The organism is Agarivorans sp. TSD2052, assembly GCF_023238625.1.
GTDB lineage: Bacteria > Pseudomonadota > Gammaproteobacteria > Enterobacterales > Celerinatantimonadaceae > Agarivorans.
The window spans coordinates 32,501-90,171 of record NZ_CP096670.1 but is presented as its reverse complement, the minus strand read 5'-3'; the positions used below and the strand labels follow the sequence as shown (position 1 = coordinate 90,171).

The following is a 57,671-nucleotide window of genomic DNA, read 5'->3' as shown; positions in this document are numbered from 1 at the left end:
GCTCAGCAAGGTTTTCGTAGCCTAAGGTATCAGCACTGGCTGTTTTAATATCACCACGGTGTTTACCCGACTCTAGGAATAATGCCTCTCCTTGATAAGCGCGTGTAACATCTAACTGCGGGTATCCCATACCATCACCAATCATCATTACAATGTTATTGGCATTGTCTAGCTCAATGACATCCACGTCGTGGCTGGCGCTAGCTTCTGAAGTCAGGTCTTTGTTGGTAGTCAGCGTTACCGTGTAGCGACCTTCTGCATCGGCTGTGGCCATTTGGCGAACCGTGGCAGGCGTTTGCGTAGCATCATCACTCAAGCTTACAGTCATATCACCTTCGGCATTCCAAGCGTAGCTTTGGGCAAAGGTACTACCGTCGGCGGTAATGTTTGTGGCAACATTAGCGGCAGTAATGGTGTCGTGGCCAACTACTGCTCTCACTTTAGCGATAGACAACGGCACAGCCAACTGGCCATCACCTAATATCGATAGTGAAAATACATAGCTCCCCGCTTCCACTTGGGCAGACATTTTGCCGCCAGGGTAAGTAGTTAAAGCCGATGCTCCCTCGGTTAAGCTAATTGGCTGATTATCTAACGAACCATAGACGTTCGCTTTATCCATACCTTGGTGGACATTAAAGCTAACCGTACCCGCTTCAGCAAAAGTCACTTCAGCTTCGTAGTTACCTGCACCTTTATAAATGAATGCACTGCTATCAGTGGCGGTCCAATCGTTAAATGTGCCCACAATGTACATGGCTTCAGACAGTTTGTCGGCATCTGTGTCGGTAATGTTTTCAATCAACAAACTGGGGTTATTTATGCCCGCTGAAGAATCTAAAGTGAAACGATAAACTTGGTCTTCATCGCTGGCTACGGTGATGTCCATGTTTTGGTTACTAAAGTCGTCGTACTTACGCTGTAGTTCCATAGGGGTGTCGAATATTACTTCAGGATCAGCTTCATCACTAATCGCTAAGTCACGTTCCGCACTCCAGCTAGGATCAGAGATTTTGAATGAATACTCGCCCGGCTGCATGCTAAATAAGGCGATGTATTCGCCTTCGCCTTGATAATGCAGTTGCGCCTCAGGGCGAGATGACCAACTGTTCATTGAGCCCTTAATGTACAAACGGCAATCTTTAGCGGCATCTGCGGCTAACTCTTCGTCAGTACACTTAAATGGGCCTAAATCAATGGTGTCGGCGATCGGTGGATCTAGGTACACATATTCAGTGTCGTCTGAGCAACCCACTACCGTTGAAGCAATAGCGATCCCCGCGACTACTTTAATTACATTTCTAACTTGCATTAACTTTCCTTAATAAATATCAATATTGATTTATATATTTTTATGTGAGCTTATATTTATGCGTTTATTTTTGCTCACAACAAAAACATAGCACGATAAATTACCCACCATTTATTAAAGAAATATTAAAATGTGAAGCTAAACCAAAGAACACTCACAATAAAAATTTAATAAAAATATCTTTACAAACATACATTTATGATCAAATAAACCTTATCCACCTCAAGCTTAAGCATCACCCAGAGTTATTTTGTGAAAATAAAATAAAATAAACAATCTGATGCAGAACAATATTTTTAATTAATTAAAAACATAACACCAAAAGCATGAGCTACGCCTAATTACGCAGCATGAAAATGCTTTCAAAATAAAAATGGTGGTATTAGTTTATTTTCACAATGATTATCGTTATTGGCTAACAATGTACAATTAGCAATTTCAAGCGGTTGATTTAAGAAGCTGACTAAGAGAGGGCTTACTCATTACTGGAACACAAAGCTACACTTTAAAATTGGCGATACTGGCTTGGATTAAGTCACTTAGCTGGCCAACCTTAACTGCTTGCTCGGCGGTTTGCTCGGTTCCCTCTAAACTGCGCTGCGCGGCTGACTCTATATCTTGCATCTCATGAACCACCGTATCCGAAGTATGTAGCTGCGCATCACAAGCGGCACTCACATCATCTAACAAGCGGGTAATGTCACTGACAAGTTGATGGGTGGTTTCGACCGATTGCTGCATCTTCGACATCAGCTCAAAGCTGGCACTGGCTTGACTGCGGCCTTGGCGCATTTGACCTTCGGTTTTTTCCGCACCTTTCACTAACTCATTCATCATCAGTTCAATTTGATCAGTCGACCCACGCGTTTGTTTGGCCAGATTACGTACTTCATCGGCAACCACTGCGAAGCCTCGCCCATGTTCACCCGCCCGGGCTGATTCAATGGCGGCATTTAATGCCAGTAAATTGGTTTGATCGGCAATATTGTTTATAACCTCTAAGATTTTACTGGCATCTTTACTGTTTTTTGCCAATTCACGCATATCTTCAGAAGCACTGTCGACTTGGTTTACCAAGTGCTTAATCTCTGTGGTTGCTGATTGGGTGAGCTGATTACCTTGATTGGATGCTTGATCGATGGCAATGGCCGACGAATCGGCACTGCGCACATGCTGAGCCACCTCATTAAAGCCTTGTGATAACTGACCAATATGCTTGCTCACCTCGCCAACCACTTGCTGCTGCTGGCCCATTTGATCTTTTGATTGTTGGGCTAACTGGTTTAGTTGACCGGCGGCGAGATTAAGCGCTGCAACATTTTGGTTAATGGTAGTCACTGTAGTTTGCAGCAGTTCAATAAATTGGTTAAAGGCTTGCGCTAGTTGCGCTAGCTCATCTTTCCCTTTTACGTTTAAACGCTGGGTAAGGTCCCCATCTCCTTGAGCAATGGCCTGCATCGCTTCCACCATAGTCACAATTGGCTGGCGAATTAAGCGAGTAATCAGCCAACCCATTAGCAAAGATATCACCACTATCGATAGACCAAAGGCCATATTGGCCCATGCCGTTTGTTGTAACTGCTGGCTAATGGCTCGGCTCGACTCACTTAATACCTGCCACTGGCGTTGTTGGCTATTACCCGCCTGTTGCACCACTTGTTCGGCAGCAGGGTTAAGCAGCTCTTCCATCAGTAACTGTTGTTCGAGCAACAGATCGAATAGCCGACTGGCTGAATCAGCCAGTTGATTAACATTACTGGCAACTTGTCCAATCCACACTTTATGATGCTCTCGGTTTAAACCTTTGGTGAGATCGAGCAACGCATTCTGGGCACCAAACAATTCCAAATAAAAGCGGTCTTTACTGCGGCTGTCTTGACGCTTGAGGTGGCTCATTAAAGCAATGGCCGACGCTTGAATATGGTTGGCGAGATTAATGGTGAGTCCCGGTAAACGGCCAGAATTAAGCGGGTCTAAGGTGGCATGAATATCAGAGCTCTTGGCTAGGGCCTGTGGGACAACTTGGCTCAATACTAGGCTTTCTAAGCGGCTAACTTCGGCCAATAAAGGCACCAATTCATCAGCAAAATACTGGTCGAGTAATTGGCTATTGCTGGTAATTTGCTCGGCATTACTAAATCCAGCAAGATGGGGGCTGTTATCTAAGTTTTCGGCTTGCTCTGCTAATTGCTGATACGCATGCAGCAAATTGGGATCTTCTGTTTGGCTATAACGAGATTGCACCACCAAACGCTGCAAAGCATTCACCGATAACTCTCCGGCTAAGCGCGCGCTAGGTTCAACATTCTCAGAAAAAGCGACGGCTTGCTGCTCAACATTTCTTAGTGCTGAGGTACTACTCCACAACATAATGCCAAGCAATAGAACGATACCGATTGGAATTAGGGCGATTTTTTGACTCAAGCTTAATTTGTCCATCATAGGGCTTTCGCTCCCACCATTGTCAACAGACCGCTACGCAATTGCTCAAGCTGAGCATAGGCCTGATTAGCATTAGTCACGCTGATTTGTGCTTGAGCCTCACTGTCTTGTTCAATTTGCAACAGGGTTTTGGCGCGATGTAATTCAGCCCGTAAATTGACGGTGGTATCTACCAGTTGGTAAATATTTGATTCGGCGGTAGGTAAACGGCCAGGCTTGCTTGGCTCAATGGCTAATTGGCGAAACAAACGCTCTAGCAAATACAAGCATTGAAAGGCCACAATATTGGCATCTGTGACTTCTCGATTCTGATAGGCGTTAACAGAAGCAAACTCTAGCGGCAGGTCTTTTTGCTGACTAATTTGCTGTAAATCGCCTTTAATGATGGTTAAGTTACGTGCCAGAGCAACGTTAGCCTCACGTTCAAGCAAATCAGCAAAAAGCTGCTCTATCATCACCAACTGCTGATAAACATCATTAACCGATTTCCCCAAAGGGCGCTCTATATCAGCAGTTTTAGCTAGCTGAAGTTTGCGGGTTACGCTGGCTAACTGCTGTTCTAAACTCTCTAAATAAGGCATCACGCTGCGCGGACGAATCACCGCGTAGGCAATGGCATCTGCTGGGGTGGCTGCCACACCATGCTGGCTTTGTAGCTTTGCCGCCAGCTCATTGAGTTGCTGAGTTTTAAACACTAAATGAATGGCCAATTTGTCGGCAACAATTTGTGGCTCGCTGTTAAGCGCTGGCAGGTTTTGTTGAGCACGAATGACAGCCAATTGCTGGCTAATCTGCTGAGTTTTTTGATAGAGGTGATTATTATTAACGATAGCCGCCATTGCAGCCGGCGTGAGCAGCAATAAATACACGACCACTAAACAGTAACGCTTAAGAAATAACACCAGAATAGTCAAAATATAGCCTCGTCCTTGAGTGGGTATTTCAACACCGCTTTGTTTTACATTTCAGTGAAATTACAGACCTTTCTTTCAAGCATAGGAATGTTTTAACAATATAGCCAAGCCCCCCGCTTCTGATAGCGGTAATCCGATAGCGCTAGGTTAAGACACAAGGTCGAGAGACACTAAAGTTGAAATAGGCGGGCGGCGTTTTGCTGCACTTGTTGTTGTAGCTCTGGTAGGGCTTGCTGGCGTAAATCAGCGACACGCTGGTAGATGTGACCCAAATAACAGGGTTCGTTGCGGCGACTTTTCGGTTTTGGCCTTAAGTCTCTAGGCAATAAATAGGGAGCGTCGGTTTCTAATAACAAACGATTAGCAGGGATCTCCTTTACGCGCTGTTGTAGATCTAGGCCACGGCGCTCGTCACATACCCAGCCGGTAATGCCGATGTATAAATCAAGGTCCAAGCAGGCTGTTAGGGCGCTTTTATCGCTAGTAAAGCAATGCAGAACCGCAGCCGGCAGTTTGTCTCGCCACGGTTTTAATATATCAATAAAGCGTTGGTGCGCATCACGCTCGTGCATCACCACTGGCATATTTAGCTCGGCAGCTAGGGCTAACTGCGCTTCAAAAATGGCTTCTTGTTGCGGGCGAGGAGAAAAATCACGATTGAAATCCAGGCCACATTCGCCCACAGCAAGCACCTGTGATTGAGCCAACAGGGGTGTTAAACCTTGAATTTGTTCAACAGAAACAGATTTTGCATCGTGCGGGTGAACACCAGCGGTGGCGTAGCAAAGCTGCGGCCACTGCAAGGCTAACTCGGCAACCACTTTGCTCTCGTCCATATCACTGGCCAATAGCAACATACCGCTTACGCCGGCTAACTGAGCGCGCTCAATCACGGCATCTCGGTCTTTATCAAACTGAGAACTACTTAGGTTTAAGGCTATATCAAACATCTGGCTAATTAGGCCTCTGTTTGTTCAGTGTCGTCATCTTTGCTCACATAAAATCGCGAGAAGAATAGACCCACCTCAAAGAGTAACCACATAGGTAAGGCCAACAGGGTTTGTGAAATCACATCTGGCGGCGTGAGTAACATGCCCACCACAAAAGCCCCTACAATTACATAAGCCCGTTTGCTGCGTAACTTTTCTGGTGACGTAGCGCCTGACCAACATAACAACACTGTGGCAACCGGGATCTCAAAAGCCAAACCAAAGGCAAAAAACAGCTTTAATACAAAGTCGAGGTAATTAGAGATATCGGTAGCAATGGTGACCCCTTCGGGCGCCACCGCAGTGAAAAAGGAAAATGCGAGCGGAAACACCACAAAAAAGGCAAATGCCACTCCAGCATAAAATAATACCCCAGAGCCGAAGACTAAAGGAATAAGCAACTTGCGTTCATGCTGATATAAACCTGGCGCAATAAAGCTCCACGCTTGCGCCAACAAATAAGGCATCGCTAGAAATACCGACGCCACTAAAGTTAACTTAATCGGGGTAAAAAAGGGTGCGGCCACATCGGTGGCAATCATACTGGCATTGTCAGGCAATACCTGTAACAAAGGCTCAGCCACTAATGAATAGATGTCGTTTGCAAAATAAACGAGGCAAAGAAATACAATTAAACAGGCCATAACACCACGCAACAAGCGATTGCGTAACTCAACTAAATGCTCGATTAGGGGCTGCGCTGGGGCATCACTCATAAGTTATTTTTTATCTTCTTGGCTGGCTTCAGATGGCGGTTCGGCAGGCATTTTCACCATGTCTGGCTGGTGCTGTTCTTCTGGTTCAACTTTTTGATAAGGTCGAGTCACCGACTCAGCGCGGGCTTTTAGCGTTTCAAAAGACTCGCTCAAATCACTGTTTAATGATTCAAGGCCCTGCTGCTCAGCTTTTTTTAGGTTTTGGTGCAACTCATCTAACTCGAGCTCTTGTTTTAACTCGGTAGTGACCGCCGACACCGACTGTTTAACCTTACGCACCACCGCCAATACACTGCGAATGGCACTCGGCAAGCGTTCGGGGCCTAAGACCACTAAGCCCATTATCGAGATCAACACTAATTCCCAAAAACCAATATCAAACATGCTTAACCTTGTTGGTCTTTTTCTTTGCTTTTACTGGCGTCTTCAGCCTGCTGTTTCTTTTGGTCAAGCTGCTCAGGGGTAGATTTTTCAGCTGGCTTAGTCTCATCATCACTCATCGCATTTTTAAAGCCTTTAACGGCAGAACCGAGATCGCCACCCATGTTGCGTAATTTCTTGGTTCCAAATAACAACACCACAATGACCGCTACGATCAACAGTTGCCAAATACTAATTCCACCCATTATTTTTTCCTTTTTGTTTCATCAGGCCAACAAGACCTTATTATCTATTTTAGTTGTTGCCAGCCAATAAACCCAGCTAACACACTGGCAGCCGTTAAGCCCAAGGCCAAGATTGGCAAGCTGGGGTAAATAACGGCTGCTGAAATCAAACTGGCTGCGCCCGCTAAGCCCAGCAATAAACTGCGTTGCCGTTGTTTTTGCTGCTGTAAATAGCGCTCGGTAAAGCGTTGAAACTTCAGTTGCTGCTGTTTAGCTAACTGCAGGTTATCATAAACCAACTCTGGTAGATGCGGCAGCGTTTCTAACCAATATGGCGCCTTTTCTTTCAAAGCTGAAAATACCGCTTCTGGCCCTACTTGTTTACGCATCCAGCGCTCTAGAAATGGCTTGGCGGTCGCCCATAAATCAAGCTCTGGATATAGCTGACGGCCTAAGCCTTCAATATATAACAAGGTTTTTTGCAATAGTACCAGCTGTGGCTGTACTTGCATGTCAAATCGACGCGCGGTATTGAACAAATTAAGTAATACATGACCAAAAGAGATTTCAGACAAGGGTTTTGCAAAGATAGGCTCACATACGGTGCGAATGGCAGCTTCAAATTCTTCCACTTTGGTATCTGAAGGCACCCAACCTGAATCAACATGCAATTGCGCCACTTTACGGTAGTCACGATTAAAAAAGGCCAAAAAGTTTTCGGCTAAGTAGCGCTGATCTTCTTTGTTTAAGGTACCCACAATGCCACAATCTATCCCGATATACATCGGGTCTTCTGGGTGCTCTCGTGATACAAAAATATTGCCCGGATGCATGTCAGCATGAAAGAAGCTATCGCGAAACACTTGGGTAAAGAATACCTCTACGCCGCGCTCAGCCAACAACTTCATGTTGGTACCTTGCGCCTCTAGCTCGTCAATATTGGCCACCGGAATACCATAAATTCGCTCCATCACTAACAGTGTTTTACTGCAGTAGTCGCTATATACCTCCGGTACGTATAACTCTTTAGCATTAGTAAAGTTGCGACGTAGCTGAATCGCATTTGAGGCTTCGCGGGCTAAATCTAATTCATCAACAATGGTCTTACGATACTCTTCCACCACTTCTTTGGGGCGCAAGCGGCGACCATCGGCAAAAAAGCGGGCAAAAAAGCTAGCGACGCGTTGCATTAAGGCAATATCAGATAAGATAGTGGCTTCAATACCCGGGCGGATAATTTTAAGTACGACCTCGGCGCCATTTTCTTTTAAGCGAGCAGTGTGTACTTGCGCAATTGAAGCGGAGGCTAAGGGCTGCATATCGAAGTCATCAAATAACTGGTCGATAGGCTGTGCTAAGGCTAATTCGATTTGTTGTTTAGCCAACTCACCGCTAAAAGGAGAAACTTGATCTTGTAACAGCGCTAGCTCATTGGCAATATCAGGCGGCAGTAAATCCCGCCGAGTAGACATCATCTGACCAAACTTGATAAATACTGGGCCTAGCTCTTCCATGGCTAAGCGGATACGCTCGCCAGCAGGACGCTGTTGGTGCTGGTTACGCCACCAAAAAACTAAGGCTCGCAGCAAACGCAATGGCCAAGGCCAAAATCGTTTAGGCAATAATTGATCGATACCATAGTGGCAAAGAGTGCGATTAATTTGGCGAAAACGAGCAAACTCTTTAGGGGTCATTCACTCAATTCCTGGATACGCGCAGCCAAACTGTCGAGGTCTTTAGCTAATGTTTGCACTTGTTGCTGCCACGCTTGGTATTCCAACTGACCCACCAGCAATTTCCACTCTTCGCTGGCAAGTTCGGTGATTTTATCGGGGGCTTTGCTAAATGCACGGTTGAGCACGTCAGCCACCATACGGCCTTTAGACACCACTTGATATGCGGCTACATCACCAATGCGTTGTGATAATTTTTCTTCAAAATCAGGGTCGAGCTGCAAAAACAAATCAGCAAACTGTTGGGCCAATTTAATGTCACCTTCCAACTGCAATTTATCTTGTTTGATCAGGTTGGGAATTCGGTCAGCTTGTTTAAGCTCAGCCAAAGTAAACAAGGACATGCTCAAACTACAATCAGCCACCGCCTCATATTGGTTAAGCACATCGAGTTGTTGCTCGCTAATCACAAAATAAAAACACGGCAAAGGCTGGATTTTAATCGCTAACACTTTACCTGTTAGCTGGCTACGACGCTGGCTGCTGCTTTCATCGAGCGACAATACTTGATTGCTGAGTGCTTCAACACCAGCGCTGATCAATGAAGATAAGGGCATAGGGGCCTCTTAGAATTTATAACCACGGTGTAAGGCAACTACACCACCGGTTAAGTTGTAATATTCAACGCCATCAAAGCCCGCATCTTGCATCATCTGTTTCAAGGTTTCTTGATCAGGGTGCATACGAATAGACTCGGCTAAATACTGATAACTTTCAGCGTCGTTGGCAATTAGCTGGCCCATTTTAGGTAACAGATGAAATGAGTACGCATCGTAAACCTTACTCACCGCTTCGATTTCTGGTTTAGAGAATTCTAGTACCAATAAACGACCGCCCGGCTTAAGCACCCGATACATCGAACGCAAAGCCGCGTCTTTATCAGTCACGTTACGTAAACCGAAGCTAATGGTAATCACGTCAAAGGTATTGTCGGGGAACGGTAGGGCTTCGGCATTGGCTTGTACGTAACGTACGTTACCCACAATGCCTTTATCGCGTAGCTTGCTGCGACCCATTTTTAACATTGAGTCATTAATGTCAGCCAGTACAACCTCACCGCTACTACCAACAATTCGCGAAAACTTAGCGGTTAAATCACCGGTGCCACCAGCTAAATCTAACACTTTTTGACCAGGGCGAACGCCGCTGCAATCAATAGTAAAACGCTTCCATAAACGATGAATACCACCCGACATTAAGTCATTCATTACATCATATTTAGCTGCAACTGAATGGAATACTTCGGCAACCATGCCTACTTTTTCTTCACGGTTTACTGTTTTATAACCGAAATGGGTAGTTTCTTGCTCGACGCTCATGTTTGCTTCCTACTAATGCGATCTGTCGCTAGTGTACTGTAGCCAACCCAATGCTCCAAGGCTTGCACCGCTTAAGCTTCAGCTTTTTTGAAAAAACAGCGACCAACCTTAAAATATCAGTGCCTGAACAGCAATTTAACTTCTCTCAGGCTGTGGAGCCAGTATTGTTTATAACCTAATTCCCCTAACAATAGCGGCACCTCAGCAAGCAGAGTTTGGCTTAGAGTTGCCACTTACCCTACCCAATCAGCCATTTTCTGCGCACACTTTAATAACACTTCACCTAAAAGCGAATTTTAATAATAGAAAGTAACATTAAAAATAAATAGAAATTTGAAATAAATCAAACATATAAGCCAGTGTTTTTGATAAGTTACTTTTTTATTTTTTAGGGATGAATTATGACTCACGGAAAGAGTTTGGCCTTTTGTGGGCTGTTGCTGCTTACTACAAGTTCGATGTATGGGTGTGGCGGTGGCGGTGGTGGTGGTAGCGAAGCCGGAGATAAACAGCCCCTCCCCGCTGATGGACTTTCTAATATTACACAGGACGACTTGAGCATTGTCGGCGCAACAAACAACATTAATTTGTATCCCGCAGCATTAAGTCAATTAGCCCTTAGTGCCATAAATAGCTTAGGAAAAAGAGACTCGTTCTCTGTGGCATGTGGCCCTGAACTTTCTGATACCGCCACAATAAACATTCAAAGACAAACACCGGGTGAGTTCAGTAGCAACGATATTATTAATATCTCACTGGTTAATTGTTATACAACACTAATGGACTCTACCGCTCTAACTGGGAATATATCAATCGATGTATCGCATATTAGTTACGGCCCTGTTTTAACCGAGCTCAATGCGATACTGAGCTATCCAAGCTTACTGAACCAGCTTGATAATGGTGAAGGCTTAATTGGCGTAGCTATGAGTGGGGAACACTCTTTGGCGTATACCTTCGCAAATGAAATTCAGCAAATTGATAGCTTTCAAAGCTCCTCACAATATACAAACCTTGGAGATTTCTTCTTATTGACGGATGCTGAAGTAACTCAAACTCACGATCTCATCAACAACACCACTGCAATGGACATGCAAGGTAAAGTTAAGTGGAGCGGTAATGGCACGACTCTTTCCTACGAAGTATCTACACCCGAAACTTTAGAGGGGATATTAGGCTGGGGCTTTAATAGTGGAAAGCTAATTATTCAAGGAGCCGGTGAGCAAATGGTTGAGTTTTCAGCAAATGTCGAAGCTATTCTCCCCTCGGGCTCAATATCCATTTTTGACACTTATATAAAAGGCTTAGATGTAGATGAAACCTTCGTATTAGGTGATGGCGACGTTTTTGGCGGTGATGCTATTAACCAACCTGTGTTACACAGCAATATATTTTCTCACATTCCTGAAGGCTGGTATTGGAGCGAAGATAACACAGGCATTCACACGGGCATGCTTTACAGTGATGGTACGCTTGAGTCATACCAGAAAACCGCGCAAGGTGGTTTTGCTTTACCACACTATATTGACTTCCCTTCTGATGGTAGCTTCACTGTTTATGCCAAAGATATCAGCTTAAATGGAGCGCCAGCGGAAGTACATTTTGCAATTTTTGATGAATACGCAGGAGGGCTTTCTGTTGATGTTACCCGCGTAGGGTATCGATACACCATCACTCCATCTACACCACCGGTGCCTGGGCGGAAATATAATTTAACCTCTAACATAGATGGTGAATACAACATCGCTACTTTTACAGTGGCCGGCAGCTATGACCCCGCAGACCTATCAATAGCTATGCCCGACGATCGGTTCGTTAGATCAGGTGAGGCATTTGTACTGTCGCCAACCATAACCGGGTTTCATAACGGTTTATATTGGGAAGGAGGTTATTCAGGGGAAAATTGGTGGACAAACGATATACAGATTTCTGACCAGAACAGTATCGACGCAGAAGTAACAGTAACAGGTGCACAAGGCAAGCTAGCAAGTATTTCTACCTCTTTAATGCCCCTAGAAGGTGATACTAAACATGGTCATGTCACTGTTCAGATTGCTGAAAGCGATAAAGACAAAAGCTTTCTGCAAATAACTGAATACGACAATGTTCAAGCCCCAACTAATAAACGCCTTTTTGTAGGTTACATCCGTGAATTTGAAGACAATCATACGAACATTGAACAGCGTTTTACCATTGAAGGAGCTAGTCATACTAAGACTCTTTCGTTAGCCATGTCTGGTGGAACAGTTATTGATTCCGAGAATACCACCTACTCTTTTGTGTCAATGGAATACTCTGAAATGGATACTGTATGGACTAATCATGAATACAACTTTCTAAATGATTGCACCGTCGATCGAGTAGAGCTTAAACAGTCTATCGGTTCAGTATCCGGTACACGTAGCGACTTCACCATCCACTGTAATCAAGAAACTGGTTATATCAAAGGCTTCATTCATAACTTTTATGAATAGTAATTTTACTTACCAATAAATAAAAAGCGCCCCGCAGGGCGCTTAATTTACGTCTTTATTTTCACAATTTTATGTCGTGTGCGCCAAGCTTTGTGGCTAGTTTGCTGCTTAAGCTCTTTAGCTTTAGTGTCTGGCTCAGCTTGTTTAACTTTAACTCTAAATCGACCATCAGAGTCTGCGCCTATGTCTTTAGCAATGTGGGCGCTAATACCCTCTACTCGCCAGCTTTGTTGGCGTTGCTGCTTGAGCCATTTTTGAGTTTCTAAATGCTGCTGGTAGCGCAACAATAACTCTACTGTAAATGTGAGTAAGCGAATTTTAAGTGACATCATGTCTCGTTCTCCTTGATAGAGAGCGAAGTGACACAGATTATAACAGGAGGGGTATGACTATTTCCTTACTGCGACACTTCGCAGCTCGGATAAAATTGGGGTGGTTCTCAATCTTAATTTAGCTGCTTAGCCTGCGTACTCGGCTGCCATGTTTATGATTTGCCATGGCGAGCGAAGTGACAGACATAAGTCGAATTGAACGATATGCTGAACATAAACAATGTTTCATATTTTCCTCGACTCATGCAGTAATTGACTGAAAACATAACATAACGCGACAATGCTCAAATAACAAGCAAGCAGCCCTTTTTTTATTTGCTTATTACATAATCTACACAGTAAGTGACTATGATTTGACTATTAACCCTCAGTACTTTGAACAATGTGAGCTTATCAATGCAGCCTACCGGCCATGGTTATTATCAATTACACAGCCATAACAGCCTTTTGCTGGCTCAGCTCTACGACAGCTGGAATGTCACCACTACCAAAGAGTACCAAGCCGAGTTACAGCACGTGGTTGGTCAATACTGCCATCAACCTTGGGCAGCCATTTTTGATATACGCCACTGGCAATTTCTCACCCCCGAAAGCATTCCTATTATGCAGCAGCAGATAAGCTGGTGTTTACAAAACCAACTTAGCCACTGCATTTATCTATCCAGCAACTCTGGAATTTTTGAATACATAAAACAGCAAATGCATGCTCATATCGGCCAGCATACCTGCAAATTTGCACAACTCTCCTCTGTAGAAGAAAGCTTCGCCACTCTGCAACGCTGGCAAGTAAAGATACCGAAATCTATCAGCACTATTTTGGAGAACTAAGCGCCTTCCACACTCATTACTAGATTGTCTACAATCTCAACGCCAAACCTCACTTTGTAAACAATAAGCACTAAAGCAGCGGTAAAAACTCAACTAAAACTAAAGTATAACTACGTATTGTCGACAATTATTTGATCAAGTAATAACAGTTGATCTACACTGTGCAACATTCAATCAACCTGAGTGTAACGTCAATATGCCTGAGCTTAGTCAAGCTAAAAGCCCGAACGACAAACAAAGCTTGTTGTCGCAAAACCTTAGCGATACGCTGATTGAAGCCATTGTGAGCGGTCAAATAGCCCAAGGGAAAAAGATCTCAGAGCCTGAGCTAGCGCGCCATTACGGAGTAAGCCGAGGTCCATTGCGAGAAGCAATTCTAAAATTGCAGGGCATGGGGTTAGTGGAACGGGTGCCACACGTAGGCGCGCGAGTCGTACAGCTAAATCAACAGCAGTTACTGGATATTTACTCGGTGCGTGAGGCGCTTGAAGGCATGGCCTGCCGTTTAGCGGCCAGTCAATTGTCGACAGAACAGCTCAACGAGCTTAAAGCCCTGCTCGAACATCACCAAAGTTACTTACAGCAGCATCAAGGTAAAGCTTACTTTGAGCAACAGGGCGACTTTGATTTTCACTACCTCATTATTAAAGGTAGTGCCAACCAGCGCTTAGTGAACCTGCTATGTGATGAGCTTTATCACCTGCTGCGTATGTACCGCTATCAAGCCAGTAAACAAGTTTCGCGCCCCGAGCGCGCCCTACAAGAACACTGGGCAATTTGGCATGCCCTCGCCGACCGTGATGGCGAGCTGGCCGAGATGCTAATGCGCCGCCACATTGCCCGTGCGCGCAAAGCCATTGAACAACAACACTTAACGAATCCGACCGACCAAAGCCAAGAAGCCATAACATCGGCTACGCAAATTATCCAAGGAGTGAACGAATGAGCACATTAACCTCGCCTGGCGCACGCTTTCGCCAAGCTGTAGCCGAACAAAACCCACTGCAAATAGTAGGAACGATTAACCCTTACTGCGCCATGATGGCTAAACGCGAAGGCCACCAAGCTATTTACCTATCGGGTGGCGGCATAGCTAATGCGTCTTATGGTTTGCCTGATTTAGGCATTACCACCATGAACGATGTACTAGAAGATGTACGCCGTATTACTGCCGCCTGTGATTTACCCTTGTTGGTCGACATTGATGTTGGTTTTGGTGGTGCGTTTAATATTGCTCGCACCGTTAAAGAAATGATCCGCTCAGACGCTGCCGCCGTGCACATGGAAGACCAAGTGGCGCAGAAACGCTGTGGTCACCGCCCCAATAAAGCGATTGTCTCTAGCCAAGAGATGGTAGATAGAATTAAAGCTGCCGTTGATGCCCGAGTAGATCCTGATTTTGTAGTGATGGCCCGTACCGACGCCCTACAAATTGAAGGTATGGGCGGCGCAATTGAACGTGCTTGCCAATATGTTGAAGCCGGTGCCGATATGATTTTCCCTGAAGCGATGCTTACTTTAGAGCAATACCAGCAGTTTGCCGACGCAGTAAAAGTGCCCATTTTGGCCAATATTACCGAGTTTGGGCAAACGCCCTTATTTAGTGGTGAAGAACTCGCCGCCGTGGGAGTAGACATGGTGCTCTACCCGCTATCGGCTTTTCGAGCAATGAATCAAGCCGCAGTCAACGTTTACCGCAGCCTACGTGATAACGGCCACCAGCGAGATGTTGTCGACAGTATGCAAACTCGCACCCAGCTATATGACTACCTTGGCTACCACGACTACGAACAAAAGCTCGACCAATTATTTAAACAAGAATAAACCGTCAACCACACTACGTGAAGGCGCTTAGCCAAGCTCAGATGCAGCGGCGGCTAAGCCTCAATATTTAGCAAGCAAAACAACAAGGCGCAACAGACGCCAAGCTTGTTAACCAAAGGAATGAAGGAGAATATCATGGTACAAAAAGCTATTGGAGGCGCAGGTCTACGAGGCCAAAGCGCCGGCGAAACCAAATTATGCACCGTAGGCCAAAGTGGCTCAGGCCTGACCTATTGTGGTTACGATATTAGTGAGCTCGCCGACCAAGCCACCTTTGAAGAAGTTGCCTACTTACTGTTTCACGGTGAACTGCCTAATCGTGAGCAACTGGCGGCTTACCACGACACGCTGCACAACTTACGTGAATTACCTGAAGCACTAAAAGCGGTGTTGGAGCTGATCCCAGCAGATGCTCACCCTATGGATGTAATGCGCACCGGTGTCTCCATGCTAGGTAACTTAGAAACCGAAGCCAGCTTTGCCGAACAGCAACATCATAGCGATCGACTACTGGCCACCTTACCCGGCATTATTTGTTACTGGTATCGCTTTAGCCACGATGGGGTACGTATTTCTACTCAAAGTTCGGCTAACTCTATTGCTGCGCATTTCTTAGAGCTGTTACACGGCAAACCGGCAAACCCACTGCATGAACAAGTGATGCAATGTTCGTTGATACTTTATGCAGAACATGAATTTAATGCCTCTACCTTTACCGGACGAGTGATAGCCTCAACCCTATCGGATATGCACTCTGCGGTATCGGGGGCAATTGGTGCCTTACGCGGCCCTTTACATGGCGGTGCTAACGAAGCCGCTATGGCGATGATTGAAAACTGGACCAGTGCCGAGCAAGCTGAAGCCGAAATCATGGCGATGCTAGCGCGCAAAGACAAAATCATGGGTTTTGGCCATGCGATTTACCGCACTAGCGACCCGCGTAATGCATTGATTAAAGCGTGGTCGAAAAAACTCAGTGAAGCCACTGGTGATACGCATTTATTTGCGGTGTCTGAGCGAGTAGAAGCGGTAATGTGGCGCGAGAAAGAGCTGTTTTGCAATGCCGATTTCTTCCATGCCAGCGCCTACCATTTTATGCATATACCCACCCCCTTATTCACGCCGATTTTTGTTTGCTCAAGAGTCAGCGGCTGGGCAGCTCATATTATGGAACAGCGGGCTAACAACCGCATTATTCGACCTAGCGCCGATTATACCGGTAGCGAACCACGTAGTTACGTGCCTGTTGAACAGCGCTCTTAACGCTGTTTCCCGGTGGAGCCCTCGCTCCACCGTGCTCTCTTTTCGCTGTGGATACGCTTATGAATACTGAATACAGAAAACCCTTAGCCAATAGCACCTTAGATTACTTTGATACTCGCGCGGCCATTGAAGCCATTCAACCCGGAGCCTACGCTGGCCTACCTTATACCTCACGGGTATTTGCTGAAAACCTCGTACGCCGTTGCCCGCCCGCGCAGCTACATGCCGCGCTTAGCCAAATTATCCAGCGCAAGCGCGACTTAGATTTCCCTTGGTATCCGGCACGGGTGGTCTGCCATGATATTCTTGGCCAAACCGCGTTAGTAGATTTAGCCGGTTTGCGTGATGCCATTGCAGATAAAGGCGGTGACCCCGCTAAAGTTAATCCGGTGGTGCCTACCCAACTGATTGTGGATCATTCCTTAGCGGTAGAACATGCCGGTTTTGAAGTCAATGCCTTTGAAAAGAACCGGGCAATTGAAGACCGTCGTAATGACGACCGTTTTCACTTTATTAACTGGTGTAAAACCGCCTTTGAGAATGTCGATGTTATCCCGCCGGGTAATGGCATCATGCATCAAATCAACCTTGAGAAGATGTCACCGGTTATTCAAGCGCGTGACGGTGTCGCCTTTCCCGACACCTTGGTCGGTACCGACAGCCATACCCCGCACGTTGACGCCTTAGGAGTGATTGCTATTGGTGTAGGTGGTTTAGAAGCCGAGAATGTGATGCTGGGCCGTGCCTCATACATGCGCTTACCCGACATTGTTGGTGTAGAGCTTACCGGTCAACGCCAACCGGGCATTACCGCTACCGACATAGTGTTAGCCATCACCGAATTTTTGCGTGAACAACGCGTTGTATCAAGTTACCTCGAGTTTTACGGTGAGGGCGCAAGCCAGCTTACCTTAGGAGACCGAGCGACCATCTCCAATATGACCCCTGAGTTTGGCGCTACTGCCGCGATGTTTTACATCGACGATAACACCATTGATTACCTTACCCTTACCGGCCGTGCTGCCGAGCAAGTGGCATTAGTTGAAAACTACGCCAAAACCACGGGCTTATGGGCCGATGACTTGGCCGCAGCTGAATATGAGCGCGTGCTCACTTTCGATCTATCCAGTGTAGGCCGCAATATCGCGGGTCCGTCTAACCCGCATCGTCGCGTCCCCACCAGCGAACTGGCAAGCCGAGGCATTGCCGCTCCAGTACCTAAACAACAAGGTTGGATGCCAGACGGTGCCTGTATTATTGCCGCTATTACCAGCTGTACCAATACCTCCAACCCACGGAATGTGATTGCTGCAGGGCTACTGGCACGTAACGCTAACCAGTTAGGGTTAAGCCGCAAACCATGGGTAAAAACCTCATTAGCACCGGGCTCTAAAGCCGTGCAACTGTATCTAGAAGACGCTCAATTACTCACCGAGTTAGAACAATTGGGTTTTGGTATTGTTGGTTTTGCCTGTACCACCTGTAACGGCATGAGCGGTGCACTTGATCCAGTGATTCAACAAGAAGTCATTGACCGCGACCTCTATGCCACCGCAGTGTTGTCGGGTAACCGTAACTTTGATGGGCGTATTCACCCCTATGCCAAACAAGCCTTCTTAGCCTCACCGCCATTGGTAGTGGCTTACGCCATTGCTGGTACTATTCGTTTTGATATTGAAAAGGATGCCTTAGGCCACGATGCCCAAGGCAAACCGATTACCTTAAAAGACATCTGGCCCAGTGATGAAGAAATTGATGCAGTGGTTAAGCAGAGCGTTAAGCCTGAGCAGTTTCGCAAAGTTTATCAGCCAATGTTTGACCTAAAAGTGGACTACGGCACCAGCGGTTCACCCCTTTACGAATGGCGCCCACAAAGTACCTATATTCGTCGCCCACCCTACTGGGAAGGCGCGCTAGCAGGCGAGCGAACCTTGCGCGGCATGCGACCTTTGGCTGTATTAGGTGACAATATCACCACCGATCACCTCTCTCCTTCTAACGCTATTATGCTCGACAGCGCTGCCGGGGCTTACCTAGATAAAATGGGTTTACCTGAAGTCGACTTTAACTCCTACGCCACCCACCGCGGCGACCACCTTACTGCGCAACGGGCCACCTTTGCTAATCCCAAACTGTTTAATGAGATGGTTAAACATGATGGTGAAGTAAAACAAGGTTCGCTGGCACGGGTCGAGCCAGAAGGCCAAGAGATGCGCATGTGGGAAGCCATTGAGATCTACATGCAACGCAAACAGCCACTGCTTATTGTTGCTGGCGCTGATTACGGCCAAGGCTCGTCGCGTGACTGGGCCGCTAAAGGGGTGCGCCTAGCCGGAGTAGAAGTGATTGTAGCCGAAGGATTTGAACGAATACACCGCACCAACTTAGTGGGTATGGGCGTATTACCGTTAGAGTTTACCAAGGGTAACAATCGCCATAGCTACCGCATTGATGGCAGCGAAACCTATGACGTAATCGGTACTCCTGCACCGGGCGAATTACTGACCTTAGTGATTACCCGCAGCAGCGGTGAACGTATCGACCTGCCGGTAGTGTGTCGTCTAGATACTGCAGAAGAAGTCTCGGTTTATCAGGCGGGAGGCGTATTACAACGCTTTGCTCAAGACTTTCTTGAAAACCAAAACCAGCATTAGGGAGGCGACATGAGCCACATTAAGCAGCTTCGCATCCCTGCCACTTATATGCGTGGAGGCACCAGTAAAGGGGTGTTTTTTAAACTGGATGACTTACCAGAAGTCGCCCAACAGCCAGGTAGCGCCCGCGATAATTTGTTGCTACGGGTCATTGGCAGCCCTGACGCTTATGCCAAGCAAATCGACGGCATGGGGGGCGCAACCTCTAGCACCAGCAAAACCGTGATCGTCTCTAAAAGCCAGCAAGCTAATCACCAAGTGGATTATCTGTTTGGCCAAGTATCGATAGACAACGCTTTTGTTGATTGGAGCGGCAACTGCGGCAACCTTACCGCGGCAGTGGGCGCTTTTGCGATTAACGCCGGATTAGTGGATGCCGAGTTCATTCCAAACAACGGCCTTGCCAGCGTGCGAATTTGGCAAGCCAATATTCAAAAAACCATTATCGCCCATGTGCCAATTAGCAATGGTGAAGTGCAAGAATGTGGTGATTTTGAATTAGATGGCGTGACCTTTCCTGCAGCCGAAGTACAGATTGAGTTTATCAACCCAGCCGACGGCGATGGCGCGTTATTTCCAACCGGTCAGTTAACTGAGCAACTCGACGTACCGGGCCTGGGTAAGCTAAATGCCACACTAATTAATGCTGGTATCCCTACCATTTTCTTAGATGCCGAACAGCTTGGCTATACAGGTACCGAACTACAAGACGACATCAATAACGATGATAAAGCCTTGGCCATGTTTGAAACCATTCGCGCTTATGGCGCAGTAAAGATGGGCCTAATTGAACATATTGATCAAGCGGCCCAGCGCCAACACACCCCCAAAGTAGCTTTTGTGGCTAAGTCACAAGACTATTTAAGCAGCAGCGGTAAAGCGGTTAAAGCCAGCGACAACGACTTATTAGTGCGCGCCCTGTCTATGGGCAAACTTCACCACGCCATGATGGGCACCGCCGCGGTAGCTATTGGAACGGCCGCCGCCATTCCCGGCACCTTAGTTAACCTTGCCGCAGGCGGTGGTGCACGAGAAGCGGTGCGCTTTGGCCACCCCTCTGGCAGCTTAAAGGTGGGAGCCCAAGCACAACAACACGATCAGCAATGGCAAGTGACCACCGTAAGCATGAGTCGCAGCGCCCGAATACTAATGGAAGGTTGGGTGCGAGTACCCAGCGACAGCTTTTAAGTCGCCGAACCCGCACACTTAAACATATTAGCCCCTTGCCAAGTCGTAGCCAGCTAGGGACCAGGAGGACATTATGAGTTATCAGCAACAAGCAGATTACGCTAAGCAGCAACCTGAACAATTTTGGTTAGAACAAGCCCAACAACTGGCTTGGTTTAAACAACCTGAACGCGCCTTAAGCCAAGACGAACATGGCAACTATCGCTGGTTTAAGGGTGGCAGTATGAACACCGCGTATTTGGCGCTAGATTACCATTGCGAACAAGGGCGCGGCGAACAAACCGCGCTAATTTACGACTCGCCAGTTAGCGGTCAACAACAGCACTTTAGCTATTCGCAATTACGTGACGAAGTGGCCACGACTGCCGGTATGCTAGTGGCTCAAGGGGTAAGTAAAGGCGACCGAGTGGTGTTGTATATGCCAATGATCCCTCAAGCCGCCATTGCCATGTTGGCCTGCGCGCGTTTAGGTGCGATTCACTCGGTCGTATTTGGCGGCTTTGCCGCACAAGAGCTGGCGGTGCGTATTGATGATGCCCAACCCAAGGTGATTCTTACCGCGAGTTGCGGCTTAGAAGGCGCCAAAGTCATTAATTACATGCCCATGGTGAGCCTAGCCTTAGAGCAAAGCCAACAAATGGATACCCCCGTATTGGTCTGGCAGCGCCCCGAGCAAGCGGTAGACTTTAATCAGCAATATTTAAACTGGCAAAGCCTGCAACAGCAAGCCAGCCCAGCCGATTGTGTACCGGTAGATGCCACCGACCCCTTATATATTTTGTATACCTCGGGCACCACTGGCAAACCCAAAGGCGTAGTACGGGACAATGGTGGCCACGCCGTTGCCATGAACTACTCGATGCAAGCGGTATACAACGTAAAACCCGGGGACGTATTTTGGGCCGCTTCAGACGTTGGCTGGGTAGTGGGACACTCTTATATTGTTTACGCCCCGTTGATTTTTGGCTGCACCACTATTTTGTACGAAGGAAAACCGGTACGCACTCCCGATGCTGGCGCCTTTTGGCGAGTGGCTAGCGAACATAAAGTAAAAGTATTGTTTGCTGCGCCCACCGCGTTTAGAGCCATCAAAAAAGAAGACCCAGAAGGCCTGTTGGTAAAAGACTACGACTTAAGCCAATTACGCGATATTTTCATGGCAGGTGAACGCCTAGACCCACCTACGCTCGAGTGGACGGTAAATAAAACCGACAAACCGGTTACCGATCACTGGTGGCAAACCGAGACTGGCTGGGCGATTGCCGGCAACCCACTGGGCCTAGAACGAATGCCAGTTAAAGCCGGTAGCGCCACCAAAGCCCTACCCGGTTTTCAAGTCAGCATATTGGACGAAATGGGCGAAGTATGCGGCCCTATGGCGCAAGGGTTTATTGCTATAAAACTGCCTTTACCCCCAGGCTGTTTACCCACCGTTTGGGCCGACCAAGCGCGCTTTGAATCAGCCTATTTGAAACAGTTCCCCGGTTATTATGTATCTGGAGATGGCGGCTACATCGACCAAGATGACTACCTGTTTGTAATGGGGCGCATTGATGATGTGATCAATGTAGCGGGCCACCGTTTATCTACTGGCGAAATGGAAGAAATTGTTGGCGCCCACCCCGCTGTCGCCGAATGTGCGGTGATCGCCAGCCACGACGACCTAAAAGGCCAAGTGCCCTTTGGCTTAGTAGTACTGAAAGATGGCGTGACCCAAAGCGACCAAGACATCTCGAAAGAGCTGATCTTAAAAGTACGTAATGAAATAGGCCCCATTGCCTGCTTTACCCAAGCGATTATTGTGCAACGCTTACCCAAAACCCGCTCAGGAAAAATCCTCCGCCGTACCTTACGTCAACTGGCCGACGGCGAAGAATACGCCATCCCATCCACCATCGATGATCCCGCCAGCTTAGGGGAAATTGAAGAACTGATGCGCCAAGGCAGAACCATGATTTAGTACTTGTCACTTGGATAAAGACCTACTCACAGCTACCAGCAGGTGGCTGTGGCTTACATTGCGTTTTAAATCAATAAGCTCTACTATCTTTTCACTTAATTACACGGGATGTATCAGTGAAACGAATTATCTTTATGTTTATCGGCGCATGCATCGGCGTCGCCTTGAGCATCGCCCTAGCCTATGTAATTGGACAATTCTGGGGCCCTATTGCGCAAGGAGAAGATGAGGCTGCAAGGCACTTCAAGATATTTATTTTTGTGACTAGCCTACTGTTGGTGAGCGGCGGGTGGCTTGGATTTAGACTAGCAAAACCCAAACAAAACAACGCGTATTAACCCGCTAACGCCTGCATAAAGGCCTCAATATAAAAGCGGCAATCAGCGAGCGTTCAAACAATGGCCTGCATGAGCGGAGCCTTCACTTTATGATAAAAAGCGCGCTGGATGACGCGCAACACAGGATAAAAGTGATGCGGGGCGGGCTTTCTTATGCTTACTGTTCTTTGCCCATCTAAGCTTAGTAAATCGCCGGCGGCGAAACTTTTAATAAATACACGGAAGCGCTTAACTCATAGTTAAAAACTGATTTAGAAACAAAACCGAGGTAAGAAGACCGAACAGACATAGCGCTCCAGCAAAAAATTTAGTTCGGCGATAAGCCTTTTCGCCCCGTTTGACTCTATTCCATTCAGCCTTTAACAAAGGCTTTGAGCTATCAACTAAAAAATTGGCCAGAACTTTAACTTGGACGTAATCTTGCTTATTAAAAGCAGTTTGTAATTCATCCAACCTTTCTAGAAAAACAGTGTTTATGTGATTAGTTGCTATGTCAGGATCTTGAGCATTTATTCTAGTCAATAGTCCAGCACAAGCGCTGACATAGTTTTTATGTGATGCCTCAATGTCGGAAGCACTATGCGTCTTAGTTATCGACTGGTAGTAGGCTATGAAAAAAACACTAGAAACTAGAGTTGCTAGTTCACACCTAAAGGCATCAATCCACGCTTGTCTAAACTCAGATACTTTTTGTTCTTTACTATTAATTAAGTTGAAGTATGAAAAAGTCCCAGCTAAAAAAGCAGCGAAGATAGTACCAAACACCAAAATATATTTTTCCAACCTCCCCCCCTAAAAAGCAGCCCTAAAGCTGCTTTCCAAACTCATCAATCACTGCAAATAACTACTTATCTGCACGACTCATAAATTTCTTCTCAGTGGTACTTACCTTAATCTTCTCACCACTGGCAATATACTCCGGCACTTGCACCGACAAACCGGTGCTTAAAATAGCGGGTTTCGTACGGGCACTAGCTGAAGCACCTTTAATTGATGGGTCGGTTTCTACAATCACCAATTCAACGCTAGCAGGAAGCTCTACAGCTACCGGTGCACCGTCTACTGTTACCACTTGAATACCAGCGGTATCTTCAGTAATAAATTGCACTTCGTCGGCAATGGTGTCTTTGTTTAGGTTGAACGGAGTGTAGTCTTCGTTATCCATAAACACGTATTCGTCACCGTCGATGTAAGAGAACATCACTTGATGGCGACTAACGTCGGCCAAGTTGATCATTTCATCGGCTTTAAAGCTCTCGTCGGCTTTGGCTCCGGTAGCTACATCGTACAAACGCATACGGTATAAACTGGCGCCAGCACGGCCACTAGGGGTAAGTTTGGCGATGTCTTTAACAAAGTAAACTTTGTCGTTATGTTCAATGGCGGCGTTCTTTTTTATTTCACTAGCCTTTGGCATGGCGTGAGCTCCTAATATAAATCGTGATGTGAAAATATCATGTACAGATTTTTAGGCAACCGTTAGCGCATTTTGGCTCAGCTTATTAATAAGCGTTCTGTTATTAATCTCGCAAAAAACAAAGAAAATACCGCTAGTTAAGCGACAAGTAAAAGTTTCACTTGCTTAGCCTTGCCGCTTTCTGTAAAAAGCTCAGTAATTACTCAAGGATGAATATTACTCACAGGAAGTCGGTCTTTTTCTAGGAGTTATTATGTTATCCCTGCGTATTGTTGCTGTTGCGCTTTTTTCCTGTTTTTTGTTGGCCTGTAATGTTGAAGATGAACAACCACGTAGCCAAATTGCAGTGACTTTTTATCCTCCCGCGTCTTCTTTCCCTAGCTCAGCTGGCGATAGTGTCACCATCACTCAAAAACGTTATTTTCGTGCCGACGGCGGATCCCCTGCGCAAAGCATTACCATTAACCAACGTCGCGATGGTGCACAACCATCAATCAACGGCGAGGAAGCCAGCCAAAATGCGACCTTTATAGTTGATTTCACTGCGAGTACCACCTTAGATATTTACTCTGAGGGCGGTGAATTCCTTTATAACGTAGACATCTTCTCCGATATGACCCAAAGGCACCTTTGCTTGCCAAGTGTTTATTTAAGCCAGTTTGAGTTAGTGGTGGAATCACCGGTTAAAATTGCCGACAGCAAGCAAGAAGCCCATCAGTTCATTTTGGCTTGCCGTGAATTAAACGCAGTCATAGAAGTGCAAGCAGAATAGAGTCATTATTCATCCCCAGCTAAAGCTGGGTTTAATTTTATTAAAGGACAATCAAGCACAGGACGTGGACACAGAAAAATCTTGAGGAAAAACATGAGCTGTAAAACCATCGTCATTCTGCTTTTGGCACTTAATTTAACCGCTTGCGGGGATGCGTCTGAATCAGATGACTTGAACCAACTATTTTTGACCTTTTACCCCCCGCAAAGCGCTTTCCCTAGCGATGTAGCAGATGACGAGGTTGTTTCTTATAAGCGCCTATTAGTCGCCAACGGGATTGAACGTGTAAACATTACGCTTAATCAACGCCGTGATGGTGAAGCCCCCACCAGCAGTGAGGGAAAACCATCGGATCAGTATGCGGTATTCAAGGTCACTTACGGCAACAGCAATACCTTTGATATTTATGATGAAAATCAAGTGTTTTTATATACCCATACCGTGTTCGCTGAAGACCAAGGCAAACATTTCTGTATTTCAATTGATCAACAAGATGAGCAACTGATTGAATCGGAGTTACCGCTAAGCTTCCCAGAAGATAATGCTGAAACCCACCAATTTATTCAGCACTGCCGAGAGCTAAATAACCCAACGGCTAGCTAATAACCGTAAGCGCCCAGAAGCTAAGCACTGCGGCGCTTTAAGTCCTCATATAATAAAATTAAGATAAACGTGTTGTACATGCCACTAGCCTAATAAGCCGTCATCAACCTCATCACTCCTATTGAACACTCATTTCTCTCTCACCACTCCCAAAATTTCAAGTGTTCATAAATAAACCAAAAAATAGCTTTTATCACTAGTAAATGATATTAACTCGAAACATACGGCGCAAAAATATAACTTATGCAGTATAATTCGCGACCATCAAAATCTCTGATAACACTCTCAACAGGAACCTTGATGGACACAGCACAACCGCTTTACAAGAATATTGGTGTACAAGTCGTCATCGCGATGATTATTGGCACTATCGTTGGCGTACTCATGGGCGAACAAGCCGCCGTATTTGCCCCCTTAGGCACCATTTTCATCCATCTTATTAAAATGTTGGTGATCCCATTAATTGGTGTATCTATTATCGCGGGTGCCGCCAATTTGGGGAATAGCCCAGCCGCTGGGAAAATTGGCATTAGCACCTTCGCCTTTTTCCTTGCCACCTCGGCGGTAGCTGTGGCCTTAGCCCTAGTCATGGGCAATATTTTTCAACCTGGAACAGGTCTTGACCTTAGCCAAGCTAGCGGCATGTTTTCTAGCGAGTATGCTGATAAAGGCGGGGTTCCCGGTGTCATGGAAACCGTTATCGGCATGATTCCGGTGAACATTTTCGCCTCGCTTATGGACGCCAACATTTTGCAAATTATGGTGTTCTGCTTGTTCTTCGGTGTCGCATTGTCTAAGCAACCCAGTGATAAAACCGCGCCGCTAATGAGCAGCCTAGACACCATTATTAAAGCCTTTATCTGGATGATTAACATCGTAATGATCATTGCGCCTATTGGGGTATTTGGCTTAATGGCTGAATCGGTAGGCACCTTTGGTTTTGCTATGTTGGGCTTGGTGGCGAAGCTCTTTGCAGTATACGTAGCAGCCATTCTAATTTATGGATTTGTGTTTTATCCACTGACCATTAAGTTGTTCTCTAATATCTCGGTTCGCGACTTTATGAGTGCGATGAAAAAACCACAAGCCGTGGCCTTATCAACCGCTTCATCGATGGCTACCCTGCCAGTCACCATGGAAGTTGTAGAAGAAGAACTCAATGTATCAAAAGCGACCGCTTCGTTTGTGCTGCCCTTAGGTGCCACCATAAATATGAGCGGTAACGCCATCTATTATGGATTAGTGGCAGTATTTTTTGCTCAGATGTTCCAAGTGGATTTAGGCTTAGCCGCTTATGCAGCAATTATCTTTACCGCAACCTTGGGTGCCATTGGCCAAGCCGGTGTGCCGGGGCCGTCGTTCTTGGTCGTCGCGGTGCTATTAGCAGCAGGCATTCCTATTGAAGGCCTACCACTATTGTTTGCCTTAGATCGTATCTTTGACATGATCCGCACCTCACTTAACATCACGGGTGACGCAGCTTGCGCGGTCATTGTTGATCGCTTTAACGAGAAACACCTTTAAGCACGAAACGACTCGGGGCGCAGATGGTGGCGCTCCAGTAGTTTATAAAATTCGGTGCGGTTACGCATCGCTAAGCGCGCAGCCTGACTTACATTACCCTGAGTTAAGCGCAATAAGCGCGCTAAATAACCTCGCTCAAACTCATCTCTAGCTTGAGAGAAACTGACCAATTCAGCTTTTTCTCGCAAAGCTTGCTGCACTAATTGTACTGGAATTAATGGCCCTGTAGATAAGGCATTGGTTTGCTCTACCACATTCATTAATTGCCTAACATTACCCGGCCAACGGGCAGCCACTAAACTGGCCATGGCCTCAGGGGAGTAGGTTTTAAGTGGCGAGGCTTGGCGATCAGCGATTTGCTGACTGAAATGATGTACCAACAAGGGTATATCTTCTTGGCGTTTTGCCAAAGGCGGCAGAACTAGTTCGACCACATTAAGTCGGTAATAAAGATCTTCTCTAAACTGTTGCTGCTGCACCGCTTGATACAGATCTTGATGGGTAGCGGACACAATCCGAACATCTACCGCAATGTTCTTAGTAGAACCCACTGGGCGAACTTCACGCTCTTGCAGGGCTCGCAACAACTTAACCTGCACACTCAAAGGCGTATCGGCAATTTCGTCCAAAAACAAAGTACCACCATGAGCCGCTTGAAATAAGCCATTATGAGCATGAGCAGCCCCGCTAAACGCCCCTTTCACATGACCAAACAACTCTGATTCAAACAAACCTTCTGGAATAGCGGCACAATTTACCGCCACAAAAGGCTTATTGTTACGCGAACTGGCCTGATGAATCGCCTGGGCCAGCAACTCTTTACCGGAACCACTTTCACCCTGAATCATAATGTTTACATCGCTGGGCGCTACTTGCTGGATCTGCTTAATTAGCACGTCCATGATGGGGCTGCGACTAATAATATCGCGGCGCCATGCAGCTTGCTCACTTGGCTGAACTTTTTCACCCGCAGGCGTTTGTAAACGCAAAGCTTCAGCTACTTTAGCCAGTAACTCTTGGCTATCAAAGGGTTTAGTTAGATAACCAAACACCCCTTGCTGAGTGGCCGCGATGGCATCGGGGATATTGCCATGGGCGGTAAGTAACATTACCGGTAGGCTTGGATATAATTGTTTAATGGCATTGAACAACGCTAGGCCGTCCATGCCATCCATGCGCACATCACTGATCACCAACTGCGCAGGATAGCTTTCTAGCTCAGCCAGAGCTTGTTTAGCGCTGGCTACCGCCTGTACATGATAACCCGCAGATTGAAGGCGTAAGCTAATTAGCCTCAATAAACTGGGGTCGTCATCTACCACCAGTACATTGCCATTAGTGTGTTTAATTTCGTTCATTTAGCTGTTGCTCAATTCGGGTTAATTCATCCAGCTGCATTTTTAGAGCGGCGATTTGTTGCTGCAATAACAGTTGCTGTTGTTGTTGGGCGGTTCCTAGGTTTTCATATTTATGTTGCCACCTAAGCGCATCGGCCAATTGATCGTTTAGAGCAATGATCATGCCTTTTTGTGTAACCGTCTGCTGACTGCTTAAGGCTCGATTAAATGCAGCATGGGCACGGTGTGGATTTTTCACCGGTGATTTCTTATAAGCATAGAGCAGGCCGAGCTTTATCGAGTTATCCCCTAAGTCAGGATCAAGTAATAAGGTTTCTAATTCATTGAATACCTGGTCATCACTCAGTTCGGCTATCTGCAAATAGTAAGCCGCTGGGCTAAATTTACCCACCATCATTGATGAAGTGTCGCCAACAGCAGCCACTTCAGCTTTATTGGTCGGCATTAGCTGACAAGCACTTAAGCTCAGCGCGCTTAGGCACAGCAGTAATTTAGCTAAGCTACTTTTCATCCGGTTCGCTTCCTTGTAATCCTTCGACCAAAAATCGACTCCCCTTGCTGAGTCGTTGGTAGCGGAGATGAGCATGCTGCCTCTCCACTAATTCTTTAGCAATGGTTAGGCCTAAACCGCTGCCTTTTAAACGCGGGTCTTTAGCCGCTTTTCCTTGCACAAAAGGCTGGAATATACGTTGTTGTAACGCTTCGTCAATGCCCGTGCCTTGATCATCAATATACAGCGTAACCCCTGAACCTTGCGCGCTTGAACCGAGAGTGATTTCACCTTGTTCAGGTGAGAATTTAATCGCGTTTGATAGTAAGTTATCAATGATAACTCTGAGCTGCTCTTGATTCGCGACCACCACACTTTCTTGCAGGGCTAACTGAGTGCTTAGCTGACGACTATTAAGGCTTAAACGATGGCTACTAATGACTTGTTCGATAAGGCCTTTAAGCGATACAGGCTGCTGGTTAACCTGTCCTGGAGTATCCAGCAATAAATTAAAGTCTAACAAGGCTTCAATCAGTTGTTGCAGGCGTAAACTGCTATCACGCAGAATTTCGGTAATTTCTTGCTGCTGCGGGTTGAGAGGGCCTGCGCTATTATCATAGAGCAGTTCGTTTCCTTCCCTAATCGCCGCCAAAGGCGTTTTCAGCTCGTGGGAAATGTGGCGAATAAAACTGGTTTTTTGCTGCTCAAGGTTAAGTAAGCGCAAGCGCATATCGTCTAAAGCATCAGCGATAACCATTACTTCTGTGGCACCACTAACCTTAATCGCTTGATTAAACTCACCGGATTTAAGCCGCGCTATTTGTGGTCGTAATTGTTGTAGCGGCCGAGTAATCACCAACACCAATAACACGGCGGCGGTCGCAGCAAAAGGAAGACTCAGCATACTGAGAATTAGCCGCTGCTGCGCTAACTGAGACGCTTGCTCCAATTGCTCGGCTAATTCCTCCACTAAGCTTTGGCTGCGCTGATCGTATTGGTGTCCTAACTGCGCCAAATCGCGAAATTGTTGGTTTAGCTGTTCATTCTGATTTTCTTCTGGCTCTGCCATCATCAGACTTAGCGCCTGTAACTGCTGATGTAACTGCGCAATGATATTTAATAACTCGGCGTCATCTCGCTGCTGTTCAAAATCAGCCAGGTCATTGGATAAACGTAACCATTGCCTTTGGTATAACGCTAATAAGCTTTCGTCTGCCAACACGCGAAATTGGCGAGCGCTGCGCTCTAGATCTAGCAAAGACTCATCGAGCCGTTTACTACTCGATACCAGATCAGCGGCTAAAAACGCAGTGTGCTGACCTTGCTTAGACACTTGTTGCAAATAATATGAGGCCAATAACAAGCTCAATAACAAGGGCAAACCTAGCGTAGCTAAAGCCCAAAAGCTGAGGCGCCGTATGGAAGCAAGCGCGCGAAAATTAATCAAACAACTGTCCCTAACAAATCTAGAACCATTAAACGAGCCGCCTATAATGCCAGACGTGAGCAAAAATCATACTGTCGCTATTTAACGACAGCGAAAAGACGCACACAATCTCTAGCTAAGTCATTGATTTTAAGTAGAGCTGTAAAGAAAACTTGCTAAATACTCCTCTGTTAATAGTCTGCCAGTACTTAGCTGTCGCCGTTGCCCAACACCTATAGCCAACTACCTAAGTTAAGCACCTGATTTTATTGATCTAAATATTTGGCTCAATTTGTGCTGAACCACCATTAACACTGAAGAAGAGTTCGGTGTTGTTTCGCCCCTCGCCCCTTAACTAGATGGAATTAATATGGAACAGTTTGAACAGCGTTGTATACGAGTTGGAGATTGGATTTTTGAAATTAAAATGGTGAGAGCGATTAGGGTCAGCGAGTATGGCCAACCCTATGATGCCTGTGCCAATATTAGTTTTAACGGGAACCACGCTTACATCGATAGTCAACTGACTCGCGTTGACAATAGCTTTAGCGGCAAAGACTTCGCCAGTTTTGTAGAGTTTTGCCAAGAAATGGGCATCACAGACGCCAGTTACGATCGCTACTCACAAGGCAAACGCCGCTCTCGAAATATCACCATTGGCGATGACCAACGCCAGTCACCCAAGGTAGTCAACTTTCCAAGCAGGGCTTAAATACAATACTAAGCCCCACAGGATAGTCATTCATGGTTGAAAAACGTTCAATTTTATTCGATAAGCGCTAGCTTTTGAGGTGGCTGAAATGGTAATCTCAAAGGTCGCTTAAGACGATGTCTTAACGAAAAAGCAAACACAAATATCATAAAATAAAGGATGTAAACAGGCCATGAAAGTAGGTTTGGTTGGTTGGCGCGGCATGGTGGGTTCCGTGTTGATGCAGCGTATGCGCGAAGAGAACGATTTTGCCCACATAGCCCCAGTTTTTTTTAGTACTTCTCAAGTCGGCATTGCTGGCCCAGATGTGGGCACCGGCGAGACCACCTTGCAAGATGCCTTCGACATCGACAGCCTTAAAGCCATGGACACCATCATCACCTGCCAAGGTGGCGATTACACCAAAGATGTTTACCCTAAGCTACGCGAGAGCGGCTGGGATGGTTACTGGATCGACGCAGCCTCTGCATTACGTATGGAAGATGACGCGGTTATCGTGTTAGACCCCGTTAATCGTGATGTTATTGACCAAGCTTTAACCAAGGGTGTTAAAACTTACGTTGGCGGCAACTGTACTGTTTCATTGTTACTCATGGCAATTGGCGGTCTATTCGAAAAAGACTTAATCGAATGGGTTAGCCCGATGACCTATCAAGCGGCTTCAGGCGCGGGTGCGCGCAACATGCGAGAATTGATTAGCCAGATGGGTACAATTCGCGATGATGTAGCCAGCGAGCTAGCGGATCCTGCTTCGGCCATTCTCGATATTGATCGCAAGGTAGCGGACAAAATGCGCAGCGCAGATTTCCCGACCGATCAATTTGGCGTACCACTAGCGGGCAGCTTAATCCCTTGGATTGATGTTCCCCTAGCCAGCGGCCAAAGCAAAGAAGAGTGGAAAGCTCAGGTCGAAGCCAACAAAATTTTAGGCACCAGTGATAACCAAACCCCGATTGATGGGATTTGTGTCCGCATTGGCGCCATGCGTTGTCACAGCCAAGCACTGACGATTAAGCTGAAAAAAGACCTTCCGGTTTCTGAAATCGAAGACATCTTAGCGGCGCATAATGATTGGGTAAAAGTGATTCCCAATGATCGTGAGTTATCAGCGCAAGAGTTAACTCCAACCAAGGTAACCGGCACCTTAAGTGTTCCCGTCGGTCGTATTCGAAAATTGACTATGGGCCCTGAATACATATCAGCCTTCACCGTAGGTGACCAACTGTTATGGGGTGCTGCAGAGCCATTGCGTCGTATGTTACGCATACTGCTAGCTAAATAAGCGAAATTCATCCCGTTTAATTAGCGAACGAATATTTTATAAACAAGCCTAGCAGTAACATTGCTGGGCTTTTTTGTGCTCATTAGATTAAGCCCTTCGAAACTCCAGTTGGATGACCACTTTTTCGATCATCAACTAAATTTAAGCGCAAAATATTTTCATAGCCCCAGAAAATTTACTAAGCTGTTGATAAGAAGAATAACCTTTGCTCACCCAATATTGATACTGTAGGAACCCCTATGAAAAAAATGCTGTTAGTGGCTTGTTCAGTGGCCTGGTTAAGTGCCTGTTCTAGTTCAGCCCCAGAACAAAACCAAGGTGTGATGATCACCGACAAGTCAGACGATGTAGTCAGCTGCGATATTATCGGCGTGTTTAACGTAGATCCACAAAGTTTAGATACCGATCAAGGTAAGCAAGAAATGACCAGTAGGGTGATGACGCTTAAAGGAAACGCTGTACAACTGATACCACTCACCACCGCTTCTCCTGAATTAGTGTCGGTGCATGTGTACGAGTGCCCCAAAGCGTCTTAACCGGCCTTAAGCCGTTGAGATAATTGAGCTATACCAACAACTACAGGTTTCATTTACGATGCTGTTTAAGCATAATGCTTGTTCCACAATGTCTGAGCTACAGACAGCAAGGCAGCAGTGAACAATGACGTATCGATGGAGCTCTTATGAGCGATAAAATTTTAAAACAAGCGACACTTAATCTAAAAAAAGCGGTTCCACTGATGATGAAACATCAGATCCCTGCTACGCCCAATAATTACGCATTGTGGTACTTGTATGTTGAAGACCAAAACCCCCAGCTAACGGCGGCCATCGACGAAATCATCAGCGAATATGACACCGTTCCGACCACCAGTAGCGAAGTGTTGTATCAAAACCATATTGCTAGCCAAGATGAGCTGGATATGAAAAGTATGCGGCTTAGTTTAGAAGCCATGGCGACAGAATTGTCTCAAACCATGAGTGACACAGGCTCAGATACCAGTGCTTTTCAATCGAGCATCGACAAAAACTTTGCCAAACTCAATCGCATTGAAGAAGACAGCATTCCTCTGGAGCAAGTACTAGGGCTGGTAAAAAATCTGGTAGAAGATGCTTCTAGCATTCGTAAAAGCACCGACTTCTTTAATTCGCAACTAAGCAAAGCTCAGTTAGAAATAGCTAAGCTTAAGAACCAACTTAAAGAAACTGAAAAAGATGCGCTATACGATGCTCTCACTGGTGCGCTAAATCGTCGCGCGTTTGACGCAGACTTAAAAGATATCCTCGATTCTCAGCCTGAAGGCTTGTGTATAATTTTAGCCGATATCGATCACTTTAAAGCATTTAACGACAATTACGGACACATGCTCGGTGACCAAGTACTTAAAGTGGTCGCAAAACGCATGAATGAGGCCTGCCGAGATGGCGCCAAAGTCTATCGTGTTGGAGGCGAAGAGTTTGCCATAATATGCTCTAAATCTAACCTTCGCTCCGCTCGCCACTTGGCCGAATCGGTTCGCCGCGCCATTGAAAAACTAAGCCTTAAAGATCGTCGTTCAAATCAACGCATCGACAATATTACCAGTTCTTTCGGTGTGGCCGAATTCAACCCGGTAAGTCGCTCAAGAGCCATTTTTGATGCCGCTGACTCACAACTGTACGAGGCTAAACGCCTAGGGCGTAACCGAGTAATGCCAATTATAAGTTAAGCCTTGCTGGCATTGTTGTATTGCAATAGTGCCAGCAGGTATTCTCTTAGATTTGTGAATCAGCTCATAGCAAAGCACTGATAGCCCTTTCACCCGCTACAAATATTTAACATTTCTTAAGCCACCTCACAGCAAATCCACAAGTAGTTGCTACATTGATAAATATAGAAGCCAAATGTAGTTAGTTCATGAAAAAGCGTATCGCCATTATATTACCGACTCTATTGCACTCCATCGATCGACTGGTAATTCGAGGAGTACAAACGAGCTTAGATCCAAAACGCTATAGTTGTTTATTCATGCCTATTGGCTATTTGCCAGTTGCAGAGCAGTTTACCGCAAAAGATTTATGGCTAATTAAACAAATCCCTAGCTTAGATATTGATGGTGTGGTTCTTTACGGCGGAGGCGTTGGTTATAAAACCTCACCGCAAGTCATGGAACAATTAATTGAAGCCATCGGCGATTTACCGATAATCAATGTAGGTTCGATATTGCCGGGCATCCCCTCTGTATTGGTGGACAATTTCAACGGCATGTACCAACTGGCTAAACACGTTCTTCGGCAAGGCTGTAAGGACATTCTTTATATCGATGGCCCTAAAGAAAACTACGATTCTCGTCAACGCTATAAAGCCTTGTCTAAAGCCTTGAACGAGCATGACCTATTTTTACCCGAGCAACAGCACTTGATGGGTGACATGACCACTGCTTGTGCGGCAAATTTGTGCAAGCAATGGTTAAACCAGCACAAACGCATTCCTGATGCCATCATGTGTGTGAATGATCTCAGCGCAAAGGGGGTGATAGAAGAATTAGAACGACAACAAATAAGCATTCCCGATCAAGTTAAGGTAACGGGTTTCGACGATTTTGAATATGCCGATGCCATTAAACCTAGCCTTACCACTGCAATGTATCCGGCCCAACGCACCGGAACATTAGCCGCTCAGCTTATCGACGAACTCTTAAACGGTGGCCAGCTAGAAAGCCAATACCAACTAGAAACTATGGCAATAATGCGCGCCAGTACCGGCGACCCCGTTCACGAAACCTCACCACGTAGTCACGACGAACTACAACGACAATTAATTCAACAGCGCGATAGCAACGCGCAACGCCTTGCCGTAACCAGTTTATTACACCAAAGAGCCACTTTAGAACAAGTGCTATTGAATGCTCAGGGTACCCTTGCCGAATTAGGCATCCCAGAGTTATACATTTATCAGCAAAGTTTTGATGATTATGGCCGCGCTAAGATCTGCTTAAGTCATAATTTACACTCAAACGTATTGCCTATCGGCGAATCACAGCGCAGTTTGCCAACAGCCTTTGAAAAAGAAGTTAGTGATGACTTGCACCGTGGCTTGTGGGTGCTAACAGAGCTGAAAAATGACCGTCATCACTTTGGTTATTTAGTGGCTTTGGTAGAAGGAGTACATGCTGAATTTATCGAATTTATTTCTCCACAAATAGCCGACATCATTGACCACCAGCGCCTATTAGAAGAAACCAAACAATACCAAACTCAAGTGGAGCTAAGCGAAAAAATGGCCGCGCTGGGTGGCTTAGTGAGCGGTGTTGCTCACGAGATAAACACGCCCTTAGGGAATACTTTATTGGCAGCGAGTCATTTGAAAGAACAAATTAACCAGCTGGCTCAACAAGCGAGTAATCAGCAATTAACTAAAGCTAATTTTGAACACTTTGTCGAACAAGCGTCGAACACCAGTGACATTATCAGCAATAGTGCGCGACGCGCCGCCGAACTGATCACTAACTTTAAGCAAGTGGCTGTTGATCAAAGCTATGAAGAACAACGCATAATTAATTTGGCTGACTACATAGTTAAAGTTTTAGACAGCTTGCAACATCAGTTAACCGGTACCCAAGTCAACTTAGCCACAGATTTAGATCCTGATATCATGGTAACGACTTTCCCGGGTGCCATTGCTCAGGTGATTACCAACTTGTTTGCTAACGCGTTAATGCATGGTTTTGAGGGCGGGAAGCGCGCAGGAACCATCAGCATCGACCTGCAAACTCGACGCGGCTATCACTCACTCACCGTGACAGACAATGGCAAAGGGGCCACCCAAGAGACCTTAAATCATATTTTTGAGCCTTTTTATACCACTGCCCGAGTCAACGGAGGCTGTGGATTAGGCATGCATATTGTTTACAACATCATTACTCAGAAGCTTAACTGGCAGCAAAGTGTGGTGACCCAACCCGAACAAGGCTTTTGTTTCGAGATTAAAATTCCGCTAAATGCGGGGCATAGCTAAGCCTGTCAGCGTTAAGCAATAGATAGCAACAAGGCCTTAGCGGCGGTAGGTGCCTGTTCGCCGTTACCCAGCGTTGATTTATGATGGCCTCAGTAAATAAACCGTCGCCGTTGCTGCTCATGCTCTTCTCCAATCATTGAAATCTATAAGCCCTGCTAAGTCTGCACTAATGATAGGTCTAACAAATGAATATTTAGTGAACATTTACTGGGCTTTATTGCGCATAACAACGTCTACAGGCAAAGCTTATTTTGTTAGAATAAACCCACTATCAATAGCAACGCCAAAGACCTCTGTTTTCAATAGGGTCTGCTTGCTTGTTTCACTTCAATAAGTTGTTTAATCATGCTTAAAGTTATCGCTCTTATCGCCTTACTAATGATGGGTACTGTTGTGGGTTTAGTTATGTTTCCACCGCCGAGTAGTCAATTTCAAGACAGCGCCTTAGCCAGTGATACGCTGACCCCCAAATTACAAGCGCAACTGAATGGAATTCCCAACGCAGCAAGCCTAATTTGGCAAACTAAGCAACAAAGCTGGCTGATCGGAACCTTAGCGCCACAAACCGTGTTGGTGACAGGTTCGGCGCAATTAGCCTACCTCAACTCAGCCATGACTGAGTCACAATTAATGCCCTTACCCGCCAGCGGAGATATTGCCGATCTAGCGCTAGTAGACCAACACTTAGTGGGGATCTCTAGCGATGGGCGCTTACTGTATTTTGCACAAGACGGCATGCACTGGAAGTTTGTGGATAAACGAAAATGGCTACGTGGTGGCTTACATCACAAAACCGCTGGTTTAGTTTGGAACCCCAATACTGAACAATTCTACACCTGTGAACGAGAAGGCTTAAAACGCTGTTATCGTGGTGACAGAGATGGCCAGCAATTGGCTGAATTTGATTTACATACCACTGAGGCCTTAAATCAAACCCTCCAACAATACCAAGTAGGCAGTATGGCCTGGCATCATGGTAGCTGGTACCTGTTAAGCCCGCGCTACAGCAGCTTGTTGAAAGTGGACCCGATTAGCGGAAAGGTACTAGCAATAACAGCCCTCGCTCAACCCGATACCGCTCAAGCCATCGCCAGTGATGGCGAACAACTATGGTTGTTAACGGTAATGCGTCAGCAGCCTGAAACGGTTAAGCTGTCAATTATTCCACTTAAGTCATAACAAGAGGGCATAGCATGTTAAAGGTCGGTATCATTGGTTTTGGCTTATCAGGTCGAGTATTTCATGCACCATTAATTGAAGCCTGCAGCAAGCTACAGCTATTGGCGATAGCCAGCTCTAGAGAGCAAGAAATTGCTCAGCTCTATCCGAATGTGGCGTGCTTGAATAGCGAGCAACTTATCGCTCACCCTGAAATCGATATAGTGGTAATCGCTAGCCCGAATGCGATGCATGCACAGTTAGCTGAGCAAGCCATGTTAAGTGGTAAACATGTCATTGTAGAAAAACCTCTGGCGATAAATAGTGAGCAATGTTTACACTTACAGCAGTTGTCAGAGCAAACCGGCCGTTGTTTAAGTGTGTTTCACAATCGCCGCTGGGATAGCGACTTCCTGACCATTCAGCAACTCATTCAGCAGCAAAGCTTAGGCAATATTCACAGCTATAGTGCGCATTTTCATCGCTACCGACCAGCAGTAAAGCAACGCTGGAAAGAACTCGACCCACACGGTGGCGGTGTACTTTATGATCTTGGCGCCCACCTGATCGACCAAGCTTTAAGCTTGTTTGGGAAGCCACAAAAAATTTGGGCACATATAGCCACCCAACGCCAAGGCGCGGTTACCCCAGATTGTTTTGACCTGCATTTAATCTATCCAGACATGAAGGCACAGCTCAGCTGTAACTCATTGGTGGTAGAACCTGGACCACGCTTTCAGTTGCATGGCCAACATGGCTCTTATGCCAAATGGGGCATGGACCCACAAGAACAACAACTCGCTGCAGGTTTGTCTCCCAGCGCCAGTCAATTTGGCCACGATAGCAACCGCAGTGAAATTCACATAGCGAACCAAGCGGTGGTGCATAAGCCCCTAATGAAAGGTAATTACTCAGCCTTTTATGATAACTTTATTGCCGCTATTGAAGGCTCTGAGCCGTTAATTGTAACCGCACAACAAGCCAGTGAAGTGATTGGTTTGATCGAATTAGCCATGCTTAGCCACCAGCAACAAATGATTTGTTCGGTCGAGTAATCGGCCGCGTGTTTATTATCCTTAACGCCTTCGCTCTCTAAGCAGAGAGTGGGTAAGTAGAGTCGCTTAGTGATTACCCTCATCGCTTGTTTGCTTATATTTGTTGGTTCTTTTGTTCAATACACTATTGGCTTTGGCTTGGCTGTGATTGCTGCTCCTTTACTATTTCAATTGTCGCCAATATACGTACCGGGACCGATGGTAATCGTGGCATTAGTTGTGTCTAGCTTAAGTGCCGTTGAGCATCGAAAAAGTATTTCTTTTGATGGACTAAAAGCCGCTATCTTAGGACGGATCCCAGGCTCAATTGCCGGAGGTGCTTTACTGTACTGGGCAGATTTAGCCAGCCTATCTTTTTGGCTAGGGCTGTCAGTATTACTCGCCGTTGCAATAAGCCTATTTCCGATCCGCATAGCTCCCACGCCTAAGCGCATGGCGATTGCAGGTTTCTTGTCTGGCTTTATGGGTACCAGCAGTTCGATTGGTGGCCCACCCTTAGCTCTATTGTTACAACATCAGCAGGCTGCGTACTTACGCGCAAATTTATCCGCGTTTTTTATTGTTAGCTGCTTGTTATCTTTATTAGTACAAATCCCCATCGGCTTTATGTCTATGGCCCACCTGCAAGCTAGCTTGCCATTGATTCCTGCTGCATTAACGGGAGCATGGTTTGGCAGGCGTTTCGGGAAAAAGCTACCTCAAAAGTGGCTGCGCAGCTTTTCCTTAACGCTGTGTGCTATCTCTGGTAGTAGCGCTTTACTCAGCTATTTTTTAATGACTTAACTCAGCAATGTTAAGCCGCGATCGTAAATAACCCGCTCCCCATTCTTATTTGTATGACATAATTAATAGCAATGATGATCGCCATCAAATGTTTCGGTCAATAGTTATTCAATAATGAACCTATCAAGACTAAGCCATAACTTGTTTCACCCCCTTAGCGGTTTATAAGGAAGCTCGTGCCTAGCCAATCCTACCTCAAAAAAAATGTGTCCTTAGCCTGGCCCTTAGCGCTAAATGGCTTGCTTATGCAGTCAATGCTCATGGTAGATACCCTATTGGTATCACCGTTAGGTGAAATTCCTTTAGCGGCAATGGGTATCGCCGCCACGATGGTTGCCTTTATATTAGGTATTCAAATGGCCTTAGCCAACGGATCTCAATTAGTGCTTAGTCGTGCGGTGGGATCAGGCAATAATAGCTCTGTAGCCAAAGGTTTTTGGTCTGGGCTTACTATCAACGTCTTGGTTGCTCTGATTTTTTGGCTAGTGCTCAGTTTCGCCGACGACGCGATTATTGGGGCTCTTACCGATAACCGCCTGTTACAAGAGCAAATTAAAAGCTACCTAGCGTTCTCAAAATACCTAGTACTTTTTACTGCCATGACTCAGGTGCTAATTGCCCTCTTCAATAGCCAAGGAAAAAGTAAAATTCCACTAAAGGGTTATTTAATAGAAATGCCCATCAATGCGGTGCTTTCCTACTTTTTGATTCATGGCTTGAGCGGCATGGAAGGCATGGGAGTTGAAGGAGCAGCCTTAGGTAGCCTCATTGCCATTACCATTAGAATGGCTTATTTAAGCGCCTGCTTAAAGTCAGATACAAGCTTAAACTTAGCAATAGACAGCAGTGCTAGCAGCCTAATTCAAAATATCCGCCTACACGCGATTGAAATATTCCCGGTAGCAGCCAATGTGACGATTTTGCAAATCGGCATCAGTGTTTACCAATTGCTTTATTCTCAATTGAGCATTAATGCTTATGTTGCGATTACTTTAGTCATGCCCTGGTTACGTTCTGGCACGCAATTCATTACCGCCTGGGCGCATTCATCGGCGATTAGCGTTAGCCAAGCGATTGGCTCAAAGAAACTAGATGACTTAGCTAAAAATGTGGACAAAAGTATTGATATAGCAGTGATAATGTCAGTAATTTGCGCCATAGCATTTGCAGGATTAAGCTTCATATTACCCAGTATATATCCAGATTTAGACGCTGAAACCTACCAAGCTTTGAACCTGATAGCACCGCTTTACATATTGTTACCCATCATGCGTGGCTACAATACCGTACATGGCCACATATTAAGAGCATTAGGCAAAACCTCTGCCGTTTTCAAGATTAACTTCATCGGTCAATGGCTGATCTCCATCCCGCTTTGCGCGTTACTGATTTTGTATTTTGACGCTTCGATATTTTGGGCGTTTGCTATTCAGCCCTTTGAAGAGATCGTTAAGGCACTTCCGTTTAGGCAGTTAGCCCGACAATCTCTTAGAGAATTTGATCATAAAAAGGCTGATAAGTTAATGTATGACTGAAGCGCGGCCGATTCATTTAGCCAATACACTACACAGAGGCTCAGAAGCCGTAGTGGTCGAAAATGACAGATGCTCAATCTTGCAGCAAGCTTGGTTTAACCCTCAAACGCATTTTCAGCGACTCGATAAACAGGCAGATCGAATTTATATTGGCTGCCAGCCATGACTAATACACCTTGGTAGCGGCTATCTCCGGTAGATGAAAACTCAAATTGGTAAAAACGACACCAGCGCCAATATCCTGCCATTTTCTGCGGCTTCTCATTTTTAAAATTGACTTCTAAGAGCTGTAAATCTAAAGACTGGCACTTCTGCTTTATTAGGTGTTGCGCCCGTTCTGCGTCTTTACGTCGACGCCAAAAGAACATCACAATGAAGGTGAATACAAATATTGCCAGTAAGTCCATAAGCTCATCTTAGTTTGCGAATATCATGAAGATATTGGGTCGGATGTTTTAATAACAAGTTAGGCGTCAGTTATTCGCCGCTGATGGTTGCGATTACCTGACGATTACCGCCTGCTTCGCGGTGCTCTCCCAAGTAGATGCCTTGCCAAATCCCCAAGTTCAACTCGCCACGGCTAATTGGCAAAGTAAGCTCACAGCCTAACAGACTACTTTTTATATGTGCCGGCATATCATCATCCCCTTCATAGGTATGCTGATAGTAAGGCGCATTTTGCGGTACCATTTTATTAAGGTGGGCCTCAAGATCGGCGCGAACAGTAGGATCGGCATTTTCATTTAGGCTTAAGCTTGCGCTAGTGTGTTGCAACAATAAATGGCATAGACCCACTCTAAAATCTTGAATTTCTGGTAATTGTAAGATCAGCTCTTCGGTAATTAAGTGAAAACCGCGCGGCCGAGCCTTTAATCTTACTAATCGTTGTAACCACATGAAGCAAAGCCTTTTTTATCGTTTGTTAAAGACTAGCAGTGGCTTAGCCGCTTTGTAAATATCAAGTACCAATCATCGACACACTTAAGGCTTAAACCCGTAATCTTTTGGCTAACAATTGGGCATTGCGCAACGCAATCGCATAAATGCTCAGCTGAGGATTGGCCCCCAAACTGGTGGGAAATATCGAACCGTCGATAACACTCAAATTAGTTAGCCAACGAAAGTCGCCTTGCTCATTCAGCAAAGACTGCTTTTCATCCCCTCCCATTGGACAGCCCCCCATCACATGGGCTGATGCCAGCCTAGTAGCCAGCGCCTGCATTGGCAGTTGCTCTATGAGTTGCTTTGCTGCCGACCAAGAACTCACTAATTGGCTTTGCTCATGCAGGGGATAGACTTTGCTTGCACCTGCGGCAAACTGAAGCTCAGCCATGCTTAATAAGGCGCGACGCGCACCACGCCACAGGAAATCGCTAATGGGGTAATCTAAAACCGGGCTGCCATCACCTCGTAGCTGGACCTCACCACCTACACTCTGCTCATGGAAGCCGTCTCGTAATAAAGCAATGGTGACCTGTAGATGATTAATTTGTTGCATCATTTCACTATGAAAACGGCCAAAACCACTGGTTTTAGTGGCTAATAATATTGGATGCACTGGCGGCACCTCTAATTTGTAACCACAAGGCCCTTCGGCACCATCACTCCATACAAATTGATCGGAGTACACGGATTGAGGCGCTCCTTGGTGACTCATCACCTCTTGTTTGAACAAAGCCCCACTCATTACACTGGGATGTAAAAACGTACGTTTACCCATTAGCAGGTAAGGGTCAGGGGCTTGGCTGCGTAATAACACAGCAGGAGAACCAATAGCGCCAGCCGCTAATACCACATGGCGCGCTTGTACCTTTACTTTTACCTTACGAGGCCTTTGCTGTTGATCAAGGGCCTGTAAACTGGCTCCGTGCACCGCTTGCTTGCTGATATCAAGGGTTTCAACTCTACATCGACTGAGTAAGCGGGCTCCGGCGTTGAGCGCCGCAGGGATCGTGGTGACCAACATCGATTGCTTAGCATTGGTTGGGCAGCCCATGCCGCAATACCCTAAATCCCAACATTGCCTAACATTACGCGGCACAGGTTGATACGACCAGCCCAAGGCATGGCAACCTTTAGCCAATAAGCCATTGTTCGCATTGGTGCTTAGCCAAGGCTCAATGCCCAGCAGCTGTTCGGCTTGTTCAAAGTAGGGCCTAAGCGCATCACTGCTTAACTGTTTACATCCCCAACGCTGCTGCCAATGCTGTAAAGTGAGATCTGGGGTTCGCAGTGACGTGGTCCAATTCACCGTTGTCGACCCACCAACGCAACGGCCTTGAAAAATACCAATGGCTTTGTCTTTGGTTTTGCGCGCTGCCGATTCTTGATAGAGGTCGGGGTAAGCTTGCCGCTCTTGCATCTTAAAATCTTGGCTGCTTTTTAGCGGCCCCTCGTCAACCACTATGACTGTTAATCCGGCCTGAGCAAGCACTTGAGCACTAATACCGCCACCTGCACCACTGCCTATAATCAGCACATCACACTGCAAATGTTGGTCTTTTTGTAGCCCCGCTCCATCTATATGCCGCCATCCAGCGGCAAGGCCTTCGGCAATAATATCTTTAATCATTTAGCAGCCCTTTCATTTGCGCCGGCAATTGATAATTAAGGGGAGCCCAAGAAGCGGGGTCACCGTACCAAGCAGCCATGATTAGCTCATGTAAGCCTTGATAGGCTTGGCGTAATAGCTGCAGGTAATGCTGCTGCCAACGCTGCAGTAAATCCAATTTCTGTGGCAGTGGTAACTCACTCAATTGGCTGGCGCCAGCGCTCAATAATAACCAGCCTCCACGTGATTGTATTAAATCAAGTAGCTGAGATAATTCTGCTTGGGTATGAGGCTCTAAAATAGCAAAGGCATGGTCAATATTGCTTAGCACTCGGTACATGGTCTGTTGATCATCAGCCGTAAAAGCGCCATCTAAAAATGCAGGTATTAAGGCCCAGAATATTTGCTGATGCTCGGCCGATAAACTGAATTGAGAACGGGCCTTAAAACTTAATGGGTAATCACTGAACAGCCACAGCCCCCCACCAGCAAAGGCTGCTGCAGCGGCACTAGACTTTAGCAACTGTCGACGGCTTATACTCAAAATAGCTCCTTACTTATGGCTTAATGCTGCTCAATCAAATGCCAACACTTAACGTACCACTGGTAACTTAAATAGCAACTGCTTAAGTAATAAGCAAGTTTCTAATGGTAACTTATTATTAGTTTGTCTAAGTGCCCACAAAATCCTAGCAAACAAATCAGTGTGGCGCGCTTAATTGACTAACGATGTAAGCGTATAGTATCCGCGTATATCCTTGAGCAGCTGTAGGGCTCCTCTCTGATTAATGGATTTTCTGCTTAAGAGCCGCTAAGGTAGAAGAAATAGGGTGATAGCGATAAACAACGTGAGTACAGCAATAAAAAAGCGCGCGATAAGCCAAGAACAAAAACAGCAAAGGCGCCAACAAATCTTAACCGCCGCTAAGCTAGCATTAGATGAACATGGTTATGACAAAGTTGTGTTAAGCCAACTGGCAAAGCAATTACAGTTGTCTAAGCCTGCCCTTTATCGCTACTTTGCCAATAAAGAAAGCCTATTTATGGCACTGTATCTCAGTGAAGCAGACCAATTACTGATTGCTATAGAGCGACTAGCACAACAGCCATTGAAGCCGCGCGTGCTGGCAGAGACTATAGCTGCCCAACCTACCTTTTGCTATCTGTCTGCTATTTTACATACAGTGCTTGAGAAGCAAGAAAATGTTGAACAAGCGGTACTGTTTAAACGGCAGTTAAAACAGCTGGCTGAAACATTATGTCGTTTGTTTCAACATTGGTCTCCGCAACTCAATGAGCAGCAAGCCCTTTGTAAGGTGATGTTTTTATATCAAAGTGTTATTGGTTGTTGGCACACCAGTCACCCTTCAGCCACCATGCAACAAGTTATGCAAAATGATGAATTTGCCATACTGCGTCTCGACTTTGTTGATAGCCTCAGCTTATTGCTCGTTAAACTTCTAGCGGACTAGCAGCGGTTTCGATTAACCAGTCGGCCACGGCGCGTAAACCAGGGTCTCGACTACGCGCTTGCTTATAACAAAGATAAAAATCGTAACCGGTTGCCACTGCAGACACCGGCAAGTCTATCAACTTGCCTTCACGGATGTCTTTTTCCACCATAAAATCACTGACCAAAGCAATCCCTTGGCCTGTTTCAGCGGCCTCCAAGGCTAATACCTGATGACTAAAACTATGAAAGCTCTGATCGGCAGGCAACGACATGCCTAAACCCTTGGACCACACTAACCAGTCCCCTCCAGGCATCTTTGCATCGTCATCTAAATCACAAGACAATAATGGGAAATTGATTAAATCTTCGCGCCAATTTTGATGATCGATTTCTTGGTATACGCTAGGTGAACACACCGCTACCAAGCGTTCTTTATGCAACAAATGACTGGCATACCCGCTGGTTGCGGCAGCAAAGCAAATAAACAAATCCCCAACACTGCTGGATAATCGGGGTTCTTCGGTCACCATCTGCAAGCGTAGGTCGATTTCAGGGTAACGAGCACGAAAGCTAGGCATTAAAGGGACTAAACGCTTCAAAGCAAAGGAGCTGTAGGTGGTTAAACGCAGCTGCGCGATCCCCTCGCCTTTTACCTGCCGGGTAATATGGCTTAATTCATTTAGAATGCGCTCTACTTCAACAAAGTAACTGCGGCCAGTGTGACTTAGCTGCAACTGTCGCCCCACCTTGTCAAACAACGCTTCCGCTAAATACTCCTCCAACAGACGCAGGCGATGACTTACGGCACTTTGGGTAATACCGAGTTCGGCGCCAGCCTTGGCCACGCTTTGATTTCTAGCGACAGCTTCAAAAGCTACTAAAGCATTTAATGGCGGTAAGGTTCTCATAGCAATACATTAATTTATTTCATGTAACGCCAATTATTATCATTTTTTTAATGTTTAACAAGTGTCTACACTGCTCGCACTAACTACATTCAGATGATTGAGGAGAAGCACAAATGCGTCATAACCCCACTGTTGTTGCCATCCTTATTTTGGTCATTGCCAACCAGATCGCGGTGCTGTCTGACGCCTTAATGAAAGTAGCTGGCGAGCAGGCTTCGGTATTCGAAATCTTACTCTATCGCCAACTCAGTACCTTGTTACTGCTACTCCCGCTATTCTTACTCACCAAAAAGAAGCGCCCAGAAAAGCCGCTAATACATGTAGTACGTGGTCATCTATGGCTATTTGGTTCAGGCTGTATGGTGGTGGCTTTAATATCATTGCCTTTAGCCACAGCTAACGCCTTATTTTACGCCGCACCCATCATGATGTTGCCCCTTGGCATGTGGCTACATAAAAGCCCGGTAAACCGCAGCCAAGTAGTCGCAGCGACCGTCGGTTTCATTGGTGTGCTGATCATTATTCGTCCAACAGAGTTTAACTGGGGCGCATTGGCAGCATTAGGCACAGCATTAACACTCGCGTTGAGCAATCTCACGGTAAAATACATCCCGAAACAAGAATCAGTCGTCACTAGCTTGTTTTGGACCAATGTCATGGTAGTGCCGGCCACTTTTCTGCTCGCTTGGCCTGACATAACAGACATTAATTGGTCATTGCTGACACTAGCGGGAGGTAGTAGCTTGTTTATTCTATTTCTGCATGCAGGTTCCGTTATCGCCTATAAAACAGCAGATGCGAATACCATTGCTAGCGCTGAGTACACAGGATTAATTGGCGCCGCCGTTGTGGGCTGGATTAGCTTTAATGAAATGCCAGATGCGCTTACTTGGCTAGGTGCCGTTATGATTATTGTACCGTTAATTTTAGTGGGTAAACGCAGCCTTGCGAGAACCAAGCTAGCCGGTAAATCCACCGCTGTAACTGGTACAATTAAGACTGTTTCCAAATAAACTTTTTACTTTACCCCTTAAATGGCATGTTCGGGGCAATCTAGATGCCCTGAGCGAGTAAAGACTAAGCTTAATACTTGGCCTCTTGGTTATCCATATACCAGCGAATAAGCCGTTTTAGAGTAGGCTTCGCCAATCTAAATCCCCGCTCACTAACTGTTCTTTTTTTGCCTTAGAGAGTTGTTTAATAGCGTACTCTAAGCGCATGGCTTGCTGTTTATCGGCTAGCACTTGCTGAAATTCTAATACCAAAGGCCCTTTACCGCGTAAAGCTTTGGCGGCTTTTACTCCGCCCAACTGATGCTCTTTAAATCGACGCTCAACATTGGTAGTTACCCCAGTATATAAGTGCCTATTTTTGGTTCTCAGCATATAAAGAAACCACGGGCTGGCATCGGGGTCTACCGCGGGGGCCTTTGTGACTTCTAGCACTGTCTATTCGCCATCATTAATACTCCATTTCGATGATGTGGCTACCCATAGGGAATGTTTACAGGCCCAATCTAACATACGCCGTACAATCATTGATGCCTAAACGCCTGACTCTGTATCCCTCTGGACCACTGCACGCTAGACTTTAGTATTGATGTAAAAGAATCGATACACGCGCCAGCTGGTTTTAAATACTGAAACAAAACACTTTAAAAACAGCATCTTATCAAGAATTCATTAGCGCTAGCACAAAACCACCTCTTGCGATGATTATTTTTTAGCCTAAGCTAAAGCAGTCAATAATAAAAATAAAACCATTGACATAGACGCTTATAAAACCAAAAAAAGGACTTAGCCATGATACTACTAGTTGGCGGAGAAAAGGGTGGCAGTGGTAAAAGCTGCTTAGCACAAAACTTAGCGGTGTATTTAAAACTCCGTTTTAATACAGAGATTTTATTGGTCGACTGTGACCCTCAGCGTACCAGTTCAGACTGGATCCAAGCGCGTAATGAACAAGAAGAATTACCCAGCATTAATTGTGTTCAGCTCTATGGCAACATACGTAATGACTTACTGAGTTTACAGAATCGTTTCGATTTTGTAGTGGTAGATTGTGGCGGACAAGATAGTAAAGCACTCCGCTCTAGTATGGCTGTAGCAACACATGCCTTATTGCCACTTCGGCCTAAGCGTCGCGACATTAAAACACTGCCACACCTAGAAGAGCTGGTTAATACCTGTAAAGCGGTAAACTTTCACCTCAAAGAAGCAGTGGTGCTCACCCAGTGCCCTTCATTACCAAGCCAATACAAGCGTATTGAAGAAGCTAAAGACGTTGGCATTACTTATGGTTTAAGAGTACTTGATGCCATCACCTTTAATCGTAATATCTACGATGACAGTGAAGAACGCGGTTATACCGTATTGGAACTTGAACCTGAAGGAAAGGCTGCCCAAGAGATCCGCAACATTGCTGAAGAATTTATAGTGTGTGAGCAAGGAGCAGCAGATCATGGCATTACACGATCTCAAGAAAAAGCCTCAGGCTTCTAAGCTAAGCAAACAATATTACGATGTAGATAGTTTTATTGATGAGGCAGAACTATACGCCAATGGCTACCATAATGTGGTTAAGCTGCCTTTACCACAGCTTGACCCTGAACCAATGGCTGCACACAAAAACGCAACCTTTAGCTTCAGCATACACGCCATTGAACAGTTGAGTGAATTGAAGCAACAAACAGGACTAAACAAGTCTTTATTGCTGCGCTCATTAACCCGCTATTTGCATGGTTTAGACCAGGCTCAGCGTGACATATTACTTAATAAAGCCAACGAAAAGCTGAATAAACGCTAATCACCTAACCATTGATAATGGCTAAGTGAAACCCGATTATTACGGAAGATGATACCCTCATCTTGCAGTCGCTGTTGTTGGCATGCGTATCGATCAGAGCCCTCTGGAAATGAGATTTTTCCTTGGGCATTGATGACTCGATGCCACGGCAGCGTTGAGCCCTCAGGAAGCTTTTTTAAACAGCGCCCCACCGCTCTAGCCATCCGTGGATAACCCGCCATAGCGGCTATACCGCCATAGGTGGCTACTTTACCGCTGGGGATATGACCGATCACCAACCAAAATTTCTCGACATAAACGGCCGAGTCAGTCTGTTTAACTAGCTTTCCATCCATACTTCGGTAACCCAATCCCAAATACTATCCCATTCAGGCACTAAGTCTTCTTCTGCTTGTCCCTGCCAATAACCAACTTCGCCTTCTTGGCTGACAAAATAGAAGTTATCACCGGTTTGGCAGATAGGAATATATTCTCGGGGCAATCCTAAGTTCCAAGCGTTAGCGGCGACTTCAGGAAGATAGGTATGTAAATAAGGGTCACTAATGGTCACCGGCTCTAAGCTGCCAAAAATAACATTACTAACCGTTAGCTGAAACGCCCGTAAATCACTCGGCATAGGTATCAGAATGATCTCTTCCACCTCGACCAATTGAGTGTCAGTGGGTAACTCGCTAGGGTAATCGCCCGATTGGTCTAGCGCTCTTATCTCATCGATTAGTTCTTGCATGCTTGCCTCTCCCAGTCATTTTTATACAATGCCTGCTCTTTAAGTTGTTGCACAGCTTAATAGAACTCTTTCAATCAGCAAAGGATTATCCATGTCTGTTATGCACGCACTTACTATAGAGCCAGATAACGCGGCGAGCCATTGTATTATTTGGCTACACGGCTTGGGGGCAGGACCGGAAGACTTTGCGCCCTTAGCTAAACAACTGAAGTTTGCCCCGGCGATTTCGGTGCGCTTTATTTTTCCGGCCGCACCAGAGCGAGCGGTCACCGTGAATGCCGGCTATAGCATGCCTGCATGGTATGACATCTTAGCTTTTAGTCCTCAACGTCTCATCAATCAACAGCATTTACAGCAAGTAAGCCAGCAAGTTCAAGCGCTCATTCGCCAACAAATTGAGCAAGATATTTCCAGTGAAAACATTGTAGTGGCAGGCTTTTCTCAAGGTGGCGCAGTGGCTTACCACAGTGCGCTAAATTTCGAACAAGCACTGGGCGGGCTATTATGTATGTCGACCTATTTACTCCCTGAGAGCTTTCCAGATAACAGACAGCAAGCCCAACTAGATATTCTCATTCAACATGGTCAGCAAGATGATGTGGTTGAGCCTCTGCTGGCAGACCAAGCCTACCAGCAACTAAAGAGCCAAGGCTACTCGGTCAATCTAGAATACTTCAGCATGGCCCATAGTGTGTCCCCTAGCCAAATTAAATCGATCAACCAGTGGCTTAATCAACAATTTAGTTAAGTTTATGTGCTTGGTTTAAACACTCAATGAAACACGCCAAAATTCTTGACGGTTTTGGTGAAATTCTGGAAACGGCTAGAAAAGGACAATTATAAGTAAACTGCTCGCCACCTAAGGGCCTAATTAAGCCTTGTTCAATAAAGCTACGCGCGTAGTGCTCCGGCAAATAAGCCAAATAGCTTCCCGACAACAGTAAAGTGGCAATCGCTTCTTGGTCATAGGCGGTCGCTTGCCTAACAAACCCAAAGCGTTGTGAGGTATCCATATTGGGCGAGTCATGACCTAAGCCAGCATATTTTTGCTGAACAATTTCTTGGGCACTAATGGTGATATCCCCTCGAGCAAACAGCGGATGATGGTAACCACAATACAGCGACATTTTTTCGTCAAATAAATGCTGGTAATTCAGACTATTAGATTGGCGTTGCCCCGGTACAACGCCTAATTGAAAGCGCCCCTCAATCACGCCACTTTCAATCACAGACAAGGTTTCAACATACAAATCTAGGCTAACTTTAGGCGCCTTTTGGTCAAATAAACGCAGCGCTTGAGAAATTTTGGCTTGTTGATTGGTCACCGTTTTATCGAATAAAGCAATCGAGAAATGGCCGCTCATATCTTTATGTAAGCTTTGAACGTCGGCCCTAAATTCATCAACCGCGCCCATCAAACGTAAACTAGATTGATAAACATGTTGCCCCTCAGGGCTCAATATAAAACCGCCGCGGCCACGCTGACACAAACTAACCCCGAGCCGAATTTCTAAATCTTTAACATGGCGACTAATTGTCGAACGACCGATATTCAACTCCACCTCGGCAGCAGATATACCGCCACATTCAACCACCACCCGAAAGACTTTTAGCAGCCTCAAATCGATATCACTTAACTGGCCAATCTTCTTTAGCATCGTAAATCTCAGCTATATCCATCTGTTAATGTTTCATAATTATGAAACTTTAGTGTGAAAGATACACATTTATGAAACCTTAAGCCAGCGCTAAGCTGGTGGTCAATTAAACAATCAACGCTTTTACTTGTTCAGGGAGAGAACCATGGCGAACACTGAAAACCTCGCGGTGACTCAAAACCAACTTGATTGCCACTGGATGGCCTATAGTGGTAACCGAGAATTTAAGAAAGATCCTCGAATCATTACCCATGCCAAGGGAAACTACTATTTTGATGCTGAAGGTAGAAAAATATTTGATGGTTTATCGGGCTTATGGACCTGTGGTTTGGGTCATGGTCGCCAAGAAATTATCGATGCCATTAGTCAGCAAGCTTCTAGGCTAGACTATTCGCCAGCTTTTCAATTTGGTCACCCTGGCTCGTTTCAGCTAGCAGAGAAAATTACAGAATTTATGCCTAATGGCTTAAATCGAGTGTTTTTTACAGGCTCCGGATCTGAATCTGCTGATACCTCGCTGAAAATAGCCCGCGCCTATTGGCGTAAAAAAGGCTTAGCCAGTAAAACCAAACTCATTGGTCGAGGCAAGGGCTATCACGGGGTTAACTTCGGCGGTATATCAGTAGGCGGAATAGGCCCCAATCGAGCGATTTTTGGTGCGGGGGTTGATGCTGCACATATGCGTCATACCGTACTGCCAGAAAACGCCTTCTGTAAAGGGCAACCTGAAACCGGGGCTGAACTGGCTAACGACTTAATCGATCTTATTGCGATTCATGACGCATCGAATATTGCTGCAGTTATTGTTGAGCCGATGGCCGGTAGCGCAGGGGTTATCCCTCCCCCGATTGGTTACTTAAAGCGTTTAAGAGAAATTTGCGACCAACACCAAATACTGCTTATTTTTGATGAAGTAATTTGTGCCTTTGGACGCCTTGGTTATAACACCGGAGCTGAAGCCACTGGGGTTGTACCCGATATGATTAATATGGCGAAACAACTTACCAACGGCGTTATTCCAATGGGAGCTGTAGCTTGTAAGCAAGAGATCTACGACACCTTCATGGAGCTCGGTGGCCCAGACTATATGCTTGAGCTACCCCATGGATATACCTATTCAGCGCATCCTATTGCCTGTGCAGCAGGCTTGGCCTCGCTGAACTTACTCCAACAAGACAACATGCTGGAACGAGTAAAAGAAATGTCGCCAGTATTTGAACACGCGGCTCACCAACTGCGCAGCTGCGCGTGGGTGACCGATATTCGCAATATGGGCCTCGCTGCGGGTTTCAGTATAGCCCACGCGCCGGGAGAGCCAGGACTAAGACCTTATTTAATCGCGCAAGCCATGTGGAAAAAAGGCTATTACGTTCGCTATGGGGCAGACACCATACAAATTGCCCCTCCCTTTAGCGTGACACGTGAAGAAATAGACAATTTGTTTAATGCTTTGGGCGAAACCATTTTAACTTTGACAAGCCAAGCCTAATTTAATTTTAAGGAAAATATCATGTTAACCATCGGTCATTTAATTAACGGCGAAGCCCAATCAGAGCATACCCGCCTACAAGATGTTTATAACCCATCGACAGGTAAAGTAGCCGCTAAGGTGGCTCTGGCGCCAAAAGCCACGGTCGAACAAGCAATTAGCGCCGCAGAAGCCGCGTTCCCCGCTTGGCGAGATACCCCGGTAGCTAAACGCGCCCAAATAATGTTTCGCTACAAAACCTTGTTAGAGCAAAATGCGGCGCAAATTTGCGAGTTGGTGGGTCAGCAACACGGTAAAATAGTCCATGACGCAATGGGCGAACTAACCCGTGGCATCGAGAACGTAGAGTATGCCTGCTATGCTCCAGAATTACTGAAAGGCGAGCATTCAAAAAACGTTGGGCCAAACATTGACTCATGGAGTGAATTCCAAGCCTTAGGCGTAGTCGCGGGTATTACTCCCTTCAATTTCCCGATCATGGTGCCAATGTGGATGTTCCCCATGGCGATTATGTGCGGCAATACCTTTGTATTGAAACCGTCAGAACGCGACCCTTCGGCAACGTTATTAGTCGCCGAGTTGTTGCATGAAGCAGGCTTACCAGCGGGTGTATTCAATGTGGTTAACGGCGACAAAGAAGCCGTAGACACACTGCTTACTGATCCTCGTGTTGCAGCTGTCAGTTTTGTAGGCTCTACGCCAATAGCTGAATACATTTACAGCACCGCAACAGCGAACGGTAAGCGCTGCCAGGCTTTAGGTGGTGCAAAAAATCACGCGATAGTGTTGCCGGATGCAGACATCGACAATGCAGTTAACTCTTTGTTAGGCGCAGCCTTCGGTTCATCAGGTGAGCGCTGTATGGCACTCTCGGTCGCCGTGGCGGTTGGCGATGAAACCGCAGACAAGTTAGTAGCAGGTCTGAGCGAGGCCATGCAAAATCTCAAAGTAGGCGCTTACAGTGATAAAGACAATGACTTTGGCCCACTGATTACCGCAGAGCAGCGCGACAAGGTACAAATGTATGTGAGCAGTGCTGAAGCAGATGGCGCAACCATCGTTGTCGACGGCAGAAACCCACAAGTAGAGGGTTACCCAGATGGCTTTTATGTAGCAGGAACCTTAATCGATCACGTAAGCGCATCAATGAAAGCCTATCAGGAAGAGATCTTTGGCCCAGTACTATGCGTGGTAAGGGTTGATAACATGCAACAAGGTATGGATTTAATCAACGAGCATCAATACGGCAACGGTACGTGTTTGTATACCCGTGATGGTGAAGCCGCACGTTATTTCGCTGATAATATTCAAGTGGGTATGGTCGGTATTAATATTCCACTGCCGGTGCCAGTATCTTGCCATAGTTTTGGTGGTTGGAAGCGTTCACTATTTGGTGATCTGCATGCCTACGGTCCCGATGCAGTGCGTTTTTACACTAAACGCAAAACGGTAACCCAACGTTGGCCCTCATCTTCAGTAAGGGAAGGCGTTAACTTTTCTTTCCCTAGCTAGCAAAGAATACAGCAGAGCTATTAACCAAGCTCAGTAACTAAACGCCATAATAAAAAGCCCGGCCTTGAGCCGGGCAACTTCACTTTGCACATAGCCTATATTAAAGAATCTGTTTCAATAAGCTATCCGCGTTAAGACGAGCGATACGCTTTAATAAACGTTTAACGGGTGCGGGGTAGCTATTTAATCCCTCAATATCGCTAACCGCAGAAACTTGACGAGTATGCTGTAATATATTGTTCAATTCTTGTTGATGAACATCCTTCAGTAGACCTTGCTGGTCATGCAGTAACAGTCCGTTCTCTAAATCTAGCTTCCACGCTCTGGGGTTTAAGTTATTGCCAGTCAATAAGGCATATTGCTGATCCACCCAAATACCTTTTAAGTGGAAGCTGTTGTTCTCATGGCGCCAAACGTTAACGCTCAGTAAACCACTTTCTAGGAAGCTTTTTTTACGTTTAACAAAATGGCGTAAGGTCACCTCGTATAAATACGGTAAAGCGTGAATGACCTTAAAGGGCTGGTCAGGTTCACTATAAAAATCACTGGCCGTTTTATCACCAACGATCAGCTTAACATTCACTCCGCGCTTCAGCGCCTTAGAAATCTCACGACTAAGTGAGCGAGGCGGATTAAAATAGGGAGTGCAGATGATTAATTGCTGGCTAGCACTAGCCACCAGTTGTCGAATGGTTTTGTTCAGCAAGTTATGCCTTCGCCCCAAACCTAACAGCGGGGTAATGCCAATTTCATTTTCAGCCAACGGTTGATTAAAGAAACTGTACTGCTCGCGCTGTAGTGATAAACGCAGCCGCCTAATAGCCGGCTTTAACAAACGAGTTGCTATAGGGTTTTCCGTAGAAAGGCTAGTAACCGCTTCGTTTTCAACTAAATACTGTTCGATATAATCGACCATTGAATTAGCGAGACGATGATTGGTAATCAACTGGTAACGATCAAAGCGATAACGTTGCTGTTGAGCTAAGTAAATGTCATTTATGCTGGCACCGCTGTAGATAACGGTATCGTCAATCACGCTCCCTTTTAAGTGCAATACCCCAAATAATTCTCTATTACTCACTGGCACACCCAAAATATCGATTAAATTGGGGTAGTTAAGCTGATACTCACGGTACATAGCCGCGTTACCCAGTGCTTCTTTTTGCCCAATTAAACCTCGCTGTGCGCGGTGCCAATCGACCAGAACTCTAATCTCTAACTGAGGCCGCTTTAACTTAGCTTGATAAAGCGCCTCCATTACCGAGCGGCCAGCTTCATCGTCTTCTAAATACAACGCGACGATATAAATCCGCGACACAGCCCGGCTGATCGCTTCAATCAGTTGTACCCGATATTCATTAGCACTAAACAAGGTGGTATATAGCTTAGGGTCTTGGGCTAACTTGGGTAGATTTTGCAACGATGAATTACGAGAGAAACGTGGTGTCATTTACCTAAGTACTTTGTTAGTAAAACTGTCTAACTACATTGTAACAAAGGTTCTGCGATCGACGCGAAGATTCTACACTCGATTGATAAAAATGCTAACTAACCTTGATAGTGGTTTTTTAAATGACTAGCTAAGGCCTGCTGCAATCAAATGAATAGGCGCTTAACCTTCCTTGCAATGGCTTTACTCGCGTATACAAGATACGGCTTTAGCCAATGGCATGAACAATTTAGCAACAAGCCGGGTCGACAATAGGGGGCGATTTGAGTGGAGTGAGCAGCCAATAAAAAAGCCCCGCTGTAATCAGCGGGGCTAACTTATTTGGCGCCTAGCGGTGACCTACTTTCACATGGGGAGACCCCACACTATCATCGGCGCAATTGCGTTTCACTTCTGAGTTCGGCATGGGTTCAGGTGGGTCCACAACGCTATTGCCACTAGGCAAAAACTTTATACTCTGCACTGAAAGGCTAAGGCCAAATATCGTCAGTTCAGAGTAAAAAGCCCTGCTCATAGAGCAGGGCTTCTTATTTGGAGCCTGGCAGTGACCTACTTTCACATGGGGAGACCCCACACTATCATCGGCGCAGTTGCGTTTCACTTCTGAGTTCGGCATGGGTTCAGGTGGGTCCACAACGCTATTGCCACCAGGCAAAAACTTGTTGTCTTTAACATTCGAAAAAGCTGAAAACATCCCACGAGTATAACAAGTACTCTTGGTCATAAAAAATAAGATGTCTATAAGCAACACCACTTGGGTGTTGTATGGTTAAGCCTCACGGGTAATTAGTACAAGTTAGCTCAATGCCTCACAGCACTTACACACCTTGCCTATCAACGTTGTAGTCTCCAACGGCCCTTCAGAGGACTTAAAGTCCTAGTGAGAATTAATCTCAAGGCCTGCTTCCCGCTTAGATGCTTTCAGCGGTTATCAGTTCCGAACGTAGCTACTGGGCAATGCTATTGGCATAACAACCCAAACACCAGCGGTTCGTCCACTCCGGTCCTCTCGTACTAGGAGCAGCTCCTTTCAATTCTCAAACGCCCACGGCAGATAGGGACCGAACTGTCTCACGACGTTCTAAACCCAGCTCGCGTACCACTTTAAATGGCGAACAGCCATACCCTTGGGACCGACTTCAGCCCCAGGATGTGATGAGCCGACATCGAGGTGCCAAACACCGCCGTCGATATGAACTCTTGGGCGGTATCAGCCTGTTATCCCCGGAGTACCTTTTATCCGTTGAGCGATGGCCCTTCCATACAGAACCACCGGATCACTATGACCTACTTTCGTACCTGCTCGACGTGTCTGTCTCGCAGTTAAGCTGGCTTATGCCATTGCACTAACCGTACGATGTCCGACCGTACTTAGCCAACCTTCGTGCTCCTCCGTTACTCTTTGGGAGGAGACCGCCCCAGTCAAACTACCCACCAGACACTGTCCGCAATCCCGATAAGGGACCAACGTTAGAACATCAACACTACAAGGGTGGTATTTCAAGGTCGGCTCCACATCATCTAGCGACAACGCTTCAAAGCCTCCCACCTATCCTACACATGTAGGGTCAATGTTCAGTGTCAAGCTGTAGTAAAGGTTCACGGGGTCTTTCCGTCTAGCCGCGGGTACACCGCATCTTCACGGCAATTTCAATTTCACTGAGTCTCGGGTGGAGACAGCTTGGCCATCATTACGCCATTCGTGCAGGTCGGAACTTACCCGACAAGGAATTTCGCTACCTTAGGACCGTTATAGTTACGGCCGCCGTTTACCGGGGCTTCGATCAATAGCTTCGCTTGCGCTAACCACATCAATTAACCTTCCGGCACCGGGCAGGCGTCACACCGTATACGTCATCTTTCGATTTAGCACAGTGCTGTGTTTTTAATAAACAGTTGCAGCCAACTGGTATCTGCGACTCCCAACAGCTTAGAGAGCAAGTCTCATCACCGTCGGGAGCGTACCTTCTCCCGAAGTTACGGTACCATTTTGCCTAGTTCCTTCACCCGAGTTCTCTCAAGCGCCTTGGTATTCTCTACCCAACCACCTGTGTCGGTTTGGGGTACGGTTTCGTATAATCTGAAGCTTAGAGACTTTTCCTGGAAGCAGGGCATC

Annotated in this window: 54 protein-coding genes and 3 rRNA genes (2 of these 57 running past the window's edge); 28 read left to right on the top strand and 29 right to left on the bottom strand. The window is 46.1% G+C overall.

Annotation, left to right across the window (positions count from 1 at the left end; all coding sequences use genetic code 11):
• The 10 genes from M0C34_RS00415 to ubiE all read right to left on the bottom strand — a co-directional run.
• Positions 1 to 1,312, bottom strand: the 5' portion of a protein-coding gene (locus M0C34_RS00415) for an alkaline phosphatase (RefSeq protein WP_248713699.1). It extends 923 nt beyond the left edge of the window; the window shows 1,312 of its 2,235 coding nt (coding positions 1-1,312); its start codon is at positions 1,310 to 1,312; the stop codon falls past the left edge of the window.
• Between the two features lie 498 nt (positions 1,313 to 1,810).
• Complete coding sequence (locus M0C34_RS00410) at positions 1,811 to 3,754, bottom strand: methyl-accepting chemotaxis protein (RefSeq protein WP_248713698.1); 1,944 nt, start codon at positions 3,752 to 3,754, stop codon at positions 1,811 to 1,813.
• Positions 3,751 to 4,668, bottom strand: coding sequence for a hypothetical protein (locus M0C34_RS00405; protein ID WP_248713697.1), 918 nt, complete (start codon positions 4,666 to 4,668; stop codon positions 3,751 to 3,753). The genes M0C34_RS00410 and M0C34_RS00405 overlap by 4 nt, the downstream gene beginning before the upstream one ends.
• Positions 4,669 to 4,838: 170 nt before the next feature.
• Positions 4,839 to 5,618 carry a TatD family hydrolase gene (locus M0C34_RS00400; protein ID WP_248713696.1) on the bottom strand — a complete coding sequence of 260 codons (780 nt, stop codon included), beginning with the start codon at positions 5,616 to 5,618 and terminating at the stop codon, positions 4,839 to 4,841.
• A gap of 8 nt (positions 5,619 to 5,626) precedes the next feature.
• Positions 5,627 to 6,373, bottom strand: a complete 747-nt coding sequence (gene tatC / locus M0C34_RS00395) for a twin-arginine translocase subunit TatC (RefSeq protein WP_248713695.1) — start codon at positions 6,371 to 6,373, stop codon at positions 5,627 to 5,629.
• Positions 6,374 to 6,376: 3 nt separating this feature from the next.
• Positions 6,377 to 6,757, bottom strand: a complete 381-nt coding sequence (gene tatB, locus M0C34_RS00390) for a Sec-independent protein translocase protein TatB (RefSeq protein WP_248713694.1) — start codon at positions 6,755 to 6,757, stop codon at positions 6,377 to 6,379.
• A 2-nt stretch (positions 6,758 to 6,759) separates the two neighbouring features.
• Entirely contained in the window at positions 6,760 to 6,999 is a 240-nt protein-coding gene (tatA, locus tag M0C34_RS00385; protein WP_248713693.1) for a Sec-independent protein translocase subunit TatA, read from the bottom strand.
• 44 nt (positions 7,000 to 7,043) lie between these two features.
• The gene (gene ubiB / locus M0C34_RS00380; RefSeq protein ID WP_248713692.1) at positions 7,044 to 8,672 is read right to left on the bottom strand and encodes a ubiquinone biosynthesis regulatory protein kinase UbiB; all 1,629 of its coding nucleotides are present in this window, start codon (positions 8,670 to 8,672) and stop codon (positions 7,044 to 7,046) included.
• Entirely contained in the window at positions 8,669 to 9,268 is a 600-nt protein-coding gene (locus M0C34_RS00375; protein WP_248713691.1) for a ubiquinone biosynthesis accessory factor UbiJ, read from the bottom strand. The genes ubiB and M0C34_RS00375 overlap by 4 nt, the downstream gene beginning before the upstream one ends.
• 9 nt (positions 9,269 to 9,277) lie before the next feature.
• Entirely contained in the window at positions 9,278 to 10,030 is a 753-nt protein-coding gene (gene ubiE / locus M0C34_RS00370) for a bifunctional demethylmenaquinone methyltransferase/2-methoxy-6-polyprenyl-1,4-benzoquinol methylase UbiE (RefSeq protein WP_248713690.1), read from the bottom strand.
• Positions 10,031 to 10,431: 401 nt separating this feature from the next.
• Between ubiE and M0C34_RS00365 the strand changes: the two genes are divergently transcribed.
• A complete protein-coding gene (locus M0C34_RS00365; RefSeq protein WP_248713689.1) occupies positions 10,432 to 12,504 on the top strand; it encodes a hypothetical protein in 2,073 nt (690 codons plus the stop codon).
• Between the two features lie 47 nt (positions 12,505 to 12,551).
• Here the strand turns inward: M0C34_RS00365 and M0C34_RS00360 are convergent, their stop codons facing one another.
• A complete protein-coding gene (locus M0C34_RS00360) occupies positions 12,552 to 12,836 on the bottom strand; it encodes a hypothetical protein (protein WP_248713688.1) in 285 nt (94 codons plus the stop codon).
• 396 nt (positions 12,837 to 13,232) lie between these two features.
• Here M0C34_RS00360 and M0C34_RS00355 point away from each other — a divergent pair, with 396 nt between their 5' ends.
• The 8 genes from M0C34_RS00355 to M0C34_RS00320 all read left to right on the top strand — a co-directional run bounded on the left by M0C34_RS00355 (position 13,233) and on the right by M0C34_RS00320 (position 22,891).
• Positions 13,233 to 13,664, top strand: coding sequence for a hypothetical protein (locus M0C34_RS00355; RefSeq protein ID WP_248713687.1), 432 nt, complete (start codon positions 13,233 to 13,235; stop codon positions 13,662 to 13,664).
• Between the two features lie 196 nt (positions 13,665 to 13,860).
• Positions 13,861 to 14,610 carry a GntR family transcriptional regulator gene (locus tag M0C34_RS00350; RefSeq protein ID WP_248713686.1) on the top strand — a complete coding sequence of 250 codons (750 nt, stop codon included), beginning with the start codon at positions 13,861 to 13,863 and terminating at the stop codon, positions 14,608 to 14,610.
• A complete protein-coding gene (gene prpB, locus M0C34_RS00345; RefSeq protein ID WP_248713685.1) occupies positions 14,607 to 15,488 on the top strand; it encodes a methylisocitrate lyase in 882 nt (293 codons plus the stop codon). The genes M0C34_RS00350 and prpB overlap by 4 nt, the downstream gene beginning before the upstream one ends.
• Positions 15,489 to 15,623: 135 nt before the next feature.
• Positions 15,624 to 16,751 carry a bifunctional 2-methylcitrate synthase/citrate synthase gene (gene prpC / locus M0C34_RS00340; protein ID WP_248713684.1) on the top strand — a complete coding sequence of 376 codons (1,128 nt, stop codon included), beginning with the start codon at positions 15,624 to 15,626 and terminating at the stop codon, positions 16,749 to 16,751.
• A gap of 59 nt (positions 16,752 to 16,810) precedes the next feature.
• On the top strand, positions 16,811 to 19,405 hold the full coding sequence (gene acnD / locus M0C34_RS00335; RefSeq protein ID WP_248713683.1) for a Fe/S-dependent 2-methylisocitrate dehydratase AcnD: 2,595 nt from the start codon (positions 16,811 to 16,813) through the stop codon (positions 19,403 to 19,405).
• 9 nt (positions 19,406 to 19,414) lie between these two features.
• The gene (gene prpF, locus M0C34_RS00330) at positions 19,415 to 20,593 is read left to right on the top strand and encodes a 2-methylaconitate cis-trans isomerase PrpF (protein ID WP_248713682.1); all 1,179 of its coding nucleotides are present in this window, start codon (positions 19,415 to 19,417) and stop codon (positions 20,591 to 20,593) included.
• A gap of 73 nt (positions 20,594 to 20,666) precedes the next feature.
• Entirely contained in the window at positions 20,667 to 22,553 is a 1,887-nt protein-coding gene (locus M0C34_RS00325; RefSeq protein ID WP_248713681.1) for a propionyl-CoA synthetase, read from the top strand.
• Positions 22,554 to 22,669: 116 nt separating this feature from the next.
• Positions 22,670 to 22,891, top strand: coding sequence for a hypothetical protein (locus tag M0C34_RS00320; RefSeq protein ID WP_248713680.1), 222 nt, complete (start codon positions 22,670 to 22,672; stop codon positions 22,889 to 22,891).
• 228 nt (positions 22,892 to 23,119) lie between these two features.
• Here the strand turns inward: M0C34_RS00320 and M0C34_RS00315 are convergent, their stop codons facing one another.
• The gene (locus M0C34_RS00315; protein ID WP_248713679.1) at positions 23,120 to 23,674 is read right to left on the bottom strand and encodes a hypothetical protein; all 555 of its coding nucleotides are present in this window, start codon (positions 23,672 to 23,674) and stop codon (positions 23,120 to 23,122) included.
• Positions 23,675 to 23,735: 61 nt separating this feature from the next.
• The gene (gene efpL, locus M0C34_RS00310) at positions 23,736 to 24,308 is read right to left on the bottom strand and encodes an elongation factor P-like protein EfpL (protein ID WP_248713678.1); all 573 of its coding nucleotides are present in this window, start codon (positions 24,306 to 24,308) and stop codon (positions 23,736 to 23,738) included.
• A gap of 253 nt (positions 24,309 to 24,561) precedes the next feature.
• Here efpL and M0C34_RS00305 point away from each other — a divergent pair, with 253 nt between their 5' ends.
• From M0C34_RS00305 to M0C34_RS00295, 3 genes are all read left to right on the top strand, one after another.
• Positions 24,562 to 25,080, top strand: coding sequence for a hypothetical protein (locus tag M0C34_RS00305; RefSeq protein ID WP_248713677.1), 519 nt, complete (start codon positions 24,562 to 24,564; stop codon positions 25,078 to 25,080).
• Between the two features lie 93 nt (positions 25,081 to 25,173).
• Positions 25,174 to 25,683 (top strand): hypothetical protein, encoded by a 510-nt coding sequence (locus tag M0C34_RS00300; RefSeq protein WP_248713676.1) that lies wholly within the window; start codon positions 25,174 to 25,176, stop codon positions 25,681 to 25,683.
• A gap of 300 nt (positions 25,684 to 25,983) precedes the next feature.
• Complete coding sequence (locus tag M0C34_RS00295) at positions 25,984 to 27,207, top strand: dicarboxylate/amino acid:cation symporter (RefSeq protein WP_248713675.1); 1,224 nt, start codon at positions 25,984 to 25,986, stop codon at positions 27,205 to 27,207.
• Here the strand turns inward: M0C34_RS00295 and M0C34_RS00290 are convergent.
• From M0C34_RS00290 to M0C34_RS00280, 3 genes are read right to left on the bottom strand one after another with little or no spacing between them, the layout of a single operon-like run.
• A complete protein-coding gene (locus M0C34_RS00290; protein ID WP_248713674.1) occupies positions 27,204 to 28,565 on the bottom strand; it encodes a sigma 54-interacting transcriptional regulator in 1,362 nt (453 codons plus the stop codon). The genes M0C34_RS00295 and M0C34_RS00290 overlap by 4 nt on opposite strands.
• The gene (locus tag M0C34_RS00285; RefSeq protein ID WP_248713673.1) at positions 28,552 to 29,076 is read right to left on the bottom strand and encodes a hypothetical protein; all 525 of its coding nucleotides are present in this window, start codon (positions 29,074 to 29,076) and stop codon (positions 28,552 to 28,554) included. The genes M0C34_RS00290 and M0C34_RS00285 overlap by 14 nt, the downstream gene beginning before the upstream one ends.
• Positions 29,066 to 30,430: a HAMP domain-containing sensor histidine kinase gene (locus M0C34_RS00280; RefSeq protein ID WP_248713672.1), complete on the bottom strand. Its 1,365-nt coding sequence runs from the start codon at positions 30,428 to 30,430 to the stop codon at positions 29,066 to 29,068. The genes M0C34_RS00285 and M0C34_RS00280 overlap by 11 nt, the downstream gene beginning before the upstream one ends.
• A gap of 421 nt (positions 30,431 to 30,851) precedes the next feature.
• On the opposite strand from M0C34_RS00280, the gene M0C34_RS00275 reads away from it, so the two are divergent.
• The 9 genes from M0C34_RS00275 to M0C34_RS00235 all read left to right on the top strand — a co-directional run bounded on the left by M0C34_RS00275 (position 30,852) and on the right by M0C34_RS00235 (position 41,002).
• Positions 30,852 to 31,193, top strand: coding sequence for a hypothetical protein (locus tag M0C34_RS00275; protein WP_248713671.1), 342 nt, complete (start codon positions 30,852 to 30,854; stop codon positions 31,191 to 31,193).
• 172 nt (positions 31,194 to 31,365) lie between these two features.
• Positions 31,366 to 32,475, top strand: a complete 1,110-nt coding sequence (asd, locus tag M0C34_RS00270; RefSeq protein ID WP_248713670.1) for an aspartate-semialdehyde dehydrogenase — start codon at positions 31,366 to 31,368, stop codon at positions 32,473 to 32,475.
• 239 nt (positions 32,476 to 32,714) lie between these two features.
• Entirely contained in the window at positions 32,715 to 33,011 is a 297-nt protein-coding gene (locus tag M0C34_RS00265; RefSeq protein WP_248713669.1) for a lipoprotein, read from the top strand.
• Positions 33,012 to 33,157: 146 nt separating this feature from the next.
• Positions 33,158 to 34,183, top strand: coding sequence for a GGDEF domain-containing protein (locus M0C34_RS00260; protein WP_248713668.1), 1,026 nt, complete (start codon positions 33,158 to 33,160; stop codon positions 34,181 to 34,183).
• 188 nt (positions 34,184 to 34,371) lie between these two features.
• Complete coding sequence (locus M0C34_RS00255) at positions 34,372 to 36,471, top strand: substrate-binding domain-containing protein (protein ID WP_248713667.1); 2,100 nt, start codon at positions 34,372 to 34,374, stop codon at positions 36,469 to 36,471.
• Between the two features lie 345 nt (positions 36,472 to 36,816).
• Positions 36,817 to 37,650 carry a hypothetical protein gene (locus M0C34_RS00250; RefSeq protein ID WP_248713666.1) on the top strand — a complete coding sequence of 278 codons (834 nt, stop codon included), beginning with the start codon at positions 36,817 to 36,819 and terminating at the stop codon, positions 37,648 to 37,650.
• Between the two features lie 14 nt (positions 37,651 to 37,664).
• A complete protein-coding gene (locus M0C34_RS00245) occupies positions 37,665 to 38,684 on the top strand; it encodes an oxidoreductase (RefSeq protein WP_248713665.1) in 1,020 nt (339 codons plus the stop codon).
• Between the two features lie 69 nt (positions 38,685 to 38,753).
• On the top strand, positions 38,754 to 39,467 hold the full coding sequence (locus tag M0C34_RS00240; RefSeq protein WP_248713664.1) for a sulfite exporter TauE/SafE family protein: 714 nt from the start codon (positions 38,754 to 38,756) through the stop codon (positions 39,465 to 39,467).
• A gap of 176 nt (positions 39,468 to 39,643) precedes the next feature.
• A complete protein-coding gene (locus M0C34_RS00235) occupies positions 39,644 to 41,002 on the top strand; it encodes an MATE family efflux transporter (RefSeq protein ID WP_256469306.1) in 1,359 nt (452 codons plus the stop codon).
• Positions 41,003 to 41,097: 95 nt separating this feature from the next.
• Here the strand turns inward: M0C34_RS00235 and M0C34_RS00230 are convergent, their stop codons facing one another.
• The 4 genes from M0C34_RS00230 to M0C34_RS00215 all read right to left on the bottom strand — a co-directional run bounded on the left by M0C34_RS00230 (position 41,098) and on the right by M0C34_RS00215 (position 44,097).
• Positions 41,098 to 41,409, bottom strand: a complete 312-nt coding sequence (locus M0C34_RS00230; RefSeq protein WP_248713662.1) for a DUF3301 domain-containing protein — start codon at positions 41,407 to 41,409, stop codon at positions 41,098 to 41,100.
• 70 nt (positions 41,410 to 41,479) lie between these two features.
• Positions 41,480 to 41,899 (bottom strand): secondary thiamine-phosphate synthase enzyme YjbQ, encoded by a 420-nt coding sequence (locus M0C34_RS00225; RefSeq protein WP_248713661.1) that lies wholly within the window; start codon positions 41,897 to 41,899, stop codon positions 41,480 to 41,482.
• Positions 41,900 to 41,990: 91 nt separating this feature from the next.
• On the bottom strand, positions 41,991 to 43,574 hold the full coding sequence (locus M0C34_RS00220) for a GMC family oxidoreductase N-terminal domain-containing protein (protein ID WP_248713660.1): 1,584 nt from the start codon (positions 43,572 to 43,574) through the stop codon (positions 41,991 to 41,993).
• Entirely contained in the window at positions 43,567 to 44,097 is a 531-nt protein-coding gene (locus M0C34_RS00215; protein ID WP_248713659.1) for a twin-arginine translocation signal domain-containing protein, read from the bottom strand. Before M0C34_RS00215 ends, M0C34_RS00220 begins: the two co-directional genes overlap by 8 nt.
• Before the next feature lie 304 nt (positions 44,098 to 44,401).
• Here M0C34_RS00215 and M0C34_RS00210 point away from each other — a divergent pair, with 304 nt between their 5' ends.
• A complete protein-coding gene (locus M0C34_RS00210) occupies positions 44,402 to 45,025 on the top strand; it encodes a TetR/AcrR family transcriptional regulator (RefSeq protein ID WP_248713658.1) in 624 nt (207 codons plus the stop codon).
• On the opposite strand, the gene M0C34_RS00205 is transcribed toward M0C34_RS00210, so the two are convergent.
• Entirely contained in the window at positions 45,006 to 45,914 is a 909-nt protein-coding gene (locus M0C34_RS00205) for a LysR substrate-binding domain-containing protein (RefSeq protein WP_248713657.1), read from the bottom strand. The genes M0C34_RS00210 and M0C34_RS00205 overlap by 20 nt on opposite strands.
• A 113-nt stretch (positions 45,915 to 46,027) precedes the next feature.
• Between M0C34_RS00205 and M0C34_RS00200 the strand changes: the two genes are divergently transcribed.
• Positions 46,028 to 46,927, top strand: coding sequence for a DMT family transporter (locus tag M0C34_RS00200; protein ID WP_248713656.1), 900 nt, complete (start codon positions 46,028 to 46,030; stop codon positions 46,925 to 46,927).
• Between the two features lie 117 nt (positions 46,928 to 47,044).
• Here M0C34_RS00200 and M0C34_RS00195 read toward each other — a convergent pair whose 3' ends face one another.
• A complete protein-coding gene (locus M0C34_RS00195; protein WP_248713655.1) occupies positions 47,045 to 47,359 on the bottom strand; it encodes a GIY-YIG nuclease family protein in 315 nt (104 codons plus the stop codon).
• A gap of 357 nt (positions 47,360 to 47,716) precedes the next feature.
• Between M0C34_RS00195 and M0C34_RS00190 the strand changes: the two genes are divergently transcribed.
• Both M0C34_RS00190 and M0C34_RS00185 read left to right on the top strand, forming a co-directional pair.
• Complete coding sequence (locus M0C34_RS00190) at positions 47,717 to 48,415, top strand: AAA family ATPase (protein ID WP_248713654.1); 699 nt, start codon at positions 47,717 to 47,719, stop codon at positions 48,413 to 48,415.
• Positions 48,375 to 48,719: a hypothetical protein gene (locus M0C34_RS00185; protein WP_248713653.1), complete on the top strand. Its 345-nt coding sequence runs from the start codon at positions 48,375 to 48,377 to the stop codon at positions 48,717 to 48,719. Before M0C34_RS00190 ends, M0C34_RS00185 begins: the two co-directional genes overlap by 41 nt.
• On the opposite strand, the gene M0C34_RS00180 is transcribed toward M0C34_RS00185, so the two are convergent.
• Both M0C34_RS00180 and M0C34_RS00175 read right to left on the bottom strand, forming a co-directional pair.
• Positions 48,716 to 49,054, bottom strand: coding sequence for an MGMT family protein (locus tag M0C34_RS00180; protein ID WP_248713652.1), 339 nt, complete (start codon positions 49,052 to 49,054; stop codon positions 48,716 to 48,718). The genes M0C34_RS00185 and M0C34_RS00180 overlap by 4 nt on opposite strands.
• On the bottom strand, positions 49,039 to 49,446 hold the full coding sequence (locus M0C34_RS00175) for an SMI1/KNR4 family protein (protein ID WP_248713651.1): 408 nt from the start codon (positions 49,444 to 49,446) through the stop codon (positions 49,039 to 49,041). The genes M0C34_RS00180 and M0C34_RS00175 overlap by 16 nt, the downstream gene beginning before the upstream one ends.
• 91 nt (positions 49,447 to 49,537) lie before the next feature.
• Between M0C34_RS00175 and M0C34_RS00170 the strand changes: the two genes are divergently transcribed.
• Positions 49,538 to 50,194, top strand: a complete 657-nt coding sequence (locus M0C34_RS00170) for an alpha/beta hydrolase (protein ID WP_248713650.1) — start codon at positions 49,538 to 49,540, stop codon at positions 50,192 to 50,194.
• Here M0C34_RS00170 and M0C34_RS00165 read toward each other — a convergent pair.
• The gene (locus tag M0C34_RS00165) at positions 50,187 to 51,104 is read right to left on the bottom strand and encodes a LysR family transcriptional regulator (protein WP_248713649.1); all 918 of its coding nucleotides are present in this window, start codon (positions 51,102 to 51,104) and stop codon (positions 50,187 to 50,189) included. The two genes, M0C34_RS00170 and M0C34_RS00165, sit on opposite strands and share 8 nt — an antisense overlap.
• Before the next feature lie 145 nt (positions 51,105 to 51,249).
• Between M0C34_RS00165 and aptA the strand changes: the two genes are divergently transcribed.
• Both aptA and M0C34_RS00155 read left to right on the top strand, forming a co-directional pair.
• Positions 51,250 to 52,593: an omega-aminotransferase AptA gene (aptA, locus tag M0C34_RS00160; protein ID WP_248713648.1), complete on the top strand. Its 1,344-nt coding sequence runs from the start codon at positions 51,250 to 51,252 to the stop codon at positions 52,591 to 52,593.
• Between the two features lie 21 nt (positions 52,594 to 52,614).
• Positions 52,615 to 54,105, top strand: coding sequence for a CoA-acylating methylmalonate-semialdehyde dehydrogenase (locus M0C34_RS00155; protein ID WP_248713647.1), 1,491 nt, complete (start codon positions 52,615 to 52,617; stop codon positions 54,103 to 54,105).
• Between the two features lie 100 nt (positions 54,106 to 54,205).
• On the opposite strand, the gene pssA is transcribed toward M0C34_RS00155, so the two are convergent.
• From pssA to M0C34_RS00135, 4 genes are all read right to left on the bottom strand, one after another.
• Positions 54,206 to 55,555, bottom strand: coding sequence for a CDP-diacylglycerol--serine O-phosphatidyltransferase (gene pssA, locus M0C34_RS00150; RefSeq protein ID WP_248713646.1), 1,350 nt, complete (start codon positions 55,553 to 55,555; stop codon positions 54,206 to 54,208).
• A gap of 326 nt (positions 55,556 to 55,881) precedes the next feature.
• Positions 55,882 to 55,997 (bottom strand): 5S ribosomal RNA (gene rrf / locus M0C34_RS00145).
• Between the two features lie 94 nt (positions 55,998 to 56,091).
• Positions 56,092 to 56,207 (bottom strand): 5S ribosomal RNA (gene rrf / locus M0C34_RS00140).
• Between the two features lie 113 nt (positions 56,208 to 56,320).
• Positions 56,321 to 57,671, bottom strand: a 23S ribosomal RNA gene (locus M0C34_RS00135) (it continues 1,536 nt past the right edge of the window).

What these genes read in the sequence shown, in the direction of transcription:
- ubiB (WP_248713692.1), bottom strand. Translation starts at nt 8,672, where the DNA reads ATGACCCCTAAAGAGTTTGCTCGTTTTCGCCAAATTAATCGCACTCTT.
- prpB (WP_248713685.1), top strand. Translation starts at nt 14,607, where the DNA reads ATGAGCACATTAACCTCGCCTGGCGCACGCTTTCGCCAAGCTGTAGCC.
- tatB (WP_248713694.1), bottom strand. Translation starts at nt 6,757, where the DNA reads ATGTTTGATATTGGTTTTTGGGAATTAGTGTTGATCTCGATAATGGGC.
- tatC (WP_248713695.1), bottom strand. Translation starts at nt 6,373, where the DNA reads ATGAGTGATGCCCCAGCGCAGCCCCTAATCGAGCATTTAGTTGAGTTA.
- efpL (WP_248713678.1), bottom strand. Translation starts at nt 24,308, where the DNA reads ATGCCAAAGGCTAGTGAAATAAAAAAGAACGCCGCCATTGAACATAAC.
- M0C34_RS00200 (WP_248713656.1), top strand. Translation starts at nt 46,028, where the DNA reads ATGCGTCATAACCCCACTGTTGTTGCCATCCTTATTTTGGTCATTGCC.
- M0C34_RS00375 (WP_248713691.1), bottom strand. Translation starts at nt 9,268, where the DNA reads ATGCCCTTATCTTCATTGATCAGCGCTGGTGTTGAAGCACTCAGCAAT.
- M0C34_RS00190 (WP_248713654.1), top strand. Translation starts at nt 47,717, where the DNA reads ATGATACTACTAGTTGGCGGAGAAAAGGGTGGCAGTGGTAAAAGCTGC.
- M0C34_RS00295 (WP_248713675.1), top strand. Translation starts at nt 25,984, where the DNA reads ATGGACACAGCACAACCGCTTTACAAGAATATTGGTGTACAAGTCGTC.
- M0C34_RS00290 (WP_248713674.1), bottom strand. Translation starts at nt 28,565, where the DNA reads ATGAACGAAATTAAACACACTAATGGCAATGTACTGGTGGTAGATGAC.
- M0C34_RS00265 (WP_248713669.1), top strand. Translation starts at nt 32,715, where the DNA reads ATGAAAAAAATGCTGTTAGTGGCTTGTTCAGTGGCCTGGTTAAGTGCC.
- M0C34_RS00170 (WP_248713650.1), top strand. Translation starts at nt 49,538, where the DNA reads ATGTCTGTTATGCACGCACTTACTATAGAGCCAGATAACGCGGCGAGC.
- M0C34_RS00285 (WP_248713673.1), bottom strand. Translation starts at nt 29,076, where the DNA reads ATGAAAAGTAGCTTAGCTAAATTACTGCTGTGCCTAAGCGCGCTGAGC.
- M0C34_RS00305 (WP_248713677.1), top strand. Translation starts at nt 24,562, where the DNA reads ATGTTATCCCTGCGTATTGTTGCTGTTGCGCTTTTTTCCTGTTTTTTG.
- M0C34_RS00325 (WP_248713681.1), top strand. Translation starts at nt 20,667, where the DNA reads ATGAGTTATCAGCAACAAGCAGATTACGCTAAGCAGCAACCTGAACAA.
- tatA (WP_248713693.1), bottom strand. Translation starts at nt 6,999, where the DNA reads ATGGGTGGAATTAGTATTTGGCAACTGTTGATCGTAGCGGTCATTGTG.
- M0C34_RS00230 (WP_248713662.1), bottom strand. Translation starts at nt 41,409, where the DNA reads ATGGACTTACTGGCAATATTTGTATTCACCTTCATTGTGATGTTCTTT.
- M0C34_RS00250 (WP_248713666.1), top strand. Translation starts at nt 36,817, where the DNA reads ATGCTTAAAGTTATCGCTCTTATCGCCTTACTAATGATGGGTACTGTT.
- M0C34_RS00245 (WP_248713665.1), top strand. Translation starts at nt 37,665, where the DNA reads ATGTTAAAGGTCGGTATCATTGGTTTTGGCTTATCAGGTCGAGTATTT.
- acnD (WP_248713683.1), top strand. Translation starts at nt 16,811, where the DNA reads ATGAATACTGAATACAGAAAACCCTTAGCCAATAGCACCTTAGATTAC.
- M0C34_RS00275 (WP_248713671.1), top strand. Translation starts at nt 30,852, where the DNA reads ATGGAACAGTTTGAACAGCGTTGTATACGAGTTGGAGATTGGATTTTT.
- M0C34_RS00175 (WP_248713651.1), bottom strand. Translation starts at nt 49,446, where the DNA reads ATGCAAGAACTAATCGATGAGATAAGAGCGCTAGACCAATCGGGCGAT.
- M0C34_RS00355 (WP_248713687.1), top strand. Translation starts at nt 13,233, where the DNA reads ATGCAGCCTACCGGCCATGGTTATTATCAATTACACAGCCATAACAGC.
- M0C34_RS00365 (WP_248713689.1), top strand. Translation starts at nt 10,432, where the DNA reads ATGACTCACGGAAAGAGTTTGGCCTTTTGTGGGCTGTTGCTGCTTACT.
- M0C34_RS00410 (WP_248713698.1), bottom strand. Translation starts at nt 3,754, where the DNA reads ATGATGGACAAATTAAGCTTGAGTCAAAAAATCGCCCTAATTCCAATC.
- prpC (WP_248713684.1), top strand. Translation starts at nt 15,624, where the DNA reads ATGGTACAAAAAGCTATTGGAGGCGCAGGTCTACGAGGCCAAAGCGCC.
- pssA (WP_248713646.1), bottom strand. Translation starts at nt 55,555, where the DNA reads ATGACACCACGTTTCTCTCGTAATTCATCGTTGCAAAATCTACCCAAG.
- M0C34_RS00155 (WP_248713647.1), top strand. Translation starts at nt 52,615, where the DNA reads ATGTTAACCATCGGTCATTTAATTAACGGCGAAGCCCAATCAGAGCAT.
- M0C34_RS00360 (WP_248713688.1), bottom strand. Translation starts at nt 12,836, where the DNA reads ATGATGTCACTTAAAATTCGCTTACTCACATTTACAGTAGAGTTATTG.
- aptA (WP_248713648.1), top strand. Translation starts at nt 51,250, where the DNA reads ATGGCGAACACTGAAAACCTCGCGGTGACTCAAAACCAACTTGATTGC.
- M0C34_RS00205 (WP_248713657.1), bottom strand. Translation starts at nt 45,914, where the DNA reads ATGAGAACCTTACCGCCATTAAATGCTTTAGTAGCTTTTGAAGCTGTC.
- asd (WP_248713670.1), top strand. Translation starts at nt 31,366, where the DNA reads ATGAAAGTAGGTTTGGTTGGTTGGCGCGGCATGGTGGGTTCCGTGTTG.
- M0C34_RS00225 (WP_248713661.1), bottom strand. Translation starts at nt 41,899, where the DNA reads ATGTGGTTACAACGATTAGTAAGATTAAAGGCTCGGCCGCGCGGTTTT.
- M0C34_RS00260 (WP_248713668.1), top strand. Translation starts at nt 33,158, where the DNA reads ATGAGCGATAAAATTTTAAAACAAGCGACACTTAATCTAAAAAAAGCG.
- M0C34_RS00300 (WP_248713676.1), top strand. Translation starts at nt 25,174, where the DNA reads ATGAGCTGTAAAACCATCGTCATTCTGCTTTTGGCACTTAATTTAACC.
- M0C34_RS00400 (WP_248713696.1), bottom strand. Translation starts at nt 5,618, where the DNA reads ATGTTTGATATAGCCTTAAACCTAAGTAGTTCTCAGTTTGATAAAGAC.
- M0C34_RS00220 (WP_248713660.1), bottom strand. Translation starts at nt 43,574, where the DNA reads ATGATTAAAGATATTATTGCCGAAGGCCTTGCCGCTGGATGGCGGCAT.
- M0C34_RS00255 (WP_248713667.1), top strand. Translation starts at nt 34,372, where the DNA reads ATGAAAAAGCGTATCGCCATTATATTACCGACTCTATTGCACTCCATC.
- M0C34_RS00350 (WP_248713686.1), top strand. Translation starts at nt 13,861, where the DNA reads ATGCCTGAGCTTAGTCAAGCTAAAAGCCCGAACGACAAACAAAGCTTG.
- prpF (WP_248713682.1), top strand. Translation starts at nt 19,415, where the DNA reads ATGAGCCACATTAAGCAGCTTCGCATCCCTGCCACTTATATGCGTGGA.
- M0C34_RS00180 (WP_248713652.1), bottom strand. Translation starts at nt 49,054, where the DNA reads ATGGATGGAAAGCTAGTTAAACAGACTGACTCGGCCGTTTATGTCGAG.
- M0C34_RS00185 (WP_248713653.1), top strand. Translation starts at nt 48,375, where the DNA reads ATGGCATTACACGATCTCAAGAAAAAGCCTCAGGCTTCTAAGCTAAGC.
- ubiE (WP_248713690.1), bottom strand. Translation starts at nt 10,030, where the DNA reads ATGAGCGTCGAGCAAGAAACTACCCATTTCGGTTATAAAACAGTAAAC.
- M0C34_RS00165 (WP_248713649.1), bottom strand. Translation starts at nt 51,104, where the DNA reads ATGCTAAAGAAGATTGGCCAGTTAAGTGATATCGATTTGAGGCTGCTA.